The 57671-nt window shown below is 47.9% G+C and carries 38 protein-coding genes and 1 tRNA gene (1 of these 39 running past the window's edge); 23 read left to right on the forward strand and 16 right to left on the reverse strand.

Going from position 1 to position 57671, the window contains the following annotated elements; all coding sequences use genetic code 11:
• Positions 1 to 238: 238 nt before the first annotated feature.
• Together M2137_RS13035 and M2137_RS13040 are read left to right on the forward strand one after the other, a co-directional pair.
• The gene (locus tag M2137_RS13035; protein WP_280766889.1) at positions 239 to 1378 is read left to right on the forward strand and encodes an esterase; all 1140 of its coding nucleotides are present in this window, start codon (positions 239 to 241) and stop codon (positions 1376 to 1378) included.
• Positions 1379 to 1387: 9 nt separating this feature from the next.
• On the forward strand, positions 1388 to 2506 hold the full coding sequence (locus tag M2137_RS13040; protein ID WP_280766890.1) for an esterase: 1119 nt from the start codon (positions 1388 to 1390) through the stop codon (positions 2504 to 2506).
• A gap of 100 nt (positions 2507 to 2606) precedes the next feature.
• Here the strand turns inward: M2137_RS13040 and M2137_RS13045 are convergent, their stop codons facing one another.
• Positions 2607 to 3032, reverse strand: coding sequence for a cupin domain-containing protein (locus tag M2137_RS13045; protein ID WP_280766891.1), 426 nt, complete (start codon positions 3030 to 3032; stop codon positions 2607 to 2609).
• Between the two features lie 152 nt (positions 3033 to 3184).
• On the opposite strand from M2137_RS13045, the gene M2137_RS13050 reads away from it, so the two are divergent.
• Complete coding sequence (locus M2137_RS13050) at positions 3185 to 3559, forward strand: helix-turn-helix domain-containing protein (protein ID WP_280766892.1); 375 nt, start codon at positions 3185 to 3187, stop codon at positions 3557 to 3559.
• 158 nt (positions 3560 to 3717) lie between these two features.
• On the opposite strand, the gene M2137_RS13055 is transcribed toward M2137_RS13050, so the two are convergent.
• The 5 genes from M2137_RS13055 to M2137_RS13075 form a co-directional block, all read right to left on the reverse strand.
• Positions 3718 to 5634: a glycoside hydrolase family 97 protein gene (locus M2137_RS13055; RefSeq protein WP_280766893.1), complete on the reverse strand. Its 1917-nt coding sequence runs from the start codon at positions 5632 to 5634 to the stop codon at positions 3718 to 3720.
• Between the two features lie 29 nt (positions 5635 to 5663).
• Positions 5664 to 7040, reverse strand: coding sequence for a glycoside hydrolase family 43 protein (locus tag M2137_RS13060; protein ID WP_280766894.1), 1377 nt, complete (start codon positions 7038 to 7040; stop codon positions 5664 to 5666).
• 15 nt (positions 7041 to 7055) lie between these two features.
• Positions 7056 to 9011: a glycoside hydrolase family 97 protein gene (locus M2137_RS13065; RefSeq protein ID WP_280766895.1), complete on the reverse strand. Its 1956-nt coding sequence runs from the start codon at positions 9009 to 9011 to the stop codon at positions 7056 to 7058.
• A gap of 364 nt (positions 9012 to 9375) precedes the next feature.
• Positions 9376 to 10380 carry a glycoside hydrolase family 43 protein gene (locus M2137_RS13070; RefSeq protein ID WP_280766896.1) on the reverse strand — a complete coding sequence of 335 codons (1005 nt, stop codon included), beginning with the start codon at positions 10378 to 10380 and terminating at the stop codon, positions 9376 to 9378.
• A gap of 186 nt (positions 10381 to 10566) precedes the next feature.
• Positions 10567 to 14823 (reverse strand): hybrid sensor histidine kinase/response regulator transcription factor, encoded by a 4257-nt coding sequence (locus M2137_RS13075; protein WP_280766897.1) that lies wholly within the window; start codon positions 14821 to 14823, stop codon positions 10567 to 10569.
• 205 nt (positions 14824 to 15028) lie between these two features.
• Here M2137_RS13075 and M2137_RS13080 point away from each other — a divergent pair, with 205 nt between their 5' ends.
• Positions 15029 to 16087, forward strand: a complete 1059-nt coding sequence (locus M2137_RS13080; RefSeq protein WP_280766898.1) for a glycoside hydrolase family 43 protein — start codon at positions 15029 to 15031, stop codon at positions 16085 to 16087.
• A gap of 570 nt (positions 16088 to 16657) precedes the next feature.
• Here the strand turns inward: M2137_RS13080 and M2137_RS13085 are convergent.
• Positions 16658 to 18268 (reverse strand): glycoside hydrolase family 28 protein, encoded by a 1611-nt coding sequence (locus M2137_RS13085; protein ID WP_280766899.1) that lies wholly within the window; start codon positions 18266 to 18268, stop codon positions 16658 to 16660.
• A gap of 249 nt (positions 18269 to 18517) precedes the next feature.
• Between M2137_RS13085 and M2137_RS13090 the strand changes: the two genes are divergently transcribed.
• The 7 genes from M2137_RS13090 to M2137_RS13120 all read left to right on the forward strand — a co-directional run bounded on the left by M2137_RS13090 (position 18518) and on the right by M2137_RS13120 (position 33524).
• Positions 18518 to 21745 carry a TonB-dependent receptor gene (locus M2137_RS13090; protein WP_280766900.1) on the forward strand — a complete coding sequence of 1076 codons (3228 nt, stop codon included), beginning with the start codon at positions 18518 to 18520 and terminating at the stop codon, positions 21743 to 21745.
• A gap of 20 nt (positions 21746 to 21765) precedes the next feature.
• The gene (locus tag M2137_RS13095) at positions 21766 to 23541 is read left to right on the forward strand and encodes a RagB/SusD family nutrient uptake outer membrane protein (RefSeq protein ID WP_280766901.1); all 1776 of its coding nucleotides are present in this window, start codon (positions 21766 to 21768) and stop codon (positions 23539 to 23541) included.
• A gap of 93 nt (positions 23542 to 23634) precedes the next feature.
• Positions 23635 to 25308: a pectinesterase family protein gene (locus tag M2137_RS13100; RefSeq protein WP_280766902.1), complete on the forward strand. Its 1674-nt coding sequence runs from the start codon at positions 23635 to 23637 to the stop codon at positions 25306 to 25308.
• A gap of 347 nt (positions 25309 to 25655) precedes the next feature.
• Positions 25656 to 27509 carry a 2-oxoacid:acceptor oxidoreductase subunit alpha gene (locus tag M2137_RS13105; protein ID WP_280766903.1) on the forward strand — a complete coding sequence of 618 codons (1854 nt, stop codon included), beginning with the start codon at positions 25656 to 25658 and terminating at the stop codon, positions 27507 to 27509.
• A gap of 3 nt (positions 27510 to 27512) precedes the next feature.
• Positions 27513 to 28550, forward strand: coding sequence for a 2-oxoacid:ferredoxin oxidoreductase subunit beta (locus M2137_RS13110; RefSeq protein ID WP_280766904.1), 1038 nt, complete (start codon positions 27513 to 27515; stop codon positions 28548 to 28550).
• A gap of 241 nt (positions 28551 to 28791) precedes the next feature.
• The gene (locus M2137_RS13115; RefSeq protein ID WP_280766905.1) at positions 28792 to 31893 is read left to right on the forward strand and encodes a SusC/RagA family TonB-linked outer membrane protein; all 3102 of its coding nucleotides are present in this window, start codon (positions 28792 to 28794) and stop codon (positions 31891 to 31893) included.
• A 5-nt stretch (positions 31894 to 31898) separates the two neighbouring features.
• On the forward strand, positions 31899 to 33524 hold the full coding sequence (locus M2137_RS13120) for a SusD/RagB family nutrient-binding outer membrane lipoprotein (RefSeq protein ID WP_280766932.1): 1626 nt from the start codon (positions 31899 to 31901) through the stop codon (positions 33522 to 33524).
• 78 nt (positions 33525 to 33602) lie between these two features.
• Here the strand turns inward: M2137_RS13120 and M2137_RS13125 are convergent, their stop codons facing one another.
• The 3 genes from M2137_RS13125 to M2137_RS13135 all read right to left on the reverse strand — a co-directional run bounded on the left by M2137_RS13125 (position 33603) and on the right by M2137_RS13135 (position 35442).
• Positions 33603 to 34745: a 6-bladed beta-propeller gene (locus tag M2137_RS13125; protein ID WP_280766906.1), complete on the reverse strand. Its 1143-nt coding sequence runs from the start codon at positions 34743 to 34745 to the stop codon at positions 33603 to 33605.
• A 29-nt stretch (positions 34746 to 34774) separates the two neighbouring features.
• On the reverse strand, positions 34775 to 35038 hold the full coding sequence (locus M2137_RS13130; RefSeq protein WP_280766907.1) for a hypothetical protein: 264 nt from the start codon (positions 35036 to 35038) through the stop codon (positions 34775 to 34777).
• Between the two features lie 140 nt (positions 35039 to 35178).
• Complete coding sequence (locus M2137_RS13135; protein WP_280766908.1) at positions 35179 to 35442, reverse strand: NVEALA domain-containing protein; 264 nt, start codon at positions 35440 to 35442, stop codon at positions 35179 to 35181.
• 458 nt (positions 35443 to 35900) lie between these two features.
• Between M2137_RS13135 and M2137_RS13140 the strand changes: the two genes are divergently transcribed.
• The 3 genes from M2137_RS13140 (at position 35901) to M2137_RS13150 (ending at position 41638) form a co-directional block, all read left to right on the forward strand.
• The gene (locus tag M2137_RS13140) at positions 35901 to 37640 is read left to right on the forward strand and encodes an AraC family transcriptional regulator (protein ID WP_280766909.1); all 1740 of its coding nucleotides are present in this window, start codon (positions 35901 to 35903) and stop codon (positions 37638 to 37640) included.
• A gap of 118 nt (positions 37641 to 37758) precedes the next feature.
• On the forward strand, positions 37759 to 38325 hold the full coding sequence (locus M2137_RS13145; protein WP_280766910.1) for a DUF3575 domain-containing protein: 567 nt from the start codon (positions 37759 to 37761) through the stop codon (positions 38323 to 38325).
• A 19-nt stretch (positions 38326 to 38344) separates the two neighbouring features.
• Entirely contained in the window at positions 38345 to 41638 is a 3294-nt protein-coding gene (locus M2137_RS13150; protein ID WP_280766911.1) for a BACON domain-containing carbohydrate-binding protein, read from the forward strand.
• Between the two features lie 227 nt (positions 41639 to 41865).
• Here M2137_RS13150 and M2137_RS13155 read toward each other — a convergent pair whose 3' ends face one another.
• Both M2137_RS13155 and M2137_RS13160 read right to left on the reverse strand, forming a co-directional pair.
• Positions 41866 to 42993, reverse strand: a complete 1128-nt coding sequence (locus tag M2137_RS13155; RefSeq protein WP_280766912.1) for a metallophosphoesterase — start codon at positions 42991 to 42993, stop codon at positions 41866 to 41868.
• Positions 42994 to 43015: 22 nt separating this feature from the next.
• Positions 43016 to 43651: a SagB/ThcOx family dehydrogenase gene (locus M2137_RS13160; protein WP_280766913.1), complete on the reverse strand. Its 636-nt coding sequence runs from the start codon at positions 43649 to 43651 to the stop codon at positions 43016 to 43018.
• 579 nt (positions 43652 to 44230) lie between these two features.
• On the opposite strand from M2137_RS13160, the gene M2137_RS13165 reads away from it, so the two are divergent.
• Entirely contained in the window at positions 44231 to 45400 is a 1170-nt protein-coding gene (locus M2137_RS13165; RefSeq protein ID WP_280766933.1) for a C1 family peptidase, read from the forward strand.
• Positions 45401 to 45417: 17 nt separating this feature from the next.
• The gene (locus tag M2137_RS13170; RefSeq protein ID WP_280766914.1) at positions 45418 to 46503 is read left to right on the forward strand and encodes a TlpA disulfide reductase family protein; all 1086 of its coding nucleotides are present in this window, start codon (positions 45418 to 45420) and stop codon (positions 46501 to 46503) included.
• A 137-nt stretch (positions 46504 to 46640) separates the two neighbouring features.
• Here the strand turns inward: M2137_RS13170 and M2137_RS13175 are convergent, their stop codons facing one another.
• Genes M2137_RS13175 through ruvB form a run of 3 tightly spaced genes read right to left on the reverse strand, consistent with a single transcriptional unit; the run spans position 46641 to position 51359 of the window.
• Complete coding sequence (locus M2137_RS13175) at positions 46641 to 48776, reverse strand: S46 family peptidase (protein WP_280766915.1); 2136 nt, start codon at positions 48774 to 48776, stop codon at positions 46641 to 46643.
• A 51-nt stretch (positions 48777 to 48827) separates the two neighbouring features.
• Positions 48828 to 50330 (reverse strand): oligosaccharide flippase family protein, encoded by a 1503-nt coding sequence (locus M2137_RS13180; RefSeq protein WP_280766916.1) that lies wholly within the window; start codon positions 50328 to 50330, stop codon positions 48828 to 48830.
• Positions 50331 to 50333: 3 nt separating this feature from the next.
• Positions 50334 to 51359, reverse strand: a complete 1026-nt coding sequence (gene ruvB / locus M2137_RS13185; RefSeq protein WP_280766917.1) for a Holliday junction branch migration DNA helicase RuvB — start codon at positions 51357 to 51359, stop codon at positions 50334 to 50336.
• 154 nt (positions 51360 to 51513) lie between these two features.
• On the opposite strand from ruvB, the gene M2137_RS13190 reads away from it, so the two are divergent.
• A complete protein-coding gene (locus tag M2137_RS13190) occupies positions 51514 to 51930 on the forward strand; it encodes an organic hydroperoxide resistance protein (RefSeq protein ID WP_280766918.1) in 417 nt (138 codons plus the stop codon).
• Between the two features lie 524 nt (positions 51931 to 52454).
• Here M2137_RS13190 and porQ read toward each other — a convergent pair.
• Entirely contained in the window at positions 52455 to 53453 is a 999-nt protein-coding gene (porQ, locus tag M2137_RS13195; protein WP_280766919.1) for a type IX secretion system protein PorQ, read from the reverse strand.
• A gap of 235 nt (positions 53454 to 53688) precedes the next feature.
• Here porQ and M2137_RS13200 point away from each other — a divergent pair, with 235 nt between their 5' ends.
• The 6 genes from M2137_RS13200 to M2137_RS13225 form a co-directional block, all read left to right on the forward strand.
• Positions 53689 to 54384: a TonB family protein gene (locus M2137_RS13200; protein WP_280766920.1), complete on the forward strand. Its 696-nt coding sequence runs from the start codon at positions 53689 to 53691 to the stop codon at positions 54382 to 54384.
• Positions 54385 to 54597: 213 nt separating this feature from the next.
• Complete coding sequence (locus M2137_RS13205) at positions 54598 to 55290, forward strand: TonB family protein (RefSeq protein WP_280766921.1); 693 nt, start codon at positions 54598 to 54600, stop codon at positions 55288 to 55290.
• Positions 55291 to 55375: 85 nt separating this feature from the next.
• The gene (locus M2137_RS13210) at positions 55376 to 56350 is read left to right on the forward strand and encodes a polyprenyl synthetase family protein (protein ID WP_280766922.1); all 975 of its coding nucleotides are present in this window, start codon (positions 55376 to 55378) and stop codon (positions 56348 to 56350) included.
• Complete coding sequence (locus M2137_RS13215) at positions 56347 to 57138, forward strand: TatD family hydrolase (RefSeq protein ID WP_280766923.1); 792 nt, start codon at positions 56347 to 56349, stop codon at positions 57136 to 57138. Before M2137_RS13210 ends, M2137_RS13215 begins: the two co-directional genes overlap by 4 nt.
• Positions 57139 to 57282: 144 nt before the next feature.
• Positions 57283 to 57370: transfer RNA gene (locus M2137_RS13220), tRNA-Ser, on the forward strand.
• A gap of 119 nt (positions 57371 to 57489) precedes the next feature.
• Positions 57490 to 57671: the 5' portion of a MotA/TolQ/ExbB proton channel family protein gene (locus M2137_RS13225; protein WP_280766924.1), read on the forward strand. The gene runs 547 nt beyond the window's last position; the window shows 182 of its 729 coding nt (coding positions 1-182); it begins with the start codon at positions 57490 to 57492; its stop codon lies off the right edge, out of view.

Here is a 57671-nt window from a genome sequence, read left to right on the forward strand (position 1 = left end):
TGATATAAAAAGGGATATGTAAAGTGGAACGAGAAATTCTTGTGTATATTGAAAGACACTACTGCCTAACTAAAATCTAAGAGCTAAAAGAGGGGGGCTACATCCATTGCGGTTTCACCCTTTATGAGCAATTTGGATAGTTTGTCCACTTGGAATGAAGAATAATCCACCTATTTCCTTTGTGCATGACTTATGTTTGTATCAGAGATTTTATGTTCTTATTTTAATACCACTATTTATGAAGAATGCATTGTTTATTAGCGCTTTATTGTGTCTCGTTTTGGCCGGATGCGGCAACAAAAATGCAAACGACGGCCGTCAACGCCGCCCGTCGATCATCTCACCAGAGGTGCATGCCGATCATACGGTTACGTTCCGTTATATGGCGCCTAACGCCAAGGAGGTAAAGGTCGACCCTCAGTTTATGGAGGGCATGGCCAGTATGGAAAAAGATGAAAATGGCGTATGGAGCGTCACCTTAGGACCCATCGAACCGGATATGTATCCGTATGGTTTTGTCGTTGACGGTGTAACCGTGATGGACAACAACAACCCATTCTATTTCGAGAACGAACGATTTAAAGGTAGCATGGTGGATATCGAAGGAGATACGCCACTGGTACATGCCATCAAAGACGTTCCTCATGGCACGGTCAACTATGACTATTATCCATCCGACGTACTGGGTACCACCGGGCGTATCTTGGTGTACACCCCTCCCGGCTACGACGAAAACCCGGATCAGGACTATCCGGTGTTCTACCTGATCAGCGGTACCACCGACACGGATGAGACCTATTTCAAAGTAGGACGTGCCAACTTTATTCTCGATAACCTGATTGCCCAGGGATTGGCTAAGCCGATGATTGTGGTGATGCCTTACGGTAATCCGGCTGCCTATTTCGACGCAGGCGACCCACGCGGCATGGAAGCCGGTCGTCGCTTGAACGATGACTTCCTGCAGGTGATGATGCCCTATGTTGAAAAGAACTACCGCACGATCAACAATGCGGATAACCGCGGCATCGGCGGCTTTTCAAGAGGTGGCAACCAGGGCTTAACGCTCGGCATGAATAACCTCGATAAGTTCTCTTACCTCTGCTCTTACGCCTCTTTTGCAGGCAATGTGGCCGAATTCGAGAACATATTCAAACACTTTATCCAAAATCCGGCACAGACCAATCAGCGCATCAATCTGTTCTGGCTTGGCGTAGGAACCGACGACTTCCTGTATGATAATGCGAAACTGTTCATGGATAAATTGGAGAAAAACGGCATCGAAACCACTACGATGATCACCGGTGGCGGACATACCTGGATGAATGCCAAGCTTTACCTGGCGGAATCTGCCAAGCTTTTGTTTCAAAATAAAAAATAAAATAAACATATGAAAAGAATAAATCTCCTATTGATATGCTGCCTGGTATGCCAGCTTTTCTTTGCGATAGACGCTCAGGCACAGATGAGAAGACAAATCGTATCGCCCGAAGTGCATAAAGACCGGACGGTAACCTTCCGTTACAATGCGCCCGAAGCAACAAAAGCGGAACTCAGCGCGCAGTTTCTGAAAGAAAATCTCCCGATGACCAAAGACGAAAATGGCGTGTGGAGCGTTACTACACCGCCTGTGGCTCCTGATTTATATCCTTACAACTTCATTATCGACCAGGTGACAGTGAACGACCCGAACAACGTCCTTATTTTCCCGAACGAGAAATTCAAAGGCAGCCTGGTGGATGTGCATGGCGATACCCCGCCGATCTACGCCGTTCAGGATGTGCCTCACGGAAAAATATCCTACCGGTTCTACACATCAAAGACGTTGAATGACACCCGTCCGCTGGTGGTTTATACGCCTCCCGGATACGATCCGAACGATAAAAGTAAGAGCTATCCGGTGCTTTACCTGATACATGGAGCCACCGACACACACGAGACCTGGTTTAAGGTGGGACGTGTCAATTTCATTCTGGACAACCTGATCGCTCAGGGCAAGGCAGAGCCTATGATTATCGTTATTCCTTATGCGAATCCTCGCATGACCTATACCGGCAAAAACATCGAAGGCAGCCCGGTTGATTTCACCGACGAACTCATCAAAGAGGTCATCCCATATACGGAAAAAAACTATCGCGTTCGCACCGATGCTGACAGTCGCGCTATTGCGGGATTCTCTCGTGGCGGTTCGCAAACGCTGAATGCCGGGCTTGGCCATCCGGAATTGTTCCATTACATCTGCCCGATGGCACCGGCTGTCAATGCGCAGCGCGTGGATGAGAGCTTTAAAAACGGCACATATGCATCGGTTGATGTATTAAAATCCAACCTGAAACTGCTTTGGCTGGGTTGTGGCACGGAAGACTTCCTGTATGAAGGAGCCGTTGGATTTGCCGCAAAAATGGACGATCTGGGCGTACCCTACGAAAAGAAATACACCCCGGGCGGACACACCTGGATGAACTGTCGCATATACCTGTATGAGATAGCCCAAAAGCTTTTTAAATAATCAACGCCTTAGCGCCGATAAGGCGGATAAGGTTGTAATATAAGAAGGGACTGTTTTTAGTTAAAAACAGTCCCTTCTTATATTACGCTTCTGACTATTCCTATTTCCAGAGCGGGGTTGCCTCCAGCAATACTCCGTCTTCCATGGAGTATTGTTCCAGGGAATTCTCTTTCGATTGAATAACAATGTAGATCATCTGCTCGTCGGAGCTGTTGGTCATGCCGCGAAGTCCGGCGGGAGCTACGCGCAGGACGCTTCCTTCGGCAATATCAACACATTGGTCGTCGACCTGGAATTTGCCTTCGCCGCTCAGGATAATGTACGTTTCTTCATTCTGCTTGTGGGAATGAAAGATCGGAAGATCGGTTCGAGCCGGCAAAACACTTAGCGAAATCTCCGTACCGGTTGCTTTTGTCATCTCTTTCAGGAATGCTTTCCCATTGGCCGTTTCAGGCAGGAGTGCCAGTTTACCCATGTCTACGGCGGTGAAGTTCGTGCCTTCTGCTACTTTCTTTACGTTGCTCATGTTCTTAAAATTTTAATTATCAACAATTGTTACTATTCGTAACTTTATTACTTTTGTATGGCAAAAATAGAACGAGTGTTTTAATAAAACAAGAAGGCACAAGAGGGTAAGGAGCTTACCTCCGTGTAACTATTGTTGGGAAAGAGGGTGTTATGGAAGAAAAAAATTTGAAGAAATTTGAAGCAAACGGATATTGTCCGGTTCGGGATGTTGTTTCCCGGTTGGGCGACAAATGGTCAATCCTTGTTTTGACAACGCTGAAAGAGAATGGGCGGTTGCGGTTTAGTGAGATACAACGCAGCATAGGGGATGTTTCGCAGCGGATGCTGACCGTCACTTTGCGTTCGATGGAAGCGGATGGTATCGTAAGGCGTGAGATCTATGCTGAAGTCCCGCCAAGGGTTGAATATGAATTGACAACCTTAGGAGAATGTCTTTTCCCGCACTTGCAGGCATTGGTTGAGTGGGCCCAAGAGCATATCGATATCATTATGCAAAATAGAAGCATTCACCACAAAAATGCATAAACGGCAACGTCTGATGATCAGTTTACTTCTATAAACGATTCGCGGAAGTTGACGGTTATTTTCTTACAGGCTTTGATGAATCCTACTCCTAAGTTGCCATCCTCTTGAGATGTCTCGCTGGTCATGAAAGCCGTTCGTTAGCTTCATGTGTGCTTATACTATTTTATGACTGCCACAAATCCGCCGCGGGACAGGCAATCCACTGATACACTTTCCCTGTTTGTGATTTGCGCGGGAGCCTCTATGCGAAAGCTTCTTTCCTCCTGCCCGTCTTTGATCAGGGTGATTGTTTTAGAAGATTCTGTCAGGAAGTGGGTGGCAAAAGTCAATGTTCTGCGCTCGTTTGTACCATTGAGGCCACCTATATACCATACATCCCCTTTGCGACGAGCCATGACAACCTCTTCACCCGGATAACCGGACAATAATTTCGTCTCATCCCAAGCGGTGGGTAGTCCCGACAGGAATGTCTTTACCTCATCAGGCAGGGCGTAGTAGGTGTCCGGACGGTCGGGCATATGCTGCAAGGCCGATTCAAAAACAACCGGAAGCGCCAACTCGTGTCCGTGCGAGGTGATGTGTGGATGTTGCGAATCAGAGAAGGTGCCGGGCGTATAGTCCATCGAACCAATCACGTTCCGGGTAAAAGGCAGGGTCGCATTGTGTGCAGCCGCCCGCTCAGTTAATATCGGCAGGTTGTTATACCATTCGGCGCCATACACCGCCTCCACTGTCATCAGATGCGGATAGGTTCTTTGCCAACCACGGGGAATGGTAGCGCCGTGGAAATTGATCATCAGTTTATATTTGGAGGCATCCTCCAATAGATCGATATAATAGGCCATCATCTTTGCACCATCGACGGCAAAGAAATCGATCTTGATGCCTGAAACTCCCATTTCTTGGAGTTGCGCGTATTCTTTTTCCCGGTTCTCCTTATTGTTCAAACGATCCAACGGTCCGGGAGCACCCGGTCCAATCCAGCTCGTTCCCGAGTTATACCATAACAGCGGTTTAATCCCTTTCTCTCGGGCATATTGTAGGGCATCCTGTATGGTTCCGCCATTTGCCATCACATCCCATTCCCAATCGATCAGGTTGTAAGGCCAGCCCATATGCGCTGCCAGGTCGATATATTCCTTTACCAATTGGAAATCTCGCGAGCCATGGTTATGCCCCCAGTAGATCCAGGCCGCAGCACCCGGCACAATCCAGTTGGTGTCGGACACCTTGCTGGGCTCCGACACATCGGTCACCAAGGTCGATTCGACAACATCAGCCAGCGTTCCGACGATCAGGACGCGCCAGGGAGAGGTGAAGCTCTTGTTGAAAGCGATCTTCTCATCCGGGCTACGCACCTGGTATTGGTCGGACTGGTCGCCATTGTATAAGCGTGAGCCGCTGTCGCCCTTCCGGATATTGGCTTCGGTAATCAATACAAAAAGAGAATCCTGCGGCTCGATCAATGCCGGGTAGCCCCAAAGTTGCGAAGGACGTCTTCCCTTCGACTCCCCATTGGTAGCCAAAGGAAAGAATCCTTCGTAATCATTGGCATATTGTTGCATCCATCGGTTAGTTCCATCCGGAATAGGATACGTGGTAAGTTCTTCGGTGACAAACGCTGTTTCAGTACCTGTTTCGTCGAGCTGGTAACGGAACACAACGCCGTCGTTGTATGCCCGGAAAGCAATCTTAAGCGTTTGCTTCTCTTCGTTCTCAAATAGATAGATCCTCTCTGCAGCGTTATTGACGCAATGACTCCGCTTGCCGGTAATCATTTCGTAGCTCTCGTTGATGGCTTCGGGTGCAGAAACAGAGACCAAGCGGAGGTTATCCGCAAAACGTTGTTGTTCGGTGCAGAGTCCGAGGCTGACTTTCGACAATAGGGTGGCTTCTGATTGCCCTACCCGATAGTTGACATCGAAATAGGCCTTCCCATACGCTTTGTCGGCAGCGGGTTCTACATAGACCGATACACTGATTTTCCCGTTGGGGGATATGGTCTCTTTTTTCTGTGAGCAAGCGCATAACAAGGCTACACAGCATATAACAACAGCTGTTTTGAGAGGATTCATGGTGTACTTCTTTTTATTAAACCATTAGATCATTCAGAGAACTTCCAATAGTCAAAATACATAAGATGACTTTGAGGCTGTCCTTTCACGACAAAATAGAGGTCGTGTACCCCCGTTGTCTTAGGAATATCAATTGATCTCAATTCCCAACGATCGCTTCCTCCCGTACGAGGTATGCGAATTGTTCCCAACAAAGGACCATCTATTCCGTCGAGCCGTACCTCCATAGTTACCCGAGCTTCATGCGTTGTTGCCACTCTGGCTGTAAAGCGGGTAGCTCCTTTTTGCCGGAAATCAACATCTTTCACCTTGATATGGGCTCCACTCTTTTGAGCTGTCAGGAAGACCCCTACCTGCTTGTTTTGTGATGCTCTGAATCCTTCCGACCAGGCAATCGTTTCAGCCTCGTTCTTGGCATACGGATTAAGCGTAGCGATGCCTTTGGTGATTCCTTCGGTCATCTTCATTTGAGGGATAGAACCGTCTTTATTGAAGATCAACTCTTCCACGCATACCGAACGGGTGAAACCACCGCCGCCGGGCAAAGCGCCGTTGTGATAGAAGAAATAGGTTTTCCCTTTGAAGTCGATCACGCCCGGATGATTGGTGAAAGCTCCGCCTTCAGCCGGCATAATGATATCCCGGTATTTCCATGGGCCTTGCGGACTCTCACTGGTGGAATAACCGATAAACTCAGGCAGCGGACCACCCGGCCAGAACAGGTAATAGAGTTTCTCGCGCTTATAGAGCCACGGTCCCTCTTCATATTTGGACGGACGCTGGGGATCGGGCTTGTTCTCGCCAAACTCGCGCTTGCCAAACGACTCTTCGGTCATAGGCACCTGCACCACATCGCCGGTATAGGAGATCATATCTTCGTTTAGTTTCACGTAGTAAAGCTTCGGATTACCCCAGTAGAGGTGAGCCTCGCCGTCGTCGTCGATCAAAACGGTCGGGTCAATATCGCCCCATTCGCTTTGTACAAGCGGTTTTCCTAATGGGTCATAGAACGGACCGAGCGGGCTGTCGGCAACGGCTACCCCAATCGCTCCCCGGTTATTTGTTTTAGATATCATGGGAACGTACAGATAGAATTTACCATTCTTCTCAACACACTGTGCTGCCCAGGCATCACTCTTTCCCCATTCGAAATCGAAGTAAGAGAGAATGATTCCGTGGTCTGTCCAGTTCACCATATCGGAGGTTGAATATACTCGCCAATCGTCCATGGTGAACCAGGTAGATCCGGGTGCGTCGTGTGAGGTATAAAGATAGAGTCGGTCGTTGTAGACCATCGGCGCCGGGTCGGCCGTATAGCTTGTTTGTATGATCGGGTTCTGCGCCTTTACGCAAACAGCTATCAACAGGAAAAATAATATTCCTGACAGGATTTTACTATGTTTCATGATATAGTTATTTAGTTATTTAACGATTATAAAACCACCTTTGGGCTGAATAGTCACGGTGAAACGTCCTTTTTTGTCCGCTTTCAGCGTTCCCAGTGAAAGTGTTCTGTCTTTATTGTCTTGATAGATATTTACTGTCTCTCCCTTTTGCAGAGTCATAGGCAGATCGAAAGTGAGTTTAAGCGGTTCCTCTTGCGCATTGATACCTGCCACATACCACACATCACCGTGGCGACGAGCTATCACCGCATATTTGCCGGGATAACCGTCGATATACCTTGTTTCATCCCAGGTTGTCGGCAACCCTTTCATAAAATCAAGAGCCTCTTTAGGAGCATCTGTCAGGTTGTTGGGTGTAAGGGCAAACATTTGCACGGGATTCTGGAACAATACGCCTGTCGCCAGTTGAAACGCATCTGTTGTCTGTCGTTCCTGTCCGCGCTGATTTCCTTTATTGAGAAAGCGATTCAGGAACACACCACCGAATTCCATGCAACCGACCGTATTACGGATAAACGGATGCAACGTGGCATAAAAGGCCTCCTGATTGCGTACATCCTGCGAGAAGATAAGCATTTCGGAAGCAAGCACAGCTTCGCTACCCACATAATTGGGATACATCCGTTCCCAACCTCGCGGCAGGGTACAACCATGGAATATAATCATCAATCCATAATCGTTCGCATCCGAAAGAATATCTTCGTAGAAACGCATGGTCTCCTGTTTGTCGCCTCCGAAGAAATCGACCTTCAATCCTTTCACACCAACCTTTTTCAACCATTTCATCTCTTCCTTGCGGGCAATCGATGTATTCATACGGTTTCTGGGGCCTTGCGGAGCATCATTAAACGTACCGTTGGAGTTATACCAAAGGAATACATCCACCTTTTTAGAGTTGGCATATTTTATCAACTCTTCCATACGTTCATGGCCGATATTTGTATCCCATAAGGCATCGATCAGGATGTATTCGAAGCCCATCTCAGCCGCCAGATCGATATATTTCACCTGATCGTCCCAGTTCATGCTGTTATCCTGCCATACGATCCAGCTCCAGGTGCCACGTCCGTAGGCATACTTCTGCGAAGCTTCGTAAAGAGGATCGACAACATCATAAGGAATAGTCGTTTCTACGATCGGCTTCAATGTCTCCCCTACGGTCAACGTACGCCAGGGCGTTACTCCCGGCAAGCCAAGCTGAGCACCTGTGCTGCCAAAGCCATTATTCTGCCGTTGATCAGGAAAGGCAACAGTGTATAATCCTTCCTTTGTACCATCGGTCAGATGCGATCCGCAATAGAGGCTATTCACGCCGGTCTCGGAGATCAATACCCAGCCTTTGTCGCCTACCCGGAACAACCCCGGGAACACATAACCCTGATTCTGATGAGTCGGTTTTCCTACCGGTTCATCGTTTGTATATCCGCTTTCATAGCTGGGCGAAGTGCGGGCAAAAGCACCCATAGGCGTCATCATAGACGACAAAAAGGTGGTGGTGAAATCCGGCAATTTAAAACCGGTTGCCTCTTTCAACACAACACAGGCTCTTCGTTCCCGCCAGGTGGGAAGTTCATAACGAATTGCGATGTTATTGTCGCTCACCTGAAAAACGATATGCAGCTGCCGCTGTTTAGCATCTTCAACAGTATAGGTCAATTTGTTTGCCACGTAATGGACATGGGATGTTTTGATTTTCTCCTGCTGATAGGATTTATCAACTGTTTCCATCTTTTGATCCACATACTTCAGGTTTTGGCTGAAATCTCCTTCATTCGTTATCAGACCTAACGGAGAATTTTCGAGCATCACCTGTTCTTTGTAGGTCACCTTGTACTGAGGGGCTCCATCCTGTAAGGATACGGTCACGGTCAACTGCTTGTCCGGACTGGAAACTGCGATCTCTTGCGCACCCACAACCGTGGAGGCAAACAGACATAGGCATAAAAAAAGAGTTTGAAAAATGGTTTTCATGATCATGATATAATATGTTATTAAACTTAATTAGTGGTATTATCAAAAACAAACTCATTCGTAGTTCGCACTCAAATCGTTGTACAAAAATAGCCCATAGCCTGCCGACCGGGGCAGATTCAGGTTACAAAAGTCTTTCTACATGTTACATATTTGGCCTTATAGATATAAAACGAAACAGCTCCTTCTTCACAGAAGGAGCCATTCATGCCATTTAGTGATCATTTTACTCTAACTCTTAAACATCCATAAAATGTTCTTTTATATTTAAACCTAATTCCATTCGTTTAGTGGTTTTTCATATTCGGCTGTTTTGCCATTGATAGAAGGATTGTTATAATAAAGCGTCCGTTATCCAAAACGCTTACTTCTTTGCCACGCCGTTTTGAGTTTGTTCTACAGGCTTCATAGTGCCATCTGAATTGTAATGCAACTCATCCACGCAAACACTGCGGCGTCCGATTGCGCCTGCATGACCGTCGATGGTCAACACGGCATTGTGGTAGAAGAGATACCATTGGCCTTTAAACTCAATAATTCCCGGATGAATCGTAAAACTGTTTTCCGCCATACCGGTCAATTCGCCCTGAGGCGTCCAAGGACCTGCCATCGACGGGGCAGTTGCATACGCGATTGTTTCTTTTCCTCTTCCCATCGAAGCATAGGTCAAGTAATACATATCACCCCGTTTATGCAACCACGGACCTTCCACAAAGCGGGGCACATCCACCACCTGTATATCACCATCCAGTTCGATCAGATTGGGTTTCAATTTAGCCAGGAAACAGGTACCATTTCCCCAAGAAAGCCATGCCTCGCCATTATCATCTATAAAAGCGGTAGGGTCGATATCGTTCCACCAGCCACGCGCACCATTGTCTGTCATATCATCCGTAATAAGCGGTTTGCCAATAGCGTCTTTGAAAGGTCCCGTGGGACTATCACCGATTGCTACACCAACTACCTTACTATTATAAGGTTCGCCGGCCTGAACCGTTGTATAGTAGTAGAACTTTCCATTCTTTTCAATCACCTGAGAAGCCCACGCCTCTCCTACTCCCCATGCGAAGTCGGTTGGTTTCAATACCGAACCATGGTCTGTCCATGTCTGCATATCAGCGGTTGAATAGCATAACCATTCCGTGATATTAAATTCTTTTCCGCCCGATGCGCCGTCTTGCCCATCATAATATTCATCGTGGCCTACATATAAATAAAGCCTCCCGTTATACACCATGGGTGCCGGGTCGGCCGTAAACTTATCTTTTATTAAAGGATTTCCCGTATTCTTAAAAGTGGGAAGATTGTTCTGTTGCGCACAACAGGTAAACACAAATAAACTACTAACTAATAAAAAGAGATTTCTCATAATGGATATTTTTATAAGATTACACGGTGTAAAAGTAGTCGTTCGCCCAGAGGCAGAGGAGCATTATTTCTCTTTTTAGGCGGACTTTTCCTATCGGAATGAATAATCCGCCTGTCAAGCGAGATCGTCTTCCTTGCCATAACGCACTGAAAGATAGCAGCAAAAAAAGAACTGACGACATGAACCCTATCGGATCATAGAGCTGGGTGTGATCTTATACTGCTTGACAAAACAGCGGGAGAAATACTTGGGGTCGTTGAATCCCACCCGGTAGGCAATTTCCGACACGATGATGTTGTTATTTTTGCTGTTTTCCAATATCTTCTTGGCGAGCTGCAGACGATACAACAATATGAAACGCACCGGAGGAAGTCCGGTCAGGGAGATAAACTTTTTGTAGATAAGCGTATAACTGATATGCAACTTCTCCGCCAATTCTTTGACACCAAACTCGGGATCGGCATAGTTTTTCTCTAAAATATCCATCACCTCCTTCATGAATTGCTGATCAGAATGACCGACCTCCAGATGCGAGAGGTTCAGATCCTCTTCCACAAACTTCTTCTGACGCAGGTTGCGATTCTTAAGAATGGCATCGATATGTGCCAGCAAGACCGATTGTTCGAATGGTTTCGTCACAAACCCATCGACCCCGTTCTCATAGCTTTCGATTCGAGCCGTCTCGCTCGAGTTGGCGGTAAGCAACAGGAAGGGGATATGACACAACCTTTCATCTTTGCGTATCATCCGGCAAAAATCGGCACCGTCGCACACCGGCATCATCAAATCCGAAACGATAAAATCCGGTATAATCTGCTGAGCCATCCGGTAGCCCATCTCACCATTATTGGCTTCTGCCACATTATACTTCTCTTTCAGCATATTCCGGATATAATAGCGCATATCGGGATTGTCTTCAACCAACAACAGGGTGGGTTTATCCCGATCGATGGCAATGAAAGGTTCTATCTTGTCATCGTTGAATATCGGTTCTTTCGGCTCCTGATCCGTTTCATTTTCCACCGAATCCGACAGGACAACAGGAAAATAGATTCGGAAAGAGACGCCTATCCGTTCCGACGACTTCACCTTGATCGTACCTCCCAACAGGGTGATGATCTCCTTAACGATATGCAATCCGATACCGGTGCTGCTTTGTCCCCAGTTCGTGTATTTATGCTGATCCGATATCCGGTAGAATAGTTGGAATATCTTATCTATCTCTTCCTGAGCAATCAGGCTGCCGCTGTTGGTGACCGAGATGTATTGCAGGAGCTTTCCTGTTTCCTTATGAGGGAACTGACTGACCCGCAAGGTGATCTTTCCATGATCCGGCGTGTACTTAATGGCATTCGACAGGAGGTTGAACAATACCTTATGCAGGTTTTCTTTGTCGGAATAGATATGATCGCTTTTCAATCGATAGGTATTCTCGAACGTAATGCCTCGTTCCTTCATCAGGCTGGAGAAGTCCATGATCGTATAATTCAGAAACTTAGTAAAGTCGAACTGGGTGAAATTCAATGTCAGGTTCTTGGCATCAATCTTACGCAGGTCGATCAATTGATTGACCAGCGACAATAGATATCGGGCATTCCGGTTGACAATCAAGAGGTTCTCTTTCTGCTCCTGATTGGTGGCCTGTTTGATAAGCTGGGTAGTCGGCCCCTGTATCAGTGTGAGCGGTGTTTTGAATTCATGAGTCAGGTTGGTGAAGTAGGATAGTTTCTCCTTATTGATCGCCTCCATTTGTTGCGAAAGGTCGACCAGTTCGTTCTTCTGCTGGTTGATCTCTTCGTTGCGCAACAGTAGCTGTTCGTTCTGCTCAACGATGATTGCCTGGGAGTCGGTCAGTTCCGATATGGTGGTGTTCAACTCCTGAGTGCGCTCATCGATTTTTTCTTTGAGCAACTGCTGGATGTTTTTCTGCCTTCTGTTGTACCAGTAAAGCAGGTAAAGCAGGATGGAAAGCCCAAGGAGTCCCATCAGGGAGTAGAACCAGATCGTTTTGTAGAAAGGGGGATGCACAACAATGGTCAGGTAGGTGGAGGTCGACGACCAGGTGTTGTCATAATTCGTACACCACACCTGGAGGGTGTATTTGCCCGGTGTCAGATTGGTGTACTTGGCATGTCGCTTCTTCAACCCGGCGTTTGCCCGTTCCTTCAATTCGAGTATGCGGTGGAAATAGAATATCTTCTCCTGCTCCGTATAGTCGAGCGAGCTGAAAGTTAATTCGAATGAATTCTGGGGAGGATACAGATGTAGTTCTTCCGCATTCGAGATAGCTACATTCATTTGCTCACTGTTCAAATAGGGGGTCAACTCATTCCCATCGACCACAACGCTGGTAAGTGTCACCACCCGGTCTTTCTGCTTGGGAATGTTTACGGACGGACTAAACGAGACCAAACCATCGATCGAACCCAACAATATGGTATGGTCTGTCGACCGGCAACCGGCTCTTTTATAGAATTGCTGCACCTGCAATCCGTCGCCCTCATCAAACTTAACCGCCCGGTAGGTATTGGTGTCGAAAAAGTAGATCCCTTTGAGCGTACTGATCCAGAGATTGCCGTTCTCATCGTCTATGATGTTCGAGATACTGGCATCCGACAATCCGGAGCGTACGGCAAAATTCTGAAAGGTATACTCGCCGTACGGGCTGTTTTTGTCTAACAGATAAATGCCATTGCCCAGACTTCCGAGGAAAATATCCTTGCTTTTGGTTTCAATGATGCAGTTGATCTTTTCATTGATCTTGCTTTCCGGATCATTCAGTTTATAGGGATAATAGATACATTCATACCCCTCTTTGGAATTCTTCAGGTCGATAATGTAGATGCCGTTGCCCCCAATCCATAAACGCGATTGCGAGTCGATAAAGATCGTATTCATGTGGCTGATCGTCTCATTCGAACGGGTATAGTATTGCAATCGATTGATCACGCCGGTAGAGAAGTGAAAAGTGTGGATCTGGTTGCTGCTGCACATCCAAAGCGAATTGCGCACCGTATCCAATGCCATATCATATATCTCGTTTGAAAGCAATCCCGAATTAGACGTATTGTAATGTTCAAACACCGGATCCGAGAGATGCTGCTTTAATAACTTATCAACGCCTCCCCCAATGGTCGATATCCAATAGTCGCCCTGTCGGTCCTGAACGATTTTGGAAATATTGTTGTGAGCCAGCGAACGGGCATGAGCGGGGTTATGTGTATAAAACCGGAACCCACTACTCCCTTTCCTCTTGATAGCCAGGCCGCCATCGACAATGCCTGCCAGTACGTTTCCTTCGCGATCTTCCAATACCGTACTGATGATGTGGGGCGTCCCTTTCTCATAGCCTTGCAATTCATGCGAAAAGCTAATGCGCTGGGGCGTCATGATGTTGATTCCTCCGAAGTCGGTTCCCACCCAGATGTCATTGTTCTCATCGACAAAGACCCTGTTCACCACGTTATCGTTCAATGACCGTGCCTGCGCTCCTTTCTGAAAAGTCGCAAACTGATCATTGCGCAAATAGATATTCACCCCGTTTCTTGTGCCGATGATTATATCTCCCGAGCTGTTTTTGTCGATATCGGTAATATAGTTGGAGGATATGCTGTTGACATCACGCGGATCATGTTGGTAGAGCGAATAAAACTGACTTTGGATGTTATAGCAATATAACCCATTCTGGGTACCCAGCCATAGGTAATCGCCATAAGAGAACAAGCAGTTGAACGTAAGCCGGGAACTGTCGATATCCATCTGAACCGGCATACTCATATAATTCCCTTTCGTAGATGCGGCGAAGCGAAACAGACAGCCTGTCCCCCCGGCCCATATCTCATTACCGTATTTTACGATCGTTCGGATGTCGACTTCTTCTTTTAATAGATGGATTTCTTCGATCTCTCTCTCCTCATTGACAACAGCATAGGCTAGGCAATCGCTTTTCCCTATCCAGAGGTTCCCCCAATCATCGATCAGTATGCTCTTCACTGGCGTAGAGAGCACCTCTTGGTTCTCTCCGGCATAGTCTTTGAAATAGTCGATATTCTCCTGAAGCAGATTGATGCGCGTAATGCCTGCCTCCGAGGCGATCCAGAGATTGGCCTGTTCGTCTTCTTTTATATCGTTGATGTAGTTGCTCTCCATAAAGAGCCGGGAGGAGGAAGATGTCGTAGAGTAATGCTTCAGGTCATAGCCGTCATAGCGATCGAGTCCGTTGGAGGTACCAAACCACATGAAGGAGTTGCTGTCTTTATGAATGGCCCGGATGGAGTTATCGCATAACCCGTCACGGATGGTTAAGAACTTGTAGTTGTACTTGTTCGGATTGTTCTGTGCCCGCAACGCCTCGTGGTTCATCAGGCAAGAAAATAACAGGGCATATACGACTATGGAACGAAGGCATTTCATAGTTGCAAACATACGGAAACAGGCTGACATAACAGGGGATTTTTCTAACTTATTGGTGGAAAAATTGTCTTTATGGGGCTGCCTCAAGTCAAAGAAGTTATCAGTCGCTTTGCTTCTTAAATAGTCACCAACCATGAATAGTCCCCCAAAAAAGAAAAATAATAACCCTGGGAAGAGGGTCGTTTGTATAAGTTTGCAGTAGGATGAAAGAAGAACAATAATAAAGTAACGGATCATGATAAAGCCAATAGGCCATTATTTTATATTTTTATGCATACTGCTTCTGGCGGCATGCAACCCAACGCATAAAACATCTCCTGAGGAGGGCTATAAATTGCTCGTCGGATGGGGATCACGCCCGCCGACTACCCTGCCTTTCGATTCCCTGATAATAAGTGACCCGTTCATCCTGGCGGATGAAGAGAGCAAGATGTATTACTTAGTCGGATCAGGCGGCAGCCTGTGGAAAAGCCCGGATCTCGACATGTGGGAAGGGCCTTTCAACTACATTGAGATAGACACCACCTCATGGATGGGAAAACGCCCTCTTGTATGGGCGCCCGAACTGCATAAGCGGGGCGACCTCTACTATTGTATCGCCACCTTTACCAATACGCAACTCTTAGTCGATACGGTACCGGGACGCTACGAGGTGCAGCGGCGTTCACCCCATATATTGGTATCCGAAAAGCCGGAAGGCCCCTATCGCCCCCTGAGCAACACACCCTACCTGCCGGAGAAATGGTCGACCCTCGACGGCACGCTCTGGGTGGAAGAAGGCAAGCCCTATCTGGTCTTTTGTCACGATTGGATGCAGACCACCGATGGGATTGTGAAATATGTCGAACTCGCCCCCGACCTCTCTGCCTCTGTCGGCGAGCCGGTGGCGATGTTCAAAGCTTCGGATGCCCCTTGGCCGAGAGAGATGCGCTCGATTGGTGAACTTACCTATGGCATGTCTTTAGACGGCTATGTGATCGACGGTCCCTTCTTCTTCCGGACAGACAACGGACGGCTGGGCATGCTCTGGTCGAGCTGGAGTGATCAACGTTATGCGCAAGGAGTGGCCTATGCTATCACCGGAAAGCTATCCGGTCCCTGGCAACAGATGGCAACCCCGTTAGTGCCCGAAAATTCCGGCCATGCCATGTTGTTTCGCACCTTCGAAGGCAAACCATTGATGTCACTGCATACGCAGAGCCTGGACATGGAGAAGCCCGGACCACGACGACCGGCCTTATTGGAAGTCGATCTTTCGGGCAATGAACTAAAGATTCTGGGAAGATACCGATAAAGGGGATAGACTCCTCCCTCGCAGCGCCGTGAGCGGCAACCTTCAAATTCAGCCACCTCACAAAAGCGTAAACAAACGTTAATTTCACCATTTCCAACGAAACCCCCAATTTACGATTTGTAATTTCCGAGGGACTTTGCGCGCAAAAAAGCGGGACTTCGGAGACAAACTCCCGGGAGAAACACTTTTTAACGTATGGATTTGTAAGTAAAACGGGCGTTTTGCTTACAATCGCTATTTTAACATTTCAGGAGTTGGGGTGCGGAAATGAACGGTGAGATCTTCAAAGAGGAAAGGATTGGAAGATGGAAATCAAGAGAAGGTGGTGGTCAAGAAGTCCGGAAGGACTTTAGAATCTTCACATTTTCCCACATTTGAAGATCCCATCTCCTATTTCCTTCACACATTACATTATTAACCTTAAGCCTCCCCTTGGGGGAGGTTTGGAGGGGCTGCATCTTCAATTATTACCATATTAGCATATGCTGCACAAGTCCTCCGCTTGGAGAGGCGGAGGTTGCTTAGTGTAAGTGTAAGTAGTGTAAGCGTAAAACAAACAACGCTTGGGTATCATTCATTAATCAGCAGCTGCAAAGAGGTAGCTCCGGAGTCGGCCACCGGTTGCCCGTTGACGGTCAGCTGGCTGGTGTATTGCGCAAGCAATTCTTTTCCCTCCTTCACATATATATGTACGTTTTTTACCGAAACTTTTTCTGTATGTATCAATTCCATGCCCTGATCAGCGGTGATCTGAATATCTTCCAGCGTGATATTTTGGATTTTCATCTCGGGAAGTCCGTTGAAGAGCATCGCACGGCGCGCCCCTTTACAGGTGACATTCCGGATCGATATATTGCGAAACGAAGGGGTCTCTTCCGTTACCGCAGGCAAGACAGCCTGAATGGTTTTGCCCTCTTCCAATTCTTCCAAGGCCGATTTGCCACTATAGAACAGATCGAACAGGATCGGTTCGGTCGGGATATCGGTCATCCGGATATTCTCGATCCATATATTCTCCACCACTCCTCCCCGGCCGCGGGTGCTCTTAAAACGAAGCCCCACGTCGGTGCCCATAAACAGACAGTCGGCCACATAGATATTCTTCACACCGCCCGACATCTCGCTGCCTACGACAAAGCCACCATGTCCGTGCAATACTTCATTGTTCTTTATGATCACATTCTCACAGGGTACGTTCCTGTCGCGGCCATCCTGGTCTTTGCCCGACTTAAGACAGATCGCGTCATCGCCCACATCAAACAAATTGCCGATAATCAGTGCATCCTTACAGGATTCCAGGTCCAATCCATCGCCATTTTGCGAATACCAGGGATTGAACACCTTGACATCCGACATGATAAACTTTTCGCACATCAACGGATGAATACCCCAGGCCGGCGAGTTACGGAAAGTCACTCCTTCCAATAAAACACCCTTGCAACCGATCAGACTCACCAATACCGGACGCAGCCAGTGATGGATATCTTCCCATTCGGCATCGGTCGTCAGGTTTTGTGGGTTATTGAACATATCACTCGTTTTATACCCCCGCAACGATTCTTCGCTGGGAAACCAGATATCCCCCTTTTCATTGAGCACCCCTCCGGAGGCAATGAGTTTGCGCCATTGAGCGTTCGTCATCTTATCCCTCTTCACAAAGCGCCAGGCATCGCCCGATCCGTCGAACACTCCTTCGCCCGTAACAGCAATATTTTGTACGTTACGCGCGTGTATAGGTGAGGTCGAACGGCGTGTGTTCAGCCCCTCGAAAGAGGTCTCAATGATGGGATAAAGCGATTTGTCGGGATTGAACACAACAAGCGCGTTAGCCTCGGCATGCAGATTGATATTATCCAAGAGTTTGATCGGTCCTGTCAGCCAGATGCCGGCAGGTATCACCACCCTGCCTCCGCCCTGAGCCGAAAGTTCTTCGATAGCCCGGTTGATCGCCTCCGTATTCATGGCTATGCCATCGCCGACAGCGCCATAATCAATAATATTCACCGAACGATCCGGGAAAACAGGCCGTTCGAAAGCCTCTATTGGGAAGGGGACATGATCAAAATAAGCGGCTAAGGAGCTCTCTGCGGCAACGGTCGATCCGGGAGTAGCCTGACACCCGGTAAAAGCCAATATTCCGGCAAGGAAAAAGGAGCATAGTGGAATGGATGCTGTTTTCATGTGTATTCGATTGTATAGTTTTTATTATTTTATTCCGAATGCAATATTATAGTGTTCGGCTTGCAGTTTGGGTGAATATTTGTTTTTTTGCAGAGAGAAATTGGTAAAGATGTTTGATTTTTGGTTTTGATGTGGAAAAATTGGTTTCAGTCAATTATTTCACATAAATGAACAATCTGTAAACATCGAACCAATACGGACGCCATACATTTGCAGCTAATGATTAGTTAATTAATAAATCTATCTATCATGAATAGACAAAAAGTAAACAAAGTACACAAAGGATTATTTACATTCCTATTGAGTTTTCTCAGTGTGGTTGCTTTTGCCCAGGGACGCCAGATAACGGGTACTGTGACAGACGCGACCGGTGAACCGATGATTGGGGTCAACGTGTTAGTCAAAGGAACGACTAACGGCGCCATTACCAATCTGGATGGTGAGTACGTTATCTCTAATGTAGGGAATGACGCTGTTTTATCTGTTTCCTACATCGGCTACCTGGCGCAAGAAATCGCCGTTGGCAACCAATCTGTTATTAATGTAACGCTTCGTGAAGACTCACAAGCGCTGGACGAAGTAGTGGTTATCGGGTACGGTACGATGAAAAAGACCGACGTAACCGGCTCTCTGGCATCTGTTTCTTCTGAGAAGATCAGTGCGCGCGGAGCACTTCGCGTAGAAGATGCCCTGCAGGGATCAGTACCGGGGGTTAACATCACGCAATCAAACAGCCGTGCTAACGGTAGTTTCAGTATTCAGATCCGTGGTCAGGCATCCATCAACAAGACCAGCGGTCCGCTCTATGTAGTGGATGGTATGGTTGTCTCTTCTATCGACTTCCTGAACCCGGAAGATATCGAACGTATCGACGTATTGAAGGATGCCTCTTCAACGGCTATCTATGGTTCACGCGCTTCGGAAGGTGTGATTATCATTTCTACCAAAGGAACCGGTGCGGGACAGAACAAATCACAACCGGTAGAGATCTCTTACGACGGATATTATGGTATCCGTGAAGTAGCGCGCATGCCGGACTTTATGGATGCAACGGAATGGATGAATTATCGTTTTGCCCGTTATACACTGGGGGGAGGCGATGCTACCGGACGTGCCAAATACACTATCAGCGACGGTGACCTTCAGTCCGTATTCCAGAATGGTACCGAATGGAAAGGCTCTCCTTTGCATAATCGTTGGATGAACAATGAAGGCTATGACTGGGCAAGCGAGGTATTGCAGACGGCTTCTCAACAGAACCACTTCCTCAGCCTGAGCGGCGCTTCCGAAAAGACCAACTATCGTTTGGGCGTTGGTTATCAGAGCGAAGAGAACGTGTTCAAAATGAATGACTATGAGCGTATCAATATCAAAGGATCTTTCGACAGCAAATTGTCTAAGGTGGTAGAAGCCGGTATGGCCGTCAACTTAGTATACGATGTACAGAACGACTGGTTCACGGACGCATCGAATGCCTACTCTCCTTATAACAACGCTTTCTGGTTTGCACCGGTGGTTTCTCCCTGGGACGAAGAGGGTAACCTGTTGGCTATTCCTGCTAAAGTGGGTAAGATGTCATTGACCTCTACGCCTTCTCCGTTGGTTGACTTCGATATCGACGCTTATCAGAACGAAAGCCGTAAGTTCCATGTGTTTGGCAACCTGTATCTGCGCTTCAACATCATGGATGGACTGCGCTTTACCACCACCTTCTCTCCGAACTTCTACCACGGACGTCAGGGTACCTTCATGGGAACAGGAGTATCGGATAAGTATCCGTTAGGAACCGCTTATTTCCAGAACAAGAAAAACAATTATGGCTCAGTGGTAAACACCGACCGCTTAGACTGGACATGGGACAACCAGATCGACTACAATAAGACCTGGGGCGAACACAGAATCAACGCGATGGGAATGTTCTCTTTGTATTCAACCAACAGAGAGACCTATACGCAGTCGGTCACCAATATTTCCGACGACAAACTATCGTTCCACTCCATGGGTAAAGGATCAGGTACGAAGACAATCGCTTCAACTTATACCGAATCTTCTTTAGTTTCGGCTGCCGCTCGTTTGAACTACGCGTTCCGCGATCGCTATATGGCAACTGTTACCCTGCGTACTGACGGTTCTTCCCGTTTTGCTCCGGATAACCGTTGGGGATGGTTCCCATCAGCCGCCGTTGCCTGGCGTGCTTCTGAAGAAGGATTCATGGACAACGCAGAATGGTTAGACAACTTGAAGTTCCGTTTGTCATACGGTATCACAGGTAATAACAACGTAGGTGATTACGCAACTGCTTCTTCAGCAGCCGGTCCGACGTATGCTACTATCGGTGGCAGCGAATACCAAGGTTACTATGCCAACGGTTTGATCGACCGGTTCTTAGTTTGGGAAAAGATCAAAGAGTTCAACTTCGGGGTAGACTTCGCCGTATTGAACAACCGTGTTAATCTAACAGCCGATGCTTACAACCGTTTGTCCGACGGACAAATCATGGATGCGACTGTTCCTATTGAAACAGGTGAAAGCAAAATCACGACCAATATCGGTGCCGTACGCAACAGAGGTATTGAATTAGGGTTGAACTTAGGGATAGTACGCAACCGCGAATTTATGTGGGATGTCAATTTAGCCTTTGCCCGCAACTGGAGCAAGATCACCGAACTGCCCAACGGCGATGATATCGACAAGAACTGGTTTATCGGCGAACGCCTGAACGTATTACGCGACTACACGTCTGCCGGTATCATTACCGAAGATGGTGTGACCATGAAAACAAAGGATGGCGACCGTCATTATTCACTGCAAGAGGTATACGACACCTTCGGTGCCGGTGGTCAGAAACTGAAATGGTATGAAGGCCAGCTGGCAGTAAACGACTGGGACAACAACGGTAAGATCGACGCCGATGACAAGCAGATCTTCGCTTGCACCGATCCGACATGGACTGGTAGCATTAGCTCTACCATGGCTTACAAAGGTTTCGACTTCTCTTTTATGATCTATACCAAACAGGGACAGTGGTCTCGCAGTTATTTCCACGAGCAATACCAGAATTATGGCGACCGTGGACGTCAGAAGATGAGCTTCGACTACTATATCCCGGCAGGCACTCCGGTACTGGATCCGGTAACAGGTGATGTAACCACACAGGCAACAGCGCATATCGGTAAATATCCTTACCCGAACAATACAGAAAAGACAGGGGGAGGTTACTTCAGCAGCAGCAGTGCCGCCGTACGCTACCATGATACCTCTTTTGTGAAAGTGAAGAATATCACCCTGGGGTATACATTCCCCAAAGAATGGATGAACAAAGTGATGGTTAAACATCTTCGTTTGTATGTGAATGTGCTCAATCCGTTCTGTTTCACAAACTATGAAGGATTCGACCCGGAATGGGCAAGTGCAAACCTGACCAATGGTGGACCTGCTTCCATTACTTACCAGATTGGTGCGAATATTAAGTTCTAATAATATTAATTGACAAAGACATGAAGATCTATAAGAAAATAATATATGCTATGTGTATGGTTGGAACCATGACACTGGCGGGATGTGATGAGTTTCTCACTCCGGACAATAAGAGTTCCGTAACGGACTCCGACTTTTTCTCAACAGCTTCGGGCTTTCAATCACTCGTGTACGATGCTTACGCCCAGCTGGTTGATATCTACAACAGCACCAACGTGACCACCTATTTCAATGCCGGCACAGACCTCTATCAGGATGGTCGTAGCGATATCGACGCGGCGCATCACCGTTGGTCGAACTTCACCCCGGAAAACGGCGTGGTAAAAACATTCTATGTCGACTGTTATGACGGTATCCGCGCTTGTCTGGCTATTCCCTATTATGCCGATATAGCCAGTGTGAGTGATGCCGAAAAGCAAAAAGCGATAGACCAGGGTCGTTTCATCAACGCCATGTTCTATTATCTATTGGTAAATAACTTTGGCGGTGTGCCTTTAGTAACCTCTTACGCGGCAACAGCTGTTAAGGGATATCCGCGTGCCTCAGCCGAAGAGGTATATACCTATATCATTGACGAACTGAAAAGCGTGATAGCAAACAACGCCTTGGTAGCCTCTTCCGCGACCAAAGGTGGTGGTGAAGCAAGCATCGAAGCGGCGAAAGCATTATTGGCTAAGACATACCTGGCTGCGGCTTGGGACTTAGGCAATCAGTCTTATTTTGCGGAAGCAGCTAAATATGCCGACGAAGTGATTGGCGGACGCTCGCTGACAACCGAATTTGCGGACCTCTGGGCAGCTGACCGTTCTGGCGACGACAACGCGGAGTTTATCTTCGATATCGAATACGATCAAGCCAGTTCACACGACGCTGACGCCGGTAACCGCTGGCAGTCATTCTTCTCGAACTACTATGGTGGTGCTGAAGAAGGGATGAAAAACGGATCTTCCAGCTTTATTCCTCTGATGCATACCCTGAGAATGTTCGAAAAAGGCGACAAACGCTATGACGCGACTTTCCTGAGAACCCTGTTGGTTAGCAAAATGTGGGATCCGGCAAACGGATTCAAAGAAGACGGCAAACCGCTGGGCGATTACTTTGCTTTCTATAGCAATGGTAATACGGCAAAAGGCAAATTAGTAGGTGTTTATTATCCGGCCTATTGGGAGTGCGACGAGGCTTCTGTTGCCGCCTGGCGCGCGGAAGATCCGGAAAACCGGGCTAACACCTTTGTGATCCCGCAGACCGACAAAACAGCGCAGATGGAACCGATGTCGAACTATATGACCGACCTGGAAGATTACCCCAGCGGATTGATCATGAAATACGACTTTGAAGAGTCGCAAAGAAAGAGCTGGTCTATACATCCCTGCAAAAAGTTCGACGACAGCAAGAACCCGTTCTATGCTGCCGGAAAAAGCTTCCGTGACCTGCATATTATCACCCTACCGGAGATATTCCTCGTAGCTGCTGAGGCTCATCTGAAAAAGGGTGACAACACAGCCGCTTTGGCTCGTCTGAACAGCGTACGCAAGCGTGCCGGCGTGGCCGATGCCACCAGCATCGACATCGACGCTATCCTGAAAGAATCAGCCTGCGAACTCTTTGGTAACGGTTACCGCCGCATGGATCTTCGCCGTACAGGCAAGCTGATCGAATACAACAACCTGCACAACCCGCATTTGAAAGGGAACGCAGCGTCTACAATCGGACAGAAACTGTTGTGGCCGATACCACAGGCAGCTATCGATGCCAACGACCAGTTGACAGCAGCCGATCAAAATCCTGGATATTAATGATAGATAGGTAATAGTTTTTTTTAGATTTGCCCCGAACTTTCTCTGGAAGGTTCGGGGCTTTACTGTCAAATGTATTAAAATTGATATTATATGAAAATCCAAAAGTTACTTCCACTTTTCTGTTGTGTTGCTCTCCTATTACCTCTCCTGGCTTTCGCGCCAAAACAGAGTTTCACCATCTTTATGATCGGCGACTCTACCATGGCTAACAAAAATCTGACAGGCGGCAACCCGGAACGTGGCTGGGGGCATGTACTGCCTGGATTCTTTTCTGAAGATGTACGCGTTGACAACCATGCGGTCAACGGACAAAGCAGCAAAAGCTTCATCGACGATGGACGCTGGGACGCGGTTATTTCGCAAGTGAAACCGGGCGATTATGTCTTTATCCAGTTTGGACATAACGACCAGAAAACAAGAGAAGACCGCTACACAAAGCCCGGCAGCACCTTCGATGACAACCTCAAACGGTTCATCACCGAAACACGCGCCAAAGGGGGAACACCGGTATTGTTCACCTCGATTGTGCGTCGCCAGTTCGATGAGAACGGCTTGTTGAAAGATACCCATGGCGACTATATCACAGCCACCAAAAATGTAGCGCGCGAAACCAATACCCTCCTGATCGATCTTTGCCAGCAAACGCACGACTGGATACAGGCCTTAGGCGATGAAGCCACCCGTCAATACTTTATGTGGGTGCCTAAAAATACGCTACCCTGCTGCCCGGAGGGGAAAGAAGACAACACACATCTGAACGTAGCCGGAGCCAAGATCGTAGCCGGCATGGCTGTTCAGTCACTCGGAGAAGCCATCCCCGAGATGCGCCCTTTCTTCCGTCAATACGACTTCGTAGTTGCCCAGGATGGCTCCGGTGATTTCTTCACGGTGCAGGAGGCGATCAACGCCGTGCCCGACTATCGCAAAGAGGCGCGCACCCGTATCCTGATCCGGAAAGGGGAATACAAAGAGAAGCTGATCGTGCCCGAGAACAAAATAGGCGTCTCTCTTATCGGAGAAGAGGGTGCCGTATTGACCTACGACGATTACGCGCAGAAAAAGAACATCTTCGGTGAAGACAAATCCACCTCCGGTTCGGCTTCCTCTTATCTCTACGGCGACAACTTCTATGCGGAGAACATAACCTTTTGCAATAGTGCGGGACCGGTAGGACAAGCCGTGGCGGCCTTGGTAGCCGGCGACCGGACGGTATTCAAACGTTGCCGTTTCTTAGGCTTCCAAGATACGCTCTATACCTACGGGATGAATAGCCGACAATATTACGAAGAGTGTTATATCGAGGGCTCTGTCGACTTTATTTTCGGTTGGTCGACAGTGGTGTTCAACCGTTGCCATATCCACAACAAACGGAACGGCTATGTGACCGCCCCCGCCACCCCCGAAGAACGCGATTACGGATATGTGTTTTTAGACTGTGAATTGACCGCCGACGAAGGAGTCGATAAGGTCTACCTCTCCCGCCCCTGGCGCGATTATGCCAAAGCGGTTTTCATCCGCTGCCAACTCGGTCGCCACATCCTGCCCGAAGGATGGCATAATTGGAATAAGAAACATGCCGAAGCCACCATCTATTATGCCGAGTACCAAAACAACGGCGAAGGCGCCCATCCGGCAAATAGGCGTGCCTCGTTTGCCCGCCAACTGACAAACCCGGAGGCCTACACCATCGAACGCATCCTGGCCGGCCTGGACAACTGGAATCCACTAAGCGATCCGGAAACATTGCTATTGGAAAAGCGGTGAACACCAAATAGCATATTGTAAGCAAAAATGCCTTTTTGCCTTACAATATGCTACGTTAAAAATCAACAATCGCTTAGCCGCCAAGGCGTAAAGCGAATGATTCTCCCGGGACTTTTTCACAAAGTCCCGCAATTTTGATAAAAAAAAAATTGGGTTTGTTGACATAGAAGCCTTCGACAGGGTGGTCGAGTATATATTTACATAAGGGGAAAAACGAGTCAGTAATTGTATCGCAATAAATACCCTTTGGGATATCCGTCGTTTGAGTTTATTATTTACCTTTGCTTCGTTTTGGTTCTTTTGTATAATGAAACTAACTTAAATATCAAAGCGAAAACAAAGTAATTATGGCAGAACAAACGAAAGTGACAACTGTAGACAAAGTTGTCATCCGTTTCTCGGGAGACTCGGGTGACGGTATGCAGTTAACCGGTACTATCTTTTCCAACTTGTCGGCGATATTCGGGAATGAGATCTCTACGTTCCCTGATTTTCCCGCGGAAATCCGTGCGCCTCAAGGTTCCTTGAGTGGTGTATCCGGGTATCAGGTTCACCTGGGATCCCGCAAAGTATTCACTCCGGGCGATAAGGCTGATGTATTGGTGGCAATGAATCCAGCGGCGCTGAAGGTGAATGTGAAATTCCTGAAGCCGGACTCCATTGTGATAATCGACACCGATTCGTTCCAGAAAAACGATCTGGACAAAGCGTTGTTTACGACCGACGACCCCTTCGCGGAATTGGGGTTGGGCACGGTGCAGGTCGTAGCAGCTCCTATCTCTTCGATGGTAAAAGAGGGATTGAAAGAGTTCGGACTCGACAATAAGTCGGCGGTTCGCAGCAAAAATATGTTTGCCCTGGGGCTGGTGTGCTGGTTGTTCGAGCGTCCGCTGGATGGTGCTATGCACATGCTGGAAAACAAATTTGCCAAAAAACCGACTATCGCGCAGGCCAATATCAAAGCGCTTGTCGACGGCTATAATTACGGAAATAATATTCATGCCCGCGTTTCTACCTACCGCATCGAAGCGATGCAGTGTGAACCGGGATTTTATACCGATATCAACGGCAACAAGGCCACTTCTTACGGATTGATCGCGGCTGCCGAGAAGGCAGGATTGAAGCTCTTCCTGGGAAGTTACCCGATCACACCGGCTACCGATATCCTGCAGGAGCTTTCCGCCCGCAAAGAATTAGGCGTGAAAGGATTGCAGTTTGAAGACGAGATTGCCGGTATCTGTACGTCGATCGGTGCCAGCTTTGCCGGCGCCCTAGCGGCTACCTCTACGTCCGGCCCGGGATTGGCCTTGAAGAGCGAGGCGATTGGCCTGGCGGTGATTGCCGAGATACCTTTGGTGGTGGTCGATGTGCAACGCGGCGGTCCTTCTACCGGATTGCCTACCAAGAGCGAACAGACCGACCTGATGCAGGCACTTTACGGACGTAACGGTGAAAGCCCCGTGGTGGTGATTGCTGCCTCTACGCCTACCGACTGCTTCGACGCGGCTTACTGGTCGGCCAAACTGGCGGTGGAACACATGACTCCGGTTATTTTATTGACCGATTCTTATATTGCCAACGGCTCTTCGGCCTGGCGTTTGCCTGATCTGGAAAACTATCCGGAGATCAAACCGCCCTACGTGGATCAATACGACGGGGAACGTCCCTGGAAGCCTTACCGCCGAAATCAGGAGAACCTGGTGCGTTACTGGGCTGTACCGGGCACACCGGATCACGCGCACCGTATCGGTGGATTGGAAAAAGACTATGACAACAGTGCGATCTCGACCGACCCGATCAACCACCAGAAGATGGTGGAAACGCGTCAGGCGAAGATCGATAAGATTGCTGACTATATACCCGAACTGGAAGTGATTGGCGACGCGGATGCCGAGTTGCTGATTGTTGGCTGGGGTGGCACCTACGGACACCTCTATGAAGCGATGGAGACCATGCAGGAACAGGGCAAGAAAGTGGCTCTGGCTCACTTTAAGTTTATCAGCCCGCTGCCGAAGAATACCGAAGAGGTATTGAAAAAATACAAAAAGGTGGTGGTGACCGAGCAGAACAAAGGGCAGTTTGCCAACTACCTGCGCAGCAAAATCTCCGGATTCAATCCGTATAAGTTTAACCGCGTGAAAGGACAGCCATTCGTCGTAAGCCGTTTGGTAGAAGAATTCACAAAAATACTGGAGGCATAAGACATGGAAGATATGATCAAATTTCAGGCAAAAGATTATAAGAGTGATCAACATGTGCGTTGGTGCCCGGGTTGTGGCGACCATGCCGTATTGAACTGTATTCACAAAGCAATGGCACAGATTGGTGTCGATCCGAAAGATATCGCGGTTATTTCCGGTATCGGTTGTTCGTCACGCTTGCCCTATTATATGAATTCGTATGGCTTCCATACGATTCACGGCCGCGCGGCGGCGATCGCCACCGGCGTAAAAACAGCTCGTCCCGACCTGAGCGTATGGGTGATGACAGGCGATGGCGACTGTCTGGCGATTGGTGGTAACCACTTTATCCATGCCGTACGCCGTAATGTGGATCTCAATATCGCGCTGTTCAACAATAAGATATACGGCTTGACCAAGGGTCAGTATTCACCTACATCGGATCGCGGTAAGGTGAGCAAGAGCTCTCCGTACGGAACGGTGGAAGATCCGTTTATCCCGGCTGAACTGGCGTTGGGCGCGCGTGGCACCTTCTTTGCCCGTACGATCGACGTAGACCTGAAGAATACGACCGACGTGATGGAAGCGGCAGCGCGCCACAAAGGGGCGTCCGTGGTGGAAGTTCTGGTGAACTGCGTGATCTTCAACGATGGCATCCACAAACAGATTGTCGACAAGGAATACCGTCCGGAACGGACTATCTTCCTGCGCCATGGCGAAAAGATGCTGTTTGGCAAAGAGAACGAAAAAGGAATCGTACTCGACGGCTTGAAACTGAAGGCGGTTACCATTGGCGAAGGCGGATATACATTGGAAGATGTATTGGTGCATGATGCTAATGAGCAAGACCCGACCCTGCATATGATGCTGGGCATGATGGGCGGCGATCTACCGGTGGCCTTAGGTGTGATCCGCGACGTGGAAGCGCCGGTATACGACCAAGAGGTAGAAAAACAGATTGCCGACGTACAGGCTAAAAACCCGACACGCACCCTGAAGGAACTCCTGATGCAGGGAGAGGTATGGGAAGTGAAAGCCCGCCCGTGCGATTGCAAGGATTGATTGCCGATAGAAATATTCTGAAGAGGATGTATCACTTTTGATACATCCTCTTCTTATAACGCTAAACTAAACCCCACTCTAACCAATCGCCACCAGGCGAAAAAAAGCGATAAAATCAAGAGCCAAACAAACAAAAATGACTTTTTTTTGTTTAGTTATGTGTGAAATATATCTACATTTGAAGGCTTGAAGAGAATAGGGGATTTCACATTATAAATTATGTATTTCAAAGTAAACAGAGATGGTGCGTATAGATAGATCTCTCTTGCTCTTACTCTTGTTTCTATTTCCTTTCATCATCATTGAAAAAACACATGCGATAGATTATGCATACGATGATCCGGTAAAGACACAAGAAAAGATCAAGATAGCAGGGGTAGTTGTTGACCAGGCAGGAGAAGCTTTGCCCGGTGCCAATGTGGTAGAAAAGGGGACGCTGATGGGAACTACAACGGATGCGGACGGGTCGTTTTCGATTTCGATCGCGTCGAATGCCACGTTGGTGGTGTCGTTTGTCGGTTTTGTGACACAGGAGATCCCTGTGGATAATCGCCTTTACATACGGATTGAGCTGGTCGAAGACGAATTAATGCTCGAAAATGTGATCGTGACGGCTCTGGGACTTAAGAAAAACGAATCCGAACTGACCTATGCCATCAAACAAGTGAGTGGCGAGGAGCTGACCCGGGTGAAAGATGCCAACCTGATGAATTCGTTGACAGGTAAGGTGGCCGGTATGCAGGTGAATAAAACCTCCGGCGGACTGGGCTCTTCTTCAAAAGTGATCCTCCGCGGGATACGCTCTGTGGTGGGCAATAATCAACCGCTGTATGTAATCGATGGTATTCCGGTATTGAACACCTCCAACGAACAGGCCGCAACGGCTGTGGGAGGAACAGCCGATGCCGGCAACCGCGACGGGGGCGATGGTATCTCCAATCTGAATCCAGAAGATATAGCCAGTGTGAGTGTATTGAAAGGGGCGCCAGCCGCAGCCCTGTATGGCAGCCAGGCAGCCAATGGGGTGATCCTGATCACCACCAAGACCGGGCGTTCGGATCAACGCAAAATCACCTTTACCTCTAATCTTACCTTCGACCGCGCCTTTGCCCTGCCGGAGTTTCAGAATAGCTACGGGGTGAGCGACGGCGTGTATAGCTGGGGCAAGAAAGAGGATATGATGGCGTATGATCATGTCGGTGACTTCTACAATACCGGGGTGTTGGCGATCAATTCGCTTTCGGTCAGTGCGGGGAACGAACGGTTTCAAACCTATTTCTCCTACGCGAATACGACCGGGAAAGGCATTACCGATCATAATAATATAACCAAACACAACCTGAACTTCCGCGAAACAGCGAGCCTTTTCGAAGGACGACTGAAGCTCGACGGCAACGTGACCCTCTTCTCGCAGGAACTGAAAAACCGCAATCCGGTCGGTGGATTCTATATGAACCCGTTGGTCGGACTCTATCGTTTCCCCCGGGGCATGGACATGACGCCTTACCGGGAAGGGTTTGAAGTATGGGATCCGACGCGTAACCTCCCGGTTCAGAACTGGCATTCCGACATACAAGACTTTGAACAGAACCCCTATTGGGTATTGAACCGCATCAAGAGCAAAGATGTGCGCACCCGTGTGATCGCCGCTGTCTCGGCCGATCTGAAGGTGAACGACTGGTTTACGCTCAAAGCGCGCGGCAGTGTCGACAATGTGAACGACCGTGTACGGCAGCAATTCTACGCCTCTACCGCGCCGGCGCTCTCGGGTGCGAACGGCCGTTATGTGGAGATGACCTACGGCGAAACGATGTATTACGGCGATATCCTGGGAACATTCAATAAAAAATTCGACCGTTTCTCCCTGAGTGGGGCGATCGGTGCGAGCATAAACGACAAAACAGTTAATTCATTGCGCTACGACTCGAAGACCGCCTCCCTTAAATACGCCAATGTATTCAATATTGCCAATATCAATATGAACGGCTCGGCTTACATTAGCCAGCAGATCGATGCCCGCCGCCAGATGCAGTCGGTGTTCGGAACGGCGCAGCTGGGCTACCGTGAGAGCCTCTTCCTGGATGTGACGGCGCGCAACGACTGGTCGTCGACCCTTGCCTATACGCCGCATGAACGTTCGGGTTTCTTCTATCCCTCGTTCGGAGGATCGTGGATCCTGAACAAGAGCCTCTCGCTCCCCTCCTGGATCTCCTTCTCGAAGGTGAGAGCCGTATGGAGTAAGGTAGGAAACGATATTCCCCTCTATATCACCAATCCGGTAGCTCATGTGACGGCCGGTGGTGAGATCGAACCGGTGGATGCCGCTCCTTTCGAAGATATGAAACCGGAGATGACCACCTCTGTCGAATTGGGAACGGAATGGAAGTTCTTAGATAGCCGCTTGAACCTGAGCGTGACCTGGTATAAAACCAATACGCGCAACCAATTTTTTAAACTCCCTGCCCGTTCGGGCGATAAATATGCCTATCGTTATGTCAATGCCGGTGATATTCAAAACAGGGGATGGGAGGTCAATCTGACCGCGTTCCCGCTGGCCGATGAGAAAATGACCTGGCGAAGCGAGGTGAACTTCTCATCCAACCGCAATAAGGTATTGAAACTACATGATGAGCTACCGGTGTTTACCTACGGCCCGCAGGGCTTCTCATCGAGCTATGCCATGCGTTTGCGCGAGGGTGGATCGTTTGGTGATATCTACGGAAAAGCCTTTGCCCGCGATGAGCAGGGGACTATTCTCTATGAGACAGAAGGCGAAAAGGCCGGCTTGCCGATCGTTGTCGGCGACGGAAACCTGGAGAAGGTGGGCAATAGCTGTCCGCGTTTCAACCTGAGCTGGAACAACTATTTCAATTATAAGAACTTCAGTTTCTCCTTCCTGATCGATAGCCGTGTGGGAGGAGAGGTGCTTTCCCAGACCTTTGCCGATATGGATCTCTATGGGGTGACGACGGCTACGGCGGAGGCGCGCGACAGAGGCTATGTTGAACTGGAAGGGCGGCAGATCGAGAATGTGGAAGGTTTCTACCGGAATATTGTCGGAGGCCGTGCTGGGGTGACGGAATATTATATGTATGATGCCACCAATATCCGCCTGCGCGAACTATCGATCGGCTATATCCTGCCTAAGAAGTGGATGGAAGCCAGCCGGGTATTCCAGGCAGTAGAGGTCTCTTTTGTCGGACGTAACCTGTTCTTTATCTACAAGGACGCGCCGTTCGACCCGGAACTGGTGCTCTCCACCGGGAATGATAATCAGGGAATAGAAGTATATGGTATGCCTACTACCCGTAGTGTAGGCTTTAGTATAAAATGTGAATTTTAAGCATGATGCGACAGTCGGCAGTATATATAGTTATGTTGGCGCTGGCAGGTTTTGTCTCCTGCACAGGCGATTTCAAAGAGATCAATACGGACAACTCCGGTATGACGGAGGAGCAGATGCAGATCGATTTCAACTACCTGCGCATTCCGTTGGAGGTGGCTCAGCAGGGCATCTATTTCAATTACGATTTCGGAAAGGGTAAGAACTGGCCTTTCCAGATTATGCAGAACCTGAATGCCGATATGTTCAGCGGCTATATGCACGATTATAAGCCGCATAACGGCGGTTCGCATAACACCGACTACAACCTGCAGGACGGTTGGAACGGCACGAACTGGCTGTATACCTATTCGTACACGCTCCCGCAGTTAAAGAAATCCGAAGACTTCACCGCCAATGAATACCCGGTGATTCATGCGGTCACCAAGATACTGAAGGTGGAAGCCATGCATCGCATTACCGATATCTACGGCCCGATCATCTATCGTTCGTTCGGACATGAAGGAGGCGACTATACACCCGATTCACAACAGGAGGCCTATACGGCTTTCTTTGAAGACCTGGATGCCGCCCTTGCTTTGCTTACGGCGAATGCAAACGATGAGGTGGCAGCGGCTATTCTGCCTAAATTCGATACCCTCCTCGACGGAACGATCGCCGGTTGGGCACGGTTTGCCAATTCACTCCGTATGCGCCTAGCCATCCGCATCACCATGGCCGATCCGGAAAAAGCGCGAACCGAATTCCTGAAATCGTTGAATCATCCGCTTGGCTGCCTGGAAGAGCCGCATCAATTAGTGGCTGTGTCAACCAAAGGGGGCTATTCCAATCCGCTGGGTGAGATCAACCGTGTCTGGAACGAGGCGCAGATGAATGCCTCTATGGAGTCGATCCTCAACGGGTATGAAGACCCGCGGCGGGAATTGTTTTTCGAACCCTGCGAAGAGGATGTGGTCTATACCAATGCGGATGGGAAAGAGGTCATTGTTCCCTTGAAGGGACAATACCGCGGTATACGCCAGGGCGCCGGGTATTCCCATCTGTTGTTTGCCAATTATTCCAAGATCTATGTCAATCAGACCACCGATCCGATCCTGATGACGGCGGCCGAGGTGTGGTTCTTGCGCGCGGAAGCGGCGTTGCGAGGATGGACCTCGGAGAGCGCAGGCGACTGTTACCGGCAGGGTGTCTATACCTCTTTCCGTCAATGGGGCGCTGCCGGCGCAGACGAGTACCTGGAAAAGGATCATATTGGTGCCGATTATGTGGATCCCTTCGAGCCGATCAACAACATAGAGGCGCAATGTCGCGTCTCTCCCCGCTGGATCGAAACCGCCTCGCAGGAGGAAAAACTGGAAAAGATCATCACCCAGAAGTGGCTGGCTGTCTTTCCGGAAGGATGCGAAGCCTGGGCGGAACAGCGACGGACGGGCTATCCCCGTCTGTTCCCGGTACGCGTAAACAACAGCAAAGGAGGCAGTATCGACACGGATATCATGATTCGACGCCTGCCCTACCCCGGTGAAATGGTTCAACTCGATCCCCCACAATACGAAGCTCTCTTGAAAGCCCTCGATGCGCCCGACCATGGTGGCACCCGCCTGTGGTGGGATAGAGGGCGTAACTTCTAATCGTTATTTGTTTTCTTCGGCTGCGGACGGGCAAGTGTATCCTTGCCTGAACTCAGACAGGTGTTGCTCTATATTTATCTATTTGATTTTCACCAACATAATAACCGGATTTGATTCATTGTCTAAGTTAGCGGCAATCGTTTTCAATTTCCCTTTCAGTTCTCCTTTTTGGAATGACTCCACAAGGGAATGTGCTTCCATTTTTTGCCAGAATACTATTTTAGCATTCGAACATTCACTATTCGCCATAGTCACTTGCTGTTTGTTTGAATAATCATCATTAAACAATGTATATTCGTATATGGCCTTTTCTTTTGTATCATAGAGCAAATCTGTTTTTATTATCTTTTCTTTGTTACTTACCTTCTCCATAAAATAGTAGCGGTCTGTCTGTATTTTAGAGAATAAAAACAAATTGGCAAACACAGAAGACTGCACAGATGGGGTGTTTACGATAAAAGGATTCACACTAAAATCCGGCCGTAAACAGAATATGGTGTCCGATGAAGCTTCTGTAAGAATCCAGCTGTCATGATAAGGCAATAGTGGAGCATAGTAATAAAGGCTCTGTAGCTTCCCATTGGCATCAGTTGTAATTGTTGATTTTTTTTGCTCAAACGGAATTTTTATCTCCTTGGCAAGACTTCCGTTTTCTTTGGTAATGATACGAAATGTTTTTTCGGTTGCCTTACCATTGTCACCAACATCACCAATTAAATGTTCTCTGTCAAAACTGTAGATGTTTTCATAACGAATGCCTTCATCTGTCTTAATATTGCGTTTAAAGGCTCCATCTAAGTTATATACTACAATTTTTCTCCCAATAATATCATTAATGAAAATCTCATTATTCTCTTCATCCAAGATAGCGCCATAAAGAATGATATACTCTTCATTCCCTTGCCCCCGGTAATTAATCTTTTTTACCCCCTTCCCTTTCCGGTCGAAAAGAAACAGATTCCCATCTTGCCCATTATTTCTTGCAAGTATATAGTTCTCGCCAATATCAAGAATGCGACCCTGGCATATAAATTCATCCGTGGTCTCCAAAGCAACATACTCTACACTCATCATATTCTGAAGGGAAAATTCCTTTTTAGGATAATTCTTTCTTACATCAACAGTCACAAAAATACTTCTTTCATCATGCGAGGGTTTGCCTCTCCCACATCCCGATATAAATAATAGAATGAGCACTAATAGTATATTTATTTTTTTCATTTTATTACAGATAGTTGTGATGAAGTTTGTCATTCAACCAAAAGAACAGGAACAATTCCTTTAAATACCTTCGATTTGCATTTATACTTTTTATTGTTTTCCAATGCAAAGAAATGGATGATATTTAGTTGATTTTGTTCAAGTAGTTGCTTTTTCAAATAGAGTGGCATATCAATCAGTTCATACTCTTCTTTGAAAATAGCTACGGCAATAGAATCGCTCCTTTGAGAAGCGCGGAGCAATTCAAGAACAACATAACAATTTCCGCCACTTGGTCTAAATTCTTTGTTCATAAACACAGAGTCAGAGTCAATAGCGGTGGCATTGTGTTTGTTGATTTCAGTCTGAGCAAAAGTGAACGTCCAACATAGACTAAAAAGACATAGTAACACTCCTCTCATAACAGTAAACCTATACAGTCATTACTTAAAATTTATTTAGCATCGCAATGGATCGTATACAAAGAATACCATTTTCCATCAGTCCCTAAGCAACAATAATACAGACATCCATCAGAGTAAATCTCTTTTGTTATGTCGGTACATGAAACACCTCCATTTTCATTTCGAGCTAAAGCTTCTATATTTGCTAATGCAAGTTCGGGAAAGACCTTGTTTTGAGAGTTTAAACTAACATTAATAATTACTGTTACAAAAAAAGCAAACAACACAAAAAAAACACAAATCTTCTTTTTCATACTGATTGTTTTTGTTAGTGTTATGTAATAATTTAAGCAAAATCTTTCAAATATATAAAAAGTTTTCAGTTTTCTTGTTCAATTCACCTCTATTTTTCAAAAAATTATCAGTTTGACGTTGTTCTTAGCAACTATTCATCCTGTCGATATGTGAACAAATGTTAAACCGCCTTTTTTTTCACTCCCCCCAATTTACGATTTGTAATTTCCGCGGGACTTTGCGCGCAAAAAAGCGGGACTTCGGAGACAAACTCCCGGGAGAAACACTTTTTAACGTATGGATTTGTAAGTAAAACAGGCTTTTTGCTTACAGTCCGTATTTTAACATTTGGGGGGAGAAAGACCGAGTTTAGACGGCGAAAACAGAGGGTGTATCCGTTTTCAATACTGTTTGCTCTGCATTCAACTTTCACTATCTTTGCCGTATGTTACAGAGGGTCTTATTTATTCTTTGTGGGATGTTACCGTTTATGGGGTTATCCGGCGCCCGGGCGCAGGAGGCGAATCCCTTTGCCGGACTGGTCGGGAAGAGCTATGCGGAGTATTATACGCTTATCCAGGCCGAGTATGACCGGGCGGGTGGTCTCGACTCTTTGGGACGTTGGGAGCAGATCCGGCAGTTTTACGAAGTGGCTGAACAGACCGAAACGGACGACCTGCGTATCAACGCGGAGATATTCGAGTATGTGGCTCGCTTTCGTGAAAGCCGTCAGGGCGGACATACACCCAGGCCTCATTATACAGCGCAGGATTATATAAAGGATATGCTGTCGGCAGCAGACAAAGCCGGCGAGTCGGGGTTCACGGAGATACGCGCCAACACCCTGTTTATGATCGCGGAAAACTGCCGCATCTACCTTGAAGACTACGAACTGGCCTTTGAATATTACCGGGCAACGGAAACGGAGCTCGAACGGTTGGACGCCTATGAATTCCCACTCAAGTATTACTATTACCTGGAGATAGGCAATTTCTACCTCAGCTTCCGCGATTATGAAAACGCGTTGCCCTATTACGATCGCATCATTGAGGGGCCGCCTTCGGGCTGGAACTACTGGTATATCGTGAAACATGCTTACAACGGGCGGGGGATTGCTTTCCGCGCTTTGGGCGATATGGAGCGCTCGTCTGACAATTTCAGTCGAATCCTGTCTCTCCCACCGGGCGACAATCAATCGGACAACCGACATGAAATGCTGGTTGCCGTTGCCATTGGTAATCTGGGGAACAACGATTTCCTGACGGGAAAATACGCGGAAGCGGCAGTCAGGCTGCGCGAAAGCATGGAGGTGATGGCTCATTATCAAGACTATGTCTTTGCCTCCTCGAAAGCGGTTTCGCTTGCTGAGACGGCTCTTATCCTGGGAAACACGGCAGATGCCGGCCGTTATCTCACTTTGGCCCGGGATTATGGCGAACGCCCGCGGACGCCTGTTTCGGGTATCGGCAATTATAAGAGGGATTATTTCCGGGTAGCCGCCAAATATTATGCAACGATCGGGCAGGCACAGACAGCGACGGCCTGCATCGATTCGATGCGCCAGGCCGAGCGTAACTACAGCGAAGAGTTCAATACCCGGCGGTTGTTACGTGTCGAACAGCGGATGCGCCGTACGGAAACAGAGGCCCACGCAGAGGCTTTGCGGCACGAAAAAGAACAGAAAACGCTCTATCTGCGCAGCCTTATCATTACCCTGGTTGCCTCGGCGTTGTTATTATCGCTGTTTATCCTGTTGATTGTCTTATACCGCAGAAACCGGGCGGCCTACCGGGAACTGGTGCATCACGCCGAAGAATGGGCAAAAAAAGAAAATACGGACGCGCCGGCTCAGCAGAACAATGCACCGGATTCTCAGGATCGGGTCATTATGGAGAAGATAGAAGAGTTGATGAACGAACACAAACGTTATAAAGACTCCGGCATATCGCTCGACAGCCTGGCGGCGGAACTCGAACTAAGCCGTTTTTATGTCTCACGCGCCATCAACCATTGTGCCGGAAAAAACCTATCCGCCTATCTGAATGAGTACCGCATCAAAGAGGCGATCCATATCATGTCGGAAAAAAATACCATGCAACTCTCCATCGACGCGATCGCGACAGATGCCGGTTTCAACGATCGTAAATCCTTCCACCGCATATTCAAACAATACACCGGAGTCTCTCCTTCTGTCTTCCGCGACAACGTTGGGAAGTAAAAACCTGTCTTTTTCGTATAAAAATGGTCGCAAATCAATGCTTGCGACCTCTTTTTCGCGCTTGACCTGTAGTTTTGTTACTGGATTATTCCTTTTATACGTAATAAATCTAATCTATATGTTCAAAAAAAGAAAAAGACAACTATTCTTGTTCCTATTCACCGCAATCGTTCTATTTCATTTCCCCTCTCAGGAGGCTTCGGCGCAGACCATTGGAGTGAAAACAAACGCAGTTGGCTGGGGAGCCAGGACTATCAATGCAGGAGCCGAATGGGGCTTCGCAGAAAAATGGACAGCGGATCTAAGCGCTTTCTATAATCCGTTTTCTTATAGTAGAGGCAGAACGACCCATCTATTGGGGGTTCAACCCGAAGTCAGGTACTGGCCGTGCGGCGCGTGGCATGGACATTTTGTCGGATTGCATGGACAATATGCTTCCTACGACTGGGGACTGAAGAAATACCGCTATAAAGGCAATCTGTATGGGGGCGGTCTGTCCTATGGCTATGCCTGGGTGATCGCCGATCGTTGGAACCTGGAGGCAACCATTGGATTCGGAGCCACCCGTCTGGCGCACGAATACCGCTACGAGCGGAGGGATACCAACGTGTACCTTTCTCCCAATCCACGGACAGCCTGGGGATTGACGCGCATCGGCATAAACTTTATCTACATTATAAAATAAACAATAAAAACATAGTGTTATGAAAAATAGATATCTAAAAACAAATTTTACGGCAGCCTTGCTGTTAATCCTGTCGTCTTTCTTTGTACTGAATAGCTGTGTGGAAGAGGACGAACCGGTATTGATCCTGTCTACCGAAAACATAGAGATAGATGATAAGAGCCAGAAAGAGACCATCGAAGTAAAAGCGAATGGCGAATGGAGTGCTCAAAGCGATGCGGAATGGTGTCGTATCATACGGGGTACGGGGCGTTTGCATGGCTACTTTGATATTATGATGGATGATAACCTGACGGTCGAAAACCGTACGGCGGTGGTGACTGTCTCGGGCAATGGCGTCAGCGCAGCCCTGTCGGTACGCCAGAAAGCGGCGGATGTCTCCATTAAACTCAGCACCGATAGCCTGCAATTCGATAAAGCAGCAGAGAAATACTACCTGACTATCCTGGCTAACCATGAGTGGACAGCCAAATCTTCAGCCGAATGGTGTGTACTATCGGCCGAGAAAGGAAGCAAATCGGGCGGTGTAGAAATCAGTGTAAAAGAAAACACCTCCGGAAAGAAACGCTCCGCGCATCTGACCCTCTCGTCGGAAGCCAACGGGCAGAGCATCCTGAAGACGGTACAAATTACCCAAATGGCAGGATCCTTTGAGATACTTACGGAAGAGGTGACCATAAGCAAAGCGGGCGAAACGGTATTTGTGCCGATCGTCAGCGCTTCTCCTTTCACAGCGCAATCGAGCCATGACTGGTGTAAAGTATCTGTCGAAGAGGGACAGGTGAAAATTGAAACCGGTTTGAACGATACGGGCACGGAACGCACAGCGGTTGTCACGGTCTCTCTGTCGGGTACAGGCAACGAGGTGATCTCCAAAACATTCAAGGTGAAGCAGACGATGAGTTCCTTTGAAATCATGGTGCAGGAGGTGACGGTCAGCCAGATGGGCGAGACGGTCTATGTGCCTGTTACCTGCTCCTATACCTTTACGGCCACCTCGTCGAACTCCTGGTGTAAGGTGTCGGTAGAGAAAGGCCAGGTGAAAGTGGTCGTGGGCAAGAACGATACGGGTTCTGTCCGCACGGCGATCGTAACGGTAACGGCTGTAAGCGAAGAGGGCGAATCGACCTCGAAGACTTTTGCCGTGATTCAGAAGTTGACCTCTTTTGAGATACTGACGAAAGAGGTTGCTGTAAACAACTTAGGCGAAACGGTTTTTGTTCCGGTATTAAGCTCCAGTCCGTTCACGGCACGCTCCAGCTCCGACTGGTGCCAGGTGTCGGTGGAAAAGAGCGACGTAAAAGTGGTGGCAGCTATGAACAATACCGATGCCGACCGTGTAGCGATTGTAACGGTTACCCTGACGCAGGCTATTGAAAACGAGGTGGCGTCGAAGACATTCAAAGTGATACAGTTGGTAGGCACCTTCGAGATTTCGGTTTCTGAAATACTGTTGAGCCATAAGGGTGAAACGATATTGGTACCTGTCAATAGCTCTTCTCCTTTCGTGGCTCGCTCCAGCTCCGACTGGTGTCAGGTATCTGTGGAAGGCAAAGAGGTGAAAGTGGTTGCCGACATGAATACCTCGGGCGCCGAACGGACTGCCATTGTGACGGTTACCTTAGGCAAAGAGGGCGAAAGCAGCATCAGCAAATCCTTCAAAGTCGTTCAGGCGTATGAAGAGATCCTCTTCCAGTTCCCGCAAAAGAGCTATCAGTTCAAATACGAAGGCGAAACGCGACAGATCATATTAAGCGCGACAGGCGATTGGGAGATTGCCACAGAGAATTTGCCCCGCTGGCTCTCTGTCACTCCATCGTCCGGCAAGGGTTCTCAACCTGTTACCTTCACGGCCGAAAAGAATCTGTTTATCAAAGAACGTAGGTTGGATATCCTGTTCCAGAACACATTGACAAAGCAAAACTTTATACTCACCATTACGCAGGATAAGAACCCAAGTTCGGCGATCGACGACTACAAATACCTGGGTATGGGTTATGACGCCACCGGCGAATACGCGACCGATCAGTTTGTAAAAGACGCGGTACTCGATTGGGATAAACTGAATAATGAGGGATATATCGCACCTATTATTCTGGCAAGCAGCACATACGAGCATAAGATTGAAGGCAGCACCTTGCAACAGTACCAAAGAGACTTTAGCCATGCGGCAGGTATTAGCGGCAATTATGCCGGGTTCAGTGCCTCTGTGACCGGATCTTATTCATCTAAGACCTACTCGTCATCTGAAAATAAATTTTCCAGCTTCCGTCATATTACACAAAAGCAGACGGTGAAACTCGGTGAACATCTGGGAATAGACGAGCTGCGTAATTGTATGTCAGAGACAGCCAAAAAAGAAATAAACGGTGAATTGAATCCTGATCAGGTTGTCTTGAAATATGGAACACATGTTGTTGCCGGATTCATATTGGGAGGTTCACTCGATTATACCATGACAGCTGACGCAAGCACGATGAGTAATGAGGTCGATTGGAGTATCGCCGTGAAAGCGGGCTACGAAAGCGCTTCTGCCGGTGTGAATGCCAGCTACGAGTACAAACAGTATGAGTCGATGAAGAAAGAGTCCACCAATTTCGAAGAGAAACTGGTAGCCCGGGGTGGAGATTCACAGTTGGCATCCTCCTTAGGGACACAATCTACACGTAGCCAGTGGTTGGGAAGCCTTTCTGATCCCCAAAAATGGGTGATGGTCGATTATGCCGGCCAGAAACTATTGTCGATCGCTGACTTTGCAGAAGAAGAGGGAAGAAGAAACGAATTAAGAGGCGCCATTGATAAATACATGGAAAAGAAGCAGATCGGCCAGTCAAGTTCATACAAAGAATTCGCTTTACACATAAGTTCTGTCATGTTTATGGATACAGATGGTGATACGAATGAGAATGACAAAGCGACGATTAATGCCGAGATTTATACGACCATCAACACCTTTGCGAGATCTCGCATTTGGGAGACGGAAGGGCTAGAAATAGAACCGGAGGGAAAGGGAACAACTATAATTAATGAAGAGACAAGTACAAAAAAACTCAGCATACATGGCGTGAACCGGGTTACTCTTCAGATAGAAGGAAAAGAAAGAGATACTGTTACAGGGAACAATCCTGATCTATTTACGCGAACCATTGTTCTTACCTTAGATAGAGGTGGCGATAAATGGACAGACGAAGGGACGGGAGACTCCTATGGCAACGGTGATTCTATTTGGGTGAATACATACGATCCAAAAGAAACTGATCTTGACAAGGCTAAAGTTTTGGCTCGGTTTGAGCTCAAACTCCACTGGCAATAAAACAACAGTAGATAATTAACACGAGAGACTAACCTTTACTTTAAAGCCCCTCTTCCCACCCCCGGGAGAGGGGCTTCTTAATTAACTATTCAATCTGATTTTTGGCGTTGTTTACTCTGACTACAGGGCTGCCCCCAAAGTAGCGGATAACTATCTAAAGCTCCTTGCCTGGACAGGCGAGGGGCTTTAGATAGTTATCCGCTACTTTTGAGTCAGCCCCTGCCTTTTTAGCGATCCCAGGTCAGATGTAGTACAACCATTTCCGAAACGGTTCCGACGCGGTAGGGAGGGCCGGCGATGCCGATGCCCGAAGAGACATAGAATTGGGTGTTGCCTTTGCGGCTGTAGCCGTACGGGTTTTCATAGACAGCCTTCATCAACAGGGGATAGGGCCAGATCTGTCCGTAATGGGTATGCCCGTGCAGGCCGAGGTCTACGCCGTTCATCGCCGATTCGGCTAACGACCAAGGTTGGTGATCTAACAGGATGATCGGTTTCGTGTGATCGAGCTCTTTGGTAAGCGCCCGGAGCGGTTTTCGCTCTTTGTTGATATAATCATCGCGTCCGATCAGGTAGAAAGCCGAATCGGGCATCACGACCGAATCGACCAACAGGGTGGCGCCCGTCTTTTGTAGCCACTGGGTTTTGGCATGACGGTTGGCGCGGTATTCATGGTTGCCATAGACCACGAATGTGCCTAAAGGCGCCCGCAACTGCCGCAGATCCTCTTCGATACGCGCCTTTTCGGCAAAGCGCGACTCATAATCCATGATATCGCCCACCAATACCACCATATCGGGCTGTTGGCGGTTGCTCATAGCTACAAAGCGCTGCACCTGCTTTTTCCCGATCACCTCGCCGATATGCAGATCGCTCATCATCACGATCGTCAGGCTGTCGCGCCCGGCGATTGGTTTGTCGAGATGGATATCGACGTGCGTCACCGTAGGAAACATCACCCGCCGGTAGGCATGAATCATCAACAGGGTAACGCCTACGGTGATAATAACAAAACAGGCCGTTTTGACAGATCTCCACTTTTTCGTTACCCAGGCGGGAAACCAGGGCCAGCGCCGATGGGTAAACCGGATCAACTCCAGCGCGAGAATCGCCAATGTGATATAGACCGATGCGATATACCAGGTGTTGCATACCAGCATAATGGTGATAAACACCCGGTCGGGCAAGAGGGAATGGAAGAAGAAGCCGGTGAAAAACACCAACAACTCCAACAGAAAAAAGAGTAGATAGGGAATCCGCCAGCTCTTTTTAGGCGGAATAGCCTGATACCCCCTCCAACAGATGAAGGGGGTCAGGATAAGTTGTGCGACAATCGACTGTAAAAATACTTTCACGGGTTCTGGTTCTGAGGGCGGTTTACTTTGGGTAACCCACCGGATTGTTCATCAACAATAGTTGCGTATCTTTCAGTTGAAGCGCTTTCGCCAGTTCCGCATGGTTCATGATACCGCGGGGAACGGTTGCCAGGCCGAGGCCGGCACAAGCGATGTTGATGTTCTGACAAACGATACCCACATCGACTGCCGCCATGAGTTTCGTCTGTTCCGCCTGGGGATTTCCCATACGCGACAGATCCGAGACCAGAACAAGGCAGACAGGAGCCGTTTTCACATAATCCTGACTGGCGGCAATAGCAGCCCGGTGATCACCCGGAGCAACGGGGTTGAGCTGATGCGCCTTCGCATCGTAGAGGTAAGCCCCCTCTTTCATGACAACATAGATATCGACATCCTGCACATTGCGTGCCGAAGGAGCCGTGCGTCTGCCATCGGCACGATTCACGCCGTTGGCCGCCCATAACAGATCAGAGAGATCCTGTTGCGAGAGTTCTTTGGCAGCATACTCACGAACCGACTGGCGTTGGTTGAATACTTTCATTACAGCTTCCCCCTTTGTTTTGTTGGGAGCATTCAGCTTAATTACTTTCATCTCCTGTGCTTGCATTGACAATCCCATGGCTAATACAACTAATAAAACAATGATTCTTTTCATCTTCGTTTCTCTTAATGGTTTCACGCAAATGTAGCAATATTGTTTTTGAATCAGTTATTCAGAGCTGAAAATTTAAACGCTCCCATCTATTTGGCGGAATTCATTCTATTGCAGTTCGTTTTGCTTTGCCTAATTCGAAAATATTCAAGTTTGAGAAGAAGTGAAGATGCAGCCCCTCCAAATCCTTTCCCGTTTGAAGCCCCTGTTCCAATTCCCACTTCCTGCGAGGAAGCAGTTCTTTTTCAAATGTTAAAATCGCGATTGTAAGCAAAACAGCCGTTTTACTTACAAATCCATACGTTAAAAAGTGTTTCTCCCGGGAGTTTGTCTCCGAAGTCCCGCTTTTTTGCGCGCAAAGTCCTTCCGAAATTACAAATCGTAAATTGAGAGATTCGTCGAGAATGGGTAAATTAACATTTATTTACATTATTGTAAATTACCAACTTGACCATGTCTGACGATGTGCTTCTGTGAGTGAACGAACGTTGTTTTTAGGATGTATTGTGCTGATTTCTGTCGAATGTCGTATATTTATCGCGGAAAATAAGAAATACCTAACACAAAACACAGATTGAAATGATGAAGAAAACATTTTTGACCTTTGCATTGGCTTTGTCGGTTTGCCTCGCTTTCGGACAGGGTTATCAGTTTACAGACGTTGTGCGTTTGCCGGCCACACCGGTGAAAAACCAGGCGGCCACCGGTACCTGCTGGTGCTTTGCCACTGTTTCTTTCCTGGAAGCGGAATTGCTCCGTATGGGGAAGGGCGAGTACGACCTGTCGGAGATGTACCTGGTTCGCCAGAAGTATATGAATCAGTTGGAAGACAACTACCTGCGTCGCGGCAAAGGGAATATCGGCCAGGGAAGCCTTTCGCATACGGCGCTGCGCGCTTTCCGTCAGGTAGGCATTGTGCCGGAAGAGGTGTATAATGGACTAAACTACGGCAGTGAGTTGCATAACCACAGCGAAATGGTTCGTTTCATGGAGGCCATAGCCAAACCGGCGATCGATATGAAACAGCGGAGTCCGGAATATGTTAAATTAGTGAATCACCTGTTCGACACCTACCTGGGTGAAAAGCCCGAGAAGTTCAATTACAAAGGGAAAGAGTATACGCCACAGTCGTTTACTGCCTCACTGGGCTTGAATCTCGATGATTATGTAGAGATAGGCAGCTATACGCATCATCCCTATTATACCCGCTTTGAAATCGAAGTGCCCGACAACTGGGAACATGAGCAGATCTACAACGTGCCGTTGGATGAATTGATCGAGATCATGAACTACTCACTGAATCAGGGTTATACGATTGGTTGGGATGGCGATGTGAGCGAAAAGGGATTCTCCCATGTCAACGGCGTAGCGATTAATCCGGACATTATGCAGGTGGACAACTACGCGGGAACCGACCGCGCCCGTTTCGAACAGATGAACCCGGGTCAACGCCAGGAGGAGGCTTATAAGTTTGAAAGCCCCTGCCCCGAGGTGAAGGTGACGCCGGAGATCCGTCAGCAAGGCTATGAGTCGTTTGTGACTACCGACGACCACCTGATGCACATCACCGGCCTGGTGAAAGACCAAAACGGAACGCCTTATTATATCACCAAGAACTCTTGGGGAACAGAGCGCAACCGTTTCGGTGGCTACCTGAATATGTCGGAGAGCTTCGTGCGCGCCAAAACTATTTTTATCCTGGTACATAAGGATGCGATTCCCAAGCAGATCAAAGCGAAATTACACTTATAAATACAAACAAAATGAAAATGAAACGCAGTTATTTTTTACTTGCTGTTGCCGCAACCCTTTTGGTTGGCTGTTCACAAACGCCTGCTTCGTATGAGGTAAAAGGCACATTGCCCGACGCTTCGTTCGACGGACGCACGGTTTATATCCGTTCTTACGATGATAATACCAATGTAGACTCAACGGTTGTTGAGGGACAGGACTTTGTCTTTACGGGAACCATCGACAAGCCGATCATGGGGCGCATCGATGTGGAACGTACCAATTATGTCAATTTCATTCTGGAGAACGGAACGATCGACCTGGATTTCGAAACGCATCTGGGTTCACCGACTACGCCGCTTAACACGAAGTTCAACGCGATGACGGAAGAGATCAATACGATGATCGAGACCTACCAGGCCAAGGTGGCGGAGATCCGCGAAGAGGTGGCTGATCAGAAAGAGCAGCAAGAGCGCATACAGGCCTATTTTGAGGATGAGTTCCGCGCGGTTTATCTGGGAAAAATCAAAGATTATTTCTTGGCAAATACCGATAATCCGGTAGGCTACCGGGCGTTTATTGAATATTCTCAAATGGCTGAACCCGAGGAGTTGGAAGAATTGATCCCGCAGGTTGGTCCCTGGCTGGCGGAAACACGGAGCATCAATCGGGTGATCAAGCAGAATGAGGCCATGAAGACGACCGCCGAAGGCATGCCTTTCGTGGACTTCACCATCGAAACGGAAGAGGGCGGTAAGGTTTCCCTGTCGGATTATGTAGGCAAGGGCAAGTATGTATTGGTTGATTTCTGGGCAAGCTGGTGTGGCCCCTGTATTCAGGAAACGCCGATCATCGCCGAAGTATATAATAAGTATAAAGGCGACAGGTTTGAAGTATTGGGCGTAGCCGTATGGGACGAATTGGAAAAGACCAAAGAGGCCATTCCCAAGCATGGCATCACCTGGCCACAGATCCTCAATGCGCAGAGCATTCCGACAGACCTGTATGGCGTCAGCGGCATCCCGCATATCATCTTGTTCGGCCCCGACGGCCAGATCGTGAAGCGTAACCTACGCGGCGAAGGCCTGAAGAAAGCGGTCGCCGAAGCGATGGAAGGGAAATAATAAAAAAGTAGTCAAAGTAGTTATCAGTCGCTTTGCGACTTAGTAGTCAGAGTAGTTAAGTAGAGATTCCACTTAACTACTCTGATTTTTTTAACTACTCTGACTCCTTGACTACTTTAAGTACTCTGACTACTTAATTACTTCGCCAGCGTCAGCTCTTCAATCAGGCGAGAGCATTTGCCCCATTTGTCGATCATATAGAGCACGTAGCGGATGTCTACGGCGATGCAACGTTGCAGGTCGGGTTCGAAGGCGATATCACCACTCATGGCTTCCCAGTTGCCGTCGAAGGCCAAACCAATCACGCGGCCGTTCTTATCGAATACGGGGCTGCCGGAATTACCGCCGGTAATGTCATTGTTTGAGAGGAAGCAAAGAGGCAGATCGCCATTTTCATTGGCATACGCACCGTAGTCGCCGCCACGAATCAGGTCGAGAATCTCGGGCTGTACCCAGAACTCATCGCTGGTTGGATCTTCCTTTTCGAAGATACCACGCTGGGTAGAATAGTAATCATACCAGGCAGCATCGTACGGACGATAGCCCAGGATGGAACCATAACTCAGGCGCATGGTGAAGTTAGCATCCGAAGAGAGCGCTTTTTCAGGATACATCTCTTTCAATCCGGCAAAATAAAGGCGTTCGCCCTTCTCCATATCGTAGTAGTTTTGCCCCATCATCTGTTGCAATTCAAAGATACTCATCAGAGAAGAAAGGCTTAATTCGGCCGCCGGGTCTTTCTGTAGTTTCTTATATTCCTTCGGATCGCTCACCAGGGTTCTGATATAATCCGGCGAGAGCAATTTGGTTTTCTTGAACACATCGGCGGCATATTTCTTATAGTCGCCTTTGTATTTCTTATCCACTTTCGGGAAAATATCGGGCAGATACTGCGGATCCACGTTCTCTTTCACCACCTGCATCATGGCTGCCAGTACATCCTGATCCATTGTCGGTTCGTAATCCTTGAAGAAAGGCAGGATGCGGTCTTCCATAAAGATCGCTGCTTCTTCAGCAGTAGAGCCTTTCACATCGAAGCTCTGCACCATGCGCGCCAGACGAACGATCTCAACACCGCTCATATAGGCTTCCGACAGGAAGGTGGCATTGCGTGTATAGTCGTCGGTTCCGGTATAACCATTCTTCAACAGGTCGAGCACTTCGCCATATTTCGCCTGACGACCGGCATCGGCAGCTACCCATTGAGCAAAAGCGGCCTCTTCTTCCTGCTTGCGTTCGATCACGTTCAGGTTCTTCAACTGACGGTTCATGCCGATAGAGTTCTTCCAATAGTTGGAGCTTCCGGCAAACTTAGAGGCATATTTAATACGAACGGCATCGCTGGCCAGCATCGCTTCTTTCCAGATTCCCTGTTTTACTTCGCGCACTTTGATACGAGGCTCGTTCGAGTCTTCCATCCGTTGCTTCACACCCCAGGACGAGAGATAGCGACTGGTGCTTCCCGGGAAACCGATTGTCATGGCATAATCATGCTCCTGATAGCCCTGCATGGATACTTCCGCTACATATCTCGGACGGTAAGGCTTGTTGGCCGGGTCATATTCCGCCGCTTCATTGTTGCCATTCGCATACACACGGAACACGGAGAAGTCGCCGGTATGGCGAGGCCACATCCAGTTGTCGGTGTCGCCACCGAATTTTCCTACCGAGCTGGGCGGTGCGAACACCATACGCACGTCGCGGAAAACCTCGTATACCACTAAGAAATATTTGTTATTGGCATAGAAAGGAACCACATCGGCCGACAGGAATTGGTTCTTTCCTACCTCGTCGCAGATAACGCGTCCGATGGAGTCTGCCATATTCAGGCGTCGGAATTCAGTCTCCGCGCTTTCAATCTGGCCGATAACACGCTCACTTACGTCGACGATCTCTTTCAGATAGAGCACACTCAGTCCGGGAACCGGCAATTCCTCTTCCAATGATTGGGATACAAAACCATCCTTCAGGTAATCATGATCTACGCTACTCAACTGCTGAATAGAGCCATAACCGCAATGGTGATTGGTGAATAACAGCCCCTGTTCGGACACCGTGATGCCGGTACAGCCTCCACCAAAGATAACAACCGCGTTACTCAGCGACGGGTCTGTTTCGTTATACAACTCTTCGTATGGGAGCGTAAAGCCCAGTTCCGCCATACGTGCCAGATTTACTTTGTTCAATTCTTTCAGTACCCACATGCCTTCATCTGCATACGCCTGGCTGAACGTCATGACAGCAAATAACAGGATTCCTACTAATCTTTTCATAACTTTTAATTTAATATCCATGTAATGGATTGATTTGACATTTATTTTTGTTTAGCGTTTAAAATACTTTCCAATAAAAGGCATATCACTCAAGGCGATATCCCGGCGAACAGCTATGCCTATATAGACAAATAATAAGAGCGTCCGAAGTCCCAATCGCAGCCAGATCGACTCGCATTGAATAGCCATACCTGCCGCAAACAATAGAATCCCGAGCCCTATATACAATGCAGCTGAACGCAGATCGTACGCAATCGGGTATTTCTTCTGCCCGACGAAGTAAGAGATCAGCATCATCAACAGATTGCAACAGAACGATGCCCAGGCACAAGCCATAAAACCATAGGTAGGAGCAAACCCGACAATGATCAATACCGTAGCGACGCATCCCGCCAACGAGAACCAGGCGCCCCAATGGGTCTGGTCGGTCAGTTTATACCAAAGCGAGAGGTTGAAGTAGATCCCAAAGAAAAACTCGCCCGCCATCACAATGGGCACGACCTTCAGTCCGGGATAATAGTCGGGTGTCAGGAACAATAGTTTGACAATATCCAGGTAATACATCACCCCCAGGAAGATAAAAACCCCGAAGATGATAAAGTATTTCATGGCTTCGCTGTAGACCCGCAAGTTTCCTTTCTCCTTGTTTTTGGCAAATATAAAAGGCTCGTAGGCATAACGAAATGCCTGTATAAACATAACCATGATCACCGCGATCTTGAAACAGGCGCTGTAGATACCCAGTTGTTCGTCGGCATATTGTGTATCATCGAACAGAAAGCGGAAAACGATCTTGTCGGCTGTCTGATTGAATATCCCGGCAATGCCTAAGATCAGGATCGGGAAAGAGTAACGCAACATCTGCCGCAACAACGAAAAACTGGGTTTATGTTTGAATGCCGGCCGCATAGCGGGGATAAGCAATAAGAACGTGACAACAGAGGTGATCACATTGGCCACAAAAGCATAACCTACGCCATAATCGGGGCGGTAGAACCAACTGATCGCCTCCGGCATACTTCGCCAGATAACCGGGCAAAGAAGAAAGAAAAACAGGTTAAAGCCGATGTTAAGCCCGATATTTGTCAGGCGGATTGCCATAAAACGTACCGGTCGTCCCTGATAACGTAGGAAAGCAAAAGGAATCGAACAGAAAGCATCCAACCCGACAATCAGAAACAGCATCTTCAGGTAATCGGGATAGGCTTCGTATTGCAAGAGGCTACTGATCGGGTTTATAAAGAGATAGGTAGCCACAACGAAGAGGGCAGAGGTAATCGCCAGGCTGAACAAGGTGGTGGCATACACCCGCATCGGCTCTTTCTCCTCCTTTTTATTGATGAAACGGAAGAAGCCCGTCTCCATGCCGTAGGTAAGAATAACCAATAACAGCGCCACCCAGGCAAAGGCATTGGAGTAGATTCCAAACTCGCCCGTTCCGTCGAATACCCGCACATACATCGGCACCAATAGCCAGTTGAGCATCTTTCCCAGGATACTGCTTACTCCATAGATGGCCGTGTCTTTGGCCAGGCTTTTCATTCCTCCGGCCATCGTTTAGTCGAATAAGAATCCTTGGGAAGAGGCCCGCTTGCGCCCCAGGTGGGTATAGGCCAGTTCGGTCACTTCGCGTCCGCGCGGTGTACGTTTAATAAATCCCTCTTTGATCAGGAAGGGCTCGTAGACCTCCTCCAATGTGCCGGGATCTTCGCCCAAAGCCGTCGCAATCGTGGTCAGTCCGACCGGTCCTCCGTTGAATTTGTCGATAATGGTGGTCAATAAGCGGTTGTCTATCTGGTCTAAGCCATAGCGGTCGATATTGAGCGCCTCCAGCGAATAGCAGGCAATCGCTTTGTCGATATCGCCATTGCCTTTCACCTGGGCAAAGTCGCGCACGCGACGGAGCAAGGCATTGGCAATACGCGGCGTTCCCCGGCTGCGCGAAGCAATCTCGAGAGCGGCATTGGCTTCGCATCGCACCTGTAGGATATCGGCACTGCGCCGTACGATCTTCGTCAGCGTTTCGATATCATAATATTCCAGGTGCATATTGATCCCGAAGCGGGCACGGAGCGGGCTGGTCAACAGACCACTGCGTGTCGTAGCCCCTACCAATGTAAAAGGAGACAGATCGATTTGGATCGAACGGGCGCTCGGTCCCTTGTCGATCATGATATCTATGCGGTAGTCCTCCATCGCCGAATAGAGGTATTCCTCTACGACCGGACTCAATCGGTGGATCTCATCGATAAAGAGCACATCATTCTTTTCTAAAGAGGTCAATACGCCGGCCAGGTCGCCCGGTTTATCCAATACCGGTCCGGAGGTAACCTTAAAGCCTACCCCCAATTCGTTAGCGATAATATTGGAAAGAGTGGTCTTCCCCAGTCCGGGAGGACCGTGAAGCAAGACATGATCCAAGGCTTCCCGACGCATACGCGCCGCCATCACAAATATCTTCAGGTTCTCAACCACCTTGGCCTGTCCGCTGAAGTCATGGAAGGACAAAGGGCGCAGGGCGTTTTCAAATTCCCGTTCATTTTCAGGTATCCTACCCTCGCGTATGTCGAATTCGTCTTCCATGTGTGTGTCTTCCTGTTTTAAGCGTCAAAGGTAATAATATGTTTGTTAATTATGAATTATGAATTATGAATTTAAGAGTCCTACGGGTTTACGCCGCTAAAACAATTCCGCTTCCAGTCTTGTTTTCTATATATAAACAATTAAAAATTGAATTATGAAAGCATTGTATACAGCCGTAGCAACCAATACAGGTGGCAGAGCCGGAAGAGTAACCTCGTCGGATGGAGTGATTAATCTTGATTTGCGTCCTCCCAAGGAAATGGGTGGCCCGGGTGGCGACTACACCAATCCGGAGCAATTGTTCGCAGCCGGTTATTCCGCTTGTTATTCAGGCGCCTATATGAAGATGGCGCTTGAGAGAGAGGTGCGCATCCGTCCGGAAGTAACGGTGAAAGTGACGTTGAACGAAGTGAGCGACGGGTTTAAGCTCTCCGCCGTTATCGTGGTGAAAACAACCGGTATCTCCCCCGAGCAGGCGAAAGAACTGGCCGAAGCGGCTCATGCTTTTTGCCCCTATTCACGTGCCACAAGAGGAAACATTGATGTAGAATTACAAACAATAACGGAATAAAGGTTTAACCAGGCAGCGATGCCTTATTTTACATAACCTAAGGGACAGGCTGCGCATCAATTGATCGCAGCCTGTTTTCGTTTGGGGCGACAAAAGTGTCAAACAGGAAAGGATGGGGAGATTCAGACACCCTTTAGAAATGCAAACAAATGTTAATTTACCCATTTCCGGCGAAACCCTCAATTTACGATTTGTAATTTCGGAAGGACTTTGCGCGCAAAAAAGCGGGACTTCGGAGTCAAACTCCCGGGAGAAACACTTTTTAACGTATGGATTTGTAAGTAAAACGGGCGTTTTGCTTACAATCGCTATTTTAACATTTCAGGAGTTGGGGTGCGGAAATGAACGGTGAGATCTTCAAGTTGGGAAAGAATTTGAAGATGGAAATCAAGAGAAGGTGGTGGTCAAGAAGTCCGGAAGGACTTCAGTATATTCCAATTTTACAAAATCCGAAACTCTTCGAATTATCATTTTGTCAATTGAAGAAATGGTTTTTTGTAGAGAGGTTGGTCGTTCCGAAGGAGTTAGGGACGGAAATCGGAGAGTGTGGTAGAGATACTTATCATCAGCGCCATGGCAGATGGATGATATTGGGCTACGGAAACACCCACGTCGAAATAGCTGACCTTCACTCCGGCACCGGCTGAAAAGCCGCCCAAGGTGTTGCCACTTTCGAGTTTCATATCCATGCCTCTTTTGGGATTATAACCGACACCCACCCAGAAGTTCTCGGACGGAATAAAGTCTACACCGAAAACCAAGTGCTTGAACAGGGTCTTCCCGAAGTTATCTTCGCGATCTCCTTCTATTGTCTGATCGGTGTAGTTGAACTTCCAGCGATTCAGGTATTGCCCGGTAACCGAAAAACGGAAAGGGGCATTCGCTAACTTTTTCGTAATACCCAGTTGGATATCCCAAGGAAGGGAGTGGCGTTCTTCTTCGTAGGCTTTTAGTTGCGCTCCGATGTTTTTCAAAGCAAAGCCAAAAGAAAACTCCTTTTCGGAATGATAATAGGTCAATCCGGCATCGACTGCCAGGCCAATGGAGGTATATTCGGCAAAGGCGGAATAGAGAAATTTCAGCGACAGCCCGCCCCGCCAGCGATCCGACAGATCGTAAGCATAAACGCCCTGCAGGTTGATATCGTTTGCAGAAACACTGCCGCCCGTTATATTTTCCCGGGAAGCTTCTGTGAAATTACCATAATGAATATAGGAGGCACCGATAGCCCAGGCACCGCGTTCTTTGTGTGCCTTTGCGTAAATAGCACTTCCGACGTTGATATCGGAAATATAATTCATATAGTTCAGGTTGATCATGCCATCCATTTCGCCACCCAACAAGCCCGGATTATGGAAAACCAGCGAGGGATCGCGCTCGACTAAGGCAACAGAGGTACCACCCAACGCATTGATACGAGCCGAGGAGGGATAGCGCAGAAAGCCGAATACCTCGTCGCCGTTTTGTGCATTTGCGCGGATAGAAAGCAAAAAACAAAAGAGGATAATTATATATTTTTTCATGCCTACATCAGGAGAAAATAAATTCGATTTATTTATAGAAACGGAGGAATATGGAAAAAGTTGTAACAGAGGAGGTTTTTTTCTTTTTATTAAAAAAGATTAATTCGGCAAAAATAATCTACTATTCGTTCGTAATGGACAGATTATTTTATAGTTTTGCAATACGATTTGTTCGTAGTTTTTATGTAAAACCTATAGGTCACAAACTGTTAGTATTATCAAATGAAGTAAGATTATGGAAGTAAAGAAATCACCAAAAGCGGATCTGGAGGGCGGCAAAACGCTAAGCGTCCTTATGGGGCTGGTTGTTGCGCTCGCTTGTATGTTCGTAGGTTTCGAATGGGGAACCCGCGATATTCAGGTCGTAACGGCAAGTGAAGGTGTCGCCGACATCATTGCAGAAGAAGAAATAGAGATCACCCGACCGGAAGAGCTCCCGCCGCCTCCTCCACCCCCACCTGTACAGGCTGCGCCTGAACTGTTGAACGTGGTGGAAGACGATGTGGAGCTGGAACAACAGGAGATCTTATCTACAGAAGACGACCAGTCGGCTGCTCAGGTAGAGACCTACGTGGCTCCGACGGTGGTGGAAGAAGAAGAGGAGTCGGATGATCAGATCTTTACCGTAGTAGAAAAGGCTCCTTCCTTTCCCGGAGGAGAGACAGCTTTACTTAAATACCTGAGTACTAAGACCAGTTATCCTGTCATTGCACAAGAAAACGGGATACAGGGTAGAGTGATAGTTTCATTTGTGGTAAACAGGGATGGCTCTATTGTCGACGCTGAAGTGGTTCGCGGACAAGACCCTTCGTTAGACAAAGAGGCTTTGCGTGTAGTGAACAGCATGCCGAAATGGTCGCCGGGCGAACAACGCGGCAAACCGGTGCGCGTGCGATTCAACTTGCCGGTTTGGTTTCGATTGAGTAACTAACTAAAATAGTAATTATATCACTAAACACTTCAAGGTGTAGATTTCGCTGTACTTGCTTATATTAAGAAGGTGCTTCTGGTATAACCGTAAAAAAAAGTAAAAAAACACAGTATTTTTTGCTAAAAGACTATTGTGTCATAAAAAATAAACTACTTTTGCGTTATGGATTATATCTTTTATTAGAGAAACACATTATTAATCATAAGTAAAAGTATGGAAATTAAGAAATCACCAAAAGCGGATCTGGAAGGCGGCAAAACGCTAAGCGTCCTTATGGGGCTGGTTGTTGCGCTCGCTTGTATGTTCGTAGGTTTCGAATGGGGAACCCGCGATATCCAGGTTGTTACTGCAAGTGAAGGTGTCGCCGACATCATTGCAGAAGAAGAAATAGAGATCACCCGACCGGAAGAGCTCCCACCTCCACCCCCACCCCCACCAGTACAAGCTGCGCCTGAACTGTTGAACGTAGTGGAAGACGATGTGGAGCTGGAACAACAGGAGATCTTATCTACGGAAGACGACCAATCGGCTGCACAGGTAGAGACCTACGTGGCTCCGACAGTAGTGGAAGAAGAAGAGGAATCAGACAATCAGATCTTTACGGTGGTAGAGAAAATGCCTTCTTTCCCGGGTGGCGATGCGGCGTTATTGAAGTTTATCGGTAACGCGATCAAATACCCGGTTATTGCACAGGAGAATGGTATTCAGGGACGTGTTGTGGTTTCCTTCGTGGTAAACCGTGACGGTTCGGTGGTAGACGCTGAGGTTGTCCGCGGACAAGACCCTTCTTTGGACAAAGAGGCTTTACGTGTGATCGGCACGATGCCTAAATGGTCGCCGGGCGAACAGCGCGGGAAACCGGTACGTGTGAAATACACCATGCCTATCCAATTCCGCTTACAGTAAGCTGTAACAAGAACGATACAAAAAAAGGCTGTATAATGCAGCCTTTTTTTTATTTACCAAAAATAATAAACTGACGCTATTACCTATGTTCTCTTTTCAACAAATCCTCGCACAAATTGAATCGGAAATCCACCGGTTACAACTTGATTATCCCCCTAAAAGCCTGTATGATCCCATTGAATATATCCTTTCATTGGGCGGAAAGCGGATCAGACCGGCTCTGGCGCTGATGGCATACAATATGTATCAAGAAGATCTGACGCCCGCGATGCAGCCGGCTTTAGGCATAGAGGTGTTTCATAATTTCACGCTCTTACACGATGATCTGATGGACGAGGCGGATAAACGACGTCACAAGCCAACGGTTCATAAGTTATGGAATCCGAATGTAGCCATCCTCTCCGGTGATGCAATGCTGATTGTGGCCTACCGACTGATGGGCGAAACACAAGCGCCTTACCTAAAAGAGGTGTTAGACCTTTTCACCCAAACAGCGCTGGAGATATGCGGCGGACAGCAGTATGATATGGAATTTGAATCGCGCATGGATGTAACCGAGGAGGAATATCTGGAGATGATTCGTCTGAAAACAGCCGTATTGTTAGCTTGTAGTCTAAAAACGGGCGCCCTACTTGGCGGAGCTTCCCCTGAAGATGCCGACCATTTGTATGCTTTCGGCATCAACATCGGACTTGCTTTCCAGCTTCAGGACGACCTGTTGGATGTGTATGGCGATACTGAAACCTTCGGGAAAAACATTGGTGGCGACATCTTGTGCAACAAGAAAACATTCCTATTGATCAACGCCCTGAAGCGTGCCTCCGAAAGCCAGCGGGAAACCCTGATGGAATGGATTGGTAAAACCGATTACGACCCGCTTGAAAAGATTGCGATCTTTACCTTTATATATAATGAGTTGAAATTGGAGCAGCTGGTAAAGGCGAAAATGCAGGATTATTATCAAGCGGCTCTTGCGCATCTGGAGGCGCTGCAGGTTGCACCTGAACGGCTGGAAGAGTTGAAAAGTGTATGTAATCAATTGCTTTATCGGCAGTCATGACCGGAGGATTGATCGACACGCACTGCCACCTCTATCTGGAAGAGTTCGACACAGACCGCGAAGCGGCTATTGTTCGGGCAAAAGAATCGGGTATAGAGGCATTGTTGCTTCCCAATGTGGATACGACTACCATCGGGCGGATGCTGGATCTCACCGATCAACATCCGGATTTTGTTTTTCCGATGATGGGGCTTCACCCGACAAGCGTGGACGGCGGATATGCGAAAATGCTTTCGGAAACGGAGTCCTGGTTGGGCAAACGAACCTATTGCGGGATCGGCGAGATCGGTATTGACCTGTATTGGGATAAAAGCTGGTTGAAGGAACAGAAAATTGTTTTTGAAGAACAACTGCGCTGGAGCATCGACCGGCAACTACCGGTGGCTATCCATACACGGGAGGCCTTTGCAGAGGTGTTCGACAGCATCCACAAAGTCGGAGCGGAAAAGCTGACAGGGGTATTCCATAGCTTCAGCGGCAACAAGGAGGAACTGGAAGAGATAAAGAAAATGCCGGGCTTTATGATCGGCATAAATGGGGTGGTTACCTTCAAGAATTCCCGACTCAGCGAAGTGATTGCAGAAATGACAATCGACCGTATTCTGCTCGAAACAGATGCTCCGTATCTTTCTCCTGTACCCTATAGGGGTAAGCGTAACGAGCCTGTTTACATCTGGAAAACGGCCGAAAAGGTAGCGTCGGTTTATGGGTTGACAGCGGCTGAAGTGGCCGAAAAAACCCGTAAAAATGCGCTAAATTTGTTTAGAAATATTAATAAGAATGTATAGTTGTATCTTTTTACGAAAATATCCGATTTTATTGCTTGTAATCGGTGTTTATGTCGTGCAAAAACTTTAGATTTGTGCGCTGAAACATTTGCAAATGCGATTTTTTTCGTATTTTGCGCTCGTTTTAGAAAGAAAAGAGACATTGGAGAGATGCTCGAGTGGTTGAAGAGGCACGCCTGGAAAGCGTGTATACGCCTAAAGTGTATCGCGGGTTCGAATCCCGCTCTCTCCGCGGAAAGAGAGAGAGAATATACCATGAGGAAGGAAATACCATGATCGTAATAACGAATCTATTAACAATAAACTTAAAATATAAAAAGAGAATTATTAATCTTAAAAATTGAACACACAATGAAAAAGTTATTTGCAAAAGCATTCTTGGGTTTGTGCGCCCTTGGAACCTCTACAGTCGCATTCGCGCAGGAAGCCGTTGTTGATGGTGGTATGCACCAAGCGTTGAAAACTAAATTTATCGAAGGTGGTGCCGACTTTATGAGTTTGGTAGCAATCACGCTGATCTTAGGTTTGGCTTT

The organism is Parabacteroides sp. PFB2-10 (assembly GCF_029893085.1).
GTDB lineage: Bacteria > Bacteroidota > Bacteroidia > Bacteroidales > Tannerellaceae > QVMG01.

Excerpts from the sequence above, each read along its gene's own strand:
- M2137_RS13035 (WP_280766889.1), top strand. The coding sequence starts at position 239 with ATGAAGAATGCATTGTTTATTAGCGCTTTATTGTGTCTCGTTTTGGCC.
- M2137_RS13040 (WP_280766890.1), top strand. The coding sequence starts at position 1,388 with ATGAAAAGAATAAATCTCCTATTGATATGCTGCCTGGTATGCCAGCTT.
- M2137_RS13045 (WP_280766891.1), bottom strand. The coding sequence starts at position 3,032 with ATGAGCAACGTAAAGAAAGTAGCAGAAGGCACGAACTTCACCGCCGTA.
- M2137_RS13050 (WP_280766892.1), top strand. The coding sequence starts at position 3,185 with ATGGAAGAAAAAAATTTGAAGAAATTTGAAGCAAACGGATATTGTCCG.
- M2137_RS13055 (WP_280766893.1), bottom strand. The coding sequence starts at position 5,634 with ATGAATCCTCTCAAAACAGCTGTTGTTATATGCTGTGTAGCCTTGTTA.
- M2137_RS13060 (WP_280766894.1), bottom strand. The coding sequence starts at position 7,040 with ATGAAACATAGTAAAATCCTGTCAGGAATATTATTTTTCCTGTTGATA.
- M2137_RS13065 (WP_280766895.1), bottom strand. The coding sequence starts at position 9,011 with ATGAAAACCATTTTTCAAACTCTTTTTTTATGCCTATGTCTGTTTGCC.
- M2137_RS13070 (WP_280766896.1), bottom strand. The coding sequence starts at position 10,380 with ATGAGAAATCTCTTTTTATTAGTTAGTAGTTTATTTGTGTTTACCTGT.
- M2137_RS13075 (WP_280766897.1), bottom strand. The coding sequence starts at position 14,823 with ATGTCAGCCTGTTTCCGTATGTTTGCAACTATGAAATGCCTTCGTTCC.
- M2137_RS13080 (WP_280766898.1), top strand. The coding sequence starts at position 15,029 with ATGATAAAGCCAATAGGCCATTATTTTATATTTTTATGCATACTGCTT.
- M2137_RS13085 (WP_280766899.1), bottom strand. The coding sequence starts at position 18,268 with ATGAAAACAGCATCCATTCCACTATGCTCCTTTTTCCTTGCCGGAATA.
- M2137_RS13090 (WP_280766900.1), top strand. The coding sequence starts at position 18,518 with ATGAATAGACAAAAAGTAAACAAAGTACACAAAGGATTATTTACATTC.
- M2137_RS13095 (WP_280766901.1), top strand. The coding sequence starts at position 21,766 with ATGAAGATCTATAAGAAAATAATATATGCTATGTGTATGGTTGGAACC.
- M2137_RS13100 (WP_280766902.1), top strand. The coding sequence starts at position 23,635 with ATGAAAATCCAAAAGTTACTTCCACTTTTCTGTTGTGTTGCTCTCCTA.
- M2137_RS13105 (WP_280766903.1), top strand. The coding sequence starts at position 25,656 with ATGGCAGAACAAACGAAAGTGACAACTGTAGACAAAGTTGTCATCCGT.
- M2137_RS13110 (WP_280766904.1), top strand. The coding sequence starts at position 27,513 with ATGGAAGATATGATCAAATTTCAGGCAAAAGATTATAAGAGTGATCAA.
- M2137_RS13115 (WP_280766905.1), top strand. The coding sequence starts at position 28,792 with ATGGTGCGTATAGATAGATCTCTCTTGCTCTTACTCTTGTTTCTATTT.
- M2137_RS13120 (WP_280766932.1), top strand. The coding sequence starts at position 31,899 with ATGCGACAGTCGGCAGTATATATAGTTATGTTGGCGCTGGCAGGTTTT.
- M2137_RS13125 (WP_280766906.1), bottom strand. The coding sequence starts at position 34,745 with ATGAAAAAAATAAATATACTATTAGTGCTCATTCTATTATTTATATCG.
- M2137_RS13130 (WP_280766907.1), bottom strand. The coding sequence starts at position 35,038 with ATGAACAAAGAATTTAGACCAAGTGGCGGAAATTGTTATGTTGTTCTT.
- M2137_RS13135 (WP_280766908.1), bottom strand. The coding sequence starts at position 35,442 with ATGAAAAAGAAGATTTGTGTTTTTTTTGTGTTGTTTGCTTTTTTTGTA.
- M2137_RS13140 (WP_280766909.1), top strand. The coding sequence starts at position 35,901 with ATGTTACCGTTTATGGGGTTATCCGGCGCCCGGGCGCAGGAGGCGAAT.
- M2137_RS13145 (WP_280766910.1), top strand. The coding sequence starts at position 37,759 with ATGTTCAAAAAAAGAAAAAGACAACTATTCTTGTTCCTATTCACCGCA.
- M2137_RS13150 (WP_280766911.1), top strand. The coding sequence starts at position 38,345 with ATGAAAAATAGATATCTAAAAACAAATTTTACGGCAGCCTTGCTGTTA.
- M2137_RS13160 (WP_280766913.1), bottom strand. The coding sequence starts at position 43,651 with ATGAAAAGAATCATTGTTTTATTAGTTGTATTAGCCATGGGATTGTCA.
- M2137_RS13165 (WP_280766933.1), top strand. The coding sequence starts at position 44,231 with ATGAAGAAAACATTTTTGACCTTTGCATTGGCTTTGTCGGTTTGCCTC.
- M2137_RS13170 (WP_280766914.1), top strand. The coding sequence starts at position 45,418 with ATGAAACGCAGTTATTTTTTACTTGCTGTTGCCGCAACCCTTTTGGTT.
- M2137_RS13175 (WP_280766915.1), bottom strand. The coding sequence starts at position 48,776 with ATGAAAAGATTAGTAGGAATCCTGTTATTTGCTGTCATGACGTTCAGC.
- M2137_RS13180 (WP_280766916.1), bottom strand. The coding sequence starts at position 50,330 with ATGGCCGGAGGAATGAAAAGCCTGGCCAAAGACACGGCCATCTATGGA.
- ruvB (WP_280766917.1), bottom strand. The coding sequence starts at position 51,359 with ATGGAAGACGAATTCGACATACGCGAGGGTAGGATACCTGAAAATGAA.
- M2137_RS13190 (WP_280766918.1), top strand. The coding sequence starts at position 51,514 with ATGAAAGCATTGTATACAGCCGTAGCAACCAATACAGGTGGCAGAGCC.
- porQ (WP_280766919.1), bottom strand. The coding sequence starts at position 53,453 with ATGAAAAAATATATAATTATCCTCTTTTGTTTTTTGCTTTCTATCCGC.
- M2137_RS13200 (WP_280766920.1), top strand. The coding sequence starts at position 53,689 with ATGGAAGTAAAGAAATCACCAAAAGCGGATCTGGAGGGCGGCAAAACG.
- M2137_RS13205 (WP_280766921.1), top strand. The coding sequence starts at position 54,598 with ATGGAAATTAAGAAATCACCAAAAGCGGATCTGGAAGGCGGCAAAACG.
- M2137_RS13210 (WP_280766922.1), top strand. The coding sequence starts at position 55,376 with ATGTTCTCTTTTCAACAAATCCTCGCACAAATTGAATCGGAAATCCAC.
- M2137_RS13215 (WP_280766923.1), top strand. The coding sequence starts at position 56,347 with ATGACCGGAGGATTGATCGACACGCACTGCCACCTCTATCTGGAAGAG.